The following is a 57,307-nucleotide window of genomic DNA, read 5'->3' as shown; positions in this document are numbered from 1 at the left end:
GCCGCTGGGGACTGAGCGGAATGCCGCACTGGACGAAGAGACTCTCGGCGTGGCGGCGGATGGTGGTACCGGGCAACGGCAGCACCAGGGGATAGCGCGCCAGGGTCGCCAGGTCCGCCGGTAGCGCCTGGCTCAGCGGATGTCCCGGGCGCACCACCAGGGTCAGGGCTTCGGTATAGAGGTGTTCGAAATCCAGGCCATGGATGTCGGGACTGTCGGTCATGCGACCGACCACCAGATCCAGGTCGCCGACGCGCAACTGCCCGAGCAGGTAGGCGCTGGGACCGGTGGCGACGTTGACGATGAGCTGGCGATGACGGTCATGCAGGCGCATCAGGACCTCGGGCAGCACCTGGCTTTCCACTGTCGACAGGACCCCGACCCGCACCAGGCCGCCGGCCTCGCCACCGCGCACCAGTTGCATGCCCTCGCGCAGGGCCTGGACGCAGGGACCGGCGTGGCGCAGAAACAGCAGGCCCGCCTCGGTCAGGGTCACTTCGCCCTTGCCGCGCTCGAACAGGCGTACCTCGAGGATCTCCTCGAGTTCGCGGATGGTCTTGGAAATGGCCGGCTGGGACACGGCGATGGCATCGGCGGCCTTGGCGAAGCTGCGCTGCTGGGCGATCTCCAGAAAGCACAGCAGATGCCGGAATTTGATGCGGTTGTCGAGATTCATGGCGCTCTACAGGGTGGGCCCGGGGGCAGAGCCTACCACCCGGCGGTCACGGAAAACCCTTGGAGTCAGCAGGGGCATCCTTTGCTACAGTGCCGCCTTGTCTTCCGGAATCTCTCCATGTCGATCCGTGCCCAGCAGAAGCTGCAAACGCGCCAGGCGCTGCTGGAATCGGCGCGCCTGCTGATGAACAGCGGTCGCGGCTTCGGCAGTCTCAGCCTGCGCGAGGTGAGTCGTCAGGCCGGCATCGTCCCGGCGGGCTTCTATCGCCACTTCAGCGACATGGAGACCTTCGGCCTGGCCCTGGTGGCCGAGGTGGGCGACACCTTTCGCGACGCCCTGCGCCAGGTGCGCCATCACGAATTGCAGCAGCGCGGCATGATCGAGGCCTCGGTGGAGATCTTTCTCGGCGCCGTGAGCGACAACCGCGATCAGTTCCTCTTTCTCGCCCGCGAGCAATACGGCGGCTCCCAGGCCGTGCGCCAGGCCATCGCCGAGTTGCGTCAGCGCATCACCCAAGACCTGGCACGTGACCTGCTCGCCCTGGGTCGGCTGCCCCACCTGAGTCCGTCGCAGATCGATGTGCTGGCCGACCTGGTGGTGAAGACGGTGTTCGCCACCCTGCCGGAGCTGATCGATCCGCCGCCGCTGACCACACCGCCACCGCTCTGGCCGGCGGCGAAGATGGTGCAGCAACTCAAGCTGATCCTGATCGGCAGCAAGCACTGGCGGCGCGGCGAGCGTGCCAATGCCCCAAAGGAGGGCGTAGCCCTGCTAGCCGATGCAATGGCGCACCAAATAAGAGCAACCTGAACACCAGGTCAACTTGCAGTGCCCCAGAACCAGGCGACTTGCGCGCCTTGGCAGGCCCCTTGCTGTAGAGCTGGGCAAAACTGCCAAGAGTCCTGCCATGCTGGTCGTCCAAAGCCGCTGCGCGTCCCGGGATACCTGGGACGCCGAACTCCACCTCACCTACGACGCCCGCAGCAAGAGCCGCCTGAGAGCCACCACCAGCGCTGGCGAGGACGTCGGCCTGTTTCTCGAGCGCGGGCAACCGCCGCTGGCCGATGGCGACTGTCTCGAAGCCCGCGATGGCCGAATCGTGCGGGTCGTTGCCCGGCCGGAAAAACTGCTGCATGTAACCTGCGCCAGCGCCTTCGAACTGACCCGCGCCGCCTACCACCTGGGCAATCGCCACGTCGCTCTGCAGATTGGCGACGGCTGGCTGCGCCTGCTGGACGACTATGTGCTCAAGGCCATGCTGGAGCAGCTCGGCGCCCGGGTCAGCGAGATCGAGGCCGGCTTCCAGCCCGAGCACGGTGCCTACGGCGGCGGTCACCATCACTCGCGCCATGGCGAGGAAGGCTTCAACTACGCACCCAAGCTGCACCACTTCGGCGTGCGCACGTGAATTCGCCCTTCGCGCTGCTGCGCCTGGCCAGTCCCCAGTTGCCGATTGGCGGCTACAGCTATTCCCAGGGACTGGAACTGGCCATCGACAGCGGCCTGATCCGCAGCGCGGCGGAGGCCGAGGTCTGGCTGCGCGACAATCTCGAACTCAATCTGGCGCGCTTCGAAGCACCGCTGCTGCTGGCCCATTGCCAAGCCGCCGCGGCGGGCGACTGGCTGCGCCTGAGCGAGCTGGCCGACCAGCATCGCGCTAGTCGCGAGACCGCGGAATTCCAGTTGGAAAGTCGCCAGACCGGCTATTCCCTGGCGCAACTGCTGCTCGGTCTGCCGGAGCTGGATGACGCCAGCCGCCGCCTGCTCGGCGAACTGGCGCCGACCTTCGCTCTCGGCTGGGCGCTGGCTGCCCGGGCCTGGGCGATCGCACCACGAGCGGCCCTGGACGCCTGGCTGTGGACCTGGCTGGAGAATCAGCTGGCGGTGCTGATGAAAACCCTGCCGCTGGGCCAGCAAGCGGCCCAGCGCCTCACCTCCCTTCTGCTGCCGACCCTGACCGCCGTGGCCGAGCAGGCCGCTGCCCTGCCCGAAGCGAACTGGGGCGGCGCCCCCTTCGGCCTGGTGCTCAGCAGCATGGCCCACGAGCGGCAGTACAGCCGCCTGTTCCGTTCCTAGGAGATCCCCTGATGACTACTCAACCCCTGCGTGTCGGTATCGGCGGACCGGTCGGCTCCGGCAAGACCGCCCTCACCCTGGCCCTCTGCCGCGCCCTGCGCGAGCGCTACAACCTGGCGGTGGTGACCAACGACATCTACACCCGCGAAGACGCCGATTTCCTGGTGCGCAACGAGGCTCTGGCGCCCGAGCGCATCCTTGGAGTGGAGACCGGTGGCTGCCCGCACACCGCCATCCGCGAAGACGCCTCCATCAACCTGGAAGCGGTAGACCAGCTCAACCGCCGCTTTCCCGGCCTGGACCTGATCCTGGTGGAATCCGGCGGCGACAACCTGTCCGCCACTTTCAGCCCGGAGCTGTCCGACCTGACCCTCTACGTCATCGACGTCTCGGCCGGCGACAAGCTGCCGCGCAAGGGTGGCCCCGGCATCTGCAAGTCGGATCTGCTGGTGATCAACAAGATCGACCTGGCCGAGCAGGTCGGCGCCTCCCTGGAGGTGATGGATCGCGATACCCGCAAGATGCGCGGCGACAAGCCCTTCGTCTTCAGTAACCAGAAGACCGGCCTGGGGCTGGAAGAGATCATCGCCTTCATCGAGAAGCAGGGTCTGCTGACCGCCGCCTGAGTCCAGGATTTCATCACTTAAGGAGCCCCCATGAAACACGCCAAGATCCTCGCCACCGCCGCCCTGCTGCTCGCCCCGGCCCTGGCCTTCGCCCATCCGGGTCATGCCGAGAATGGCCTGGCCGCTGGGGTGCTGCATCCCCTGACCGGTCTCGACCACCTGCTGGCCATGCTCGCCGTGGGGCTCTGGGCCGCCCAGCAGCAGGGCAAGGCGCGCCTCGCGCTGCCCTGCACCTTTGTCGGCACCATGCTGATCGGCGGCCTGCTGGGCTTCGCCGGGGTCGAGTTGCCCCTGCTGGAGACCGGCATCGCCGCCTCGGTGCTGGCGCTGGGTCTGCTGGTGGCCCTGGCCGCCCGTCCGCCGGTGGCCGCCGCCGTCGGCCTGACCGCCGCCTTCGCCCTGTTCCATGGCGTGGCCCACGGTCTGGAATTGCCGGAGATGGGCAATCCCTGGGCCTATGCCCTGGGCTTCGTCGCCGCCACCGCCACCCTGCATGGCCTGGGCTATGCCGTGGTGCGCTACCTGCCCCAGGCGGCCACGCCGCTGGTACGACTCGCCGGCGTCGCCACGGCCGTGGCCGGTGGCTGGCTGTTAGCCGCCTAAGCCTTTAAACAGGCTCTCAGGCGATCCCCAACTGCTGGCGCAATCGCGCCAGCACGCCCTCTTCCGCCACCGCCGGCAACTGCGCGGTATAGCCGCCAAAGCCGGCGAAGCGCGTGGCGAAATCCACCTCGAGCACGAATCTGTTGTCGAACTGCGGCGACGCCAGGGGCGCCAGCACCTCGGCCGTATAGGTGTCGCGCGGATCACTGCCCAGCCGCACCGGCAGATCGCCGCTCTGCTGGCGATAGGCGACCCAGGGCGAATAGGTGAAGGCTTCCAGCCGGCCCCGCGCCAGGTCCAGTTCCAGCAGGCGCAGCAGGCCGTTGCCGCCGGCGTATTCGGTCTGGTAGTTGATCAGCAGGAGATCCACCGGATGGCCCAGGTCATTGGTCATCTGCAGATGACCGCTGCCGTGGTTGTGGCCGTTGAGGGTCAGGAATATCTGGTCGTTGCGGCGGATCAGCCGATTCCACAGGCGTACCCCGGTGTCGTTGCGCCGGGTGGAAAGCACCGGCTGGCCGTTCACCAGATCGACGATGTTGTGCGAGGCCAGGATGGTCGGCAGGTGCGGATAGCGATCCAGCATGCCCTGGGCCCAGTCCAGACTCTGGTCCGACGGGCACCAGTCCAGGGTCAGCAGCAGGAAGCCCTGCCCCAGCGCCGAGAAACGATGGGCCTCGTTGAGTCCGGTGACGTCGCGTTCGATGAAGGTGGCCTGGCGCGCCGCCCGCTCGCGGCCGAAATACTGGGTGAAGAGTTCGCGGCCATCGCGCAGGCGGTCCTCGGTGTAGAGCTCGACGACATCATGGTCGCCGGTCATGACGCTGTAGGGCACCCCGGCCTGCTCCAGGCGTGCCATGGCGTGACTGGCCAGGGCCCACTCGCCGCGCTGCTCGGCGTTTTCCACCAGATCGCCCAGGTGCACCACGAACGGCAGGTTCAGCGCCGCGGCGTTGTGCGCCAGCCAATGGGTCTGGGCATGAAAGGCCAGCGCCGGCGGATAGCCCAGATGGCCATAGCGCTCCACCCGCCGGCCGTTGGGCAGCATCTCGTGGTTGTTCTCGCTGTAGTACTGGGTATCGGGCAGGACACCGAGCACGAAGCTGCTGCGCGACGGCAGCGGCGCCAGCGGCGCGAAGGCATGCCGTTCGAACCAGTGGGCGCGATGTTCCGGCAGGCCATAGCGCTGGGTCGGCTTGCAGGCGGCCAGTAGCGGCAGACCGGCCAGCGCCAGGCACAGCCGGCGACGTTTGAAATCGGGTGAATCGGTCATCACAGCGGCCTCAGGGCAGGTAGTAGGCCTGCCAGCGATTGTCGTTGAAGCGGCCTTCCAGCACCGGTTGGCGGCTGGCCAGCGGGGTGCCGGTCAGAGCGGGCTGGCTGTCGGCGTCGAGCAGCACATAGGCGGGTCGGGTGACCTGGGCGAGCTGCCCGGCCTGGCCGACGTCGAGGAAGGTCGGCAGGGGCACGTCGTAGTCGAGATTCATCAGATAGCGGAAGGCCTTGGTGTCCTGGCCCAGGCCAAAGAACACCAGTTGCCCCGGTTCACCCTGGCGCAGGCTTTCCAGGCGGGTGACGAAGGCGCGGGTGTCGTAGCGCAGCGCCTGCATCGGATCCAGTGCCAGCACCACCAGCAGCCATTGCGCCAGGGCCGCCGCGGCCAGGGGCATGCCCAGGCGGAAGGCCCCGCGCTCGCGCCAGGCGGCCACCAGGGCGAACAGCGTCAGGATGGCGAAGGCACCCAGCAGGAAGCGCAGGTCCAGCTCGGGCCACCAGCCCGCGGCCTGCAGCCGGGGTTGCTGCAGCTTGACCAGCACCCCGAGCACCACCGGAAAGATCACCAGCAACGGCAGGAACAGCCGCCGTACCCAGGCCAGGGCGCCCTGCCCCTGCAGCAGCACCCAGGCGCCGAGGGCGGCGCAGGCCGGAATGGCCGGCAGGATGTAATAGGGTTTCTTGAAGGTGGGAATGGACAGGGCCACCAGGATCAGCGTGGCGAAGGCGGCCAGCTGGAGCAGCAGGCGACTGTCCGCCCGGGCCTGGCGCAGCCGCCAGTGGTGCCTCAGCGTCGGCAGGGCCAGCAGCGCCAGGGGAAAGGCCGGGGCGTAGCGGTAGAGACCCAGTTGCAGGAAGTACCACCAGGGATAGCCGGCACCGTCGGTATCGTCCAGTCGCCCGGAGACCTGCATGCGCAGCACGTCTTCGACGAAGACTGGGCCGCCGGTACGCCAGGCCAGGCCGAACAGCAGGGCGCAGCACAGCGCCAGCACCACGGCCCCCACCAGGCCGTAGCCGAAACTGCGTCGCCAGTCGCCCTGCACCAGCCAGTAGACGCAGACCACGCCACAGGGCTCGATCAGGCCCAGTGGCCCACGCACGGCGAAGCCGGCGGCCAGGCACAGGAACACCAGGGCGCGCCGCCGGGACAGGCCGCGCTGGTCGGCGCTCCACAGCAGATAGAAGCAACCGAGTGCCGCCAGGGTGACGAACTGATCGAGACAGATGGAGCGGGCCTTGGCGAGGAAGCCATTGGTGAGCAGCAGCACCAGCACCGCCAGCAGGCCCCAGGCGCGGGACCGCTCGGCCAGCAGGCGATAGAGCAGCCCGACGATGGCCGCCGAGGCCAGGGCGGTGGGAATCACCGTGGCCAGGCGATTGACCTCGCCGAACAGCTGGGCGAAGACGTCGATCAGCAGGGTCGAGGTGGCGGGATAGTCGGGGTAGGGCTGCCCGTAGCTGGTCGGAAAGGCACTGGCCCCGTGGCGAAACATCTCCTGGGCGAACAGCGCGAAGCGGCCGTCGAAGCCGATGAAGGGCTGCTCCCACAGCCCCAGGGTGAACAGCGGCATCGCCAGCAGACACAGCGCCAGGCTTTCGAGGCGCAGGCGCGCCAGACTCGGGATGGACGACACGCGGCAGGACTCCGGCAGGCTGGGAAGGATGGGCTCGCGACCCGGCGCCACTATCGCCGAACAACCTTAGGGATCGCTGAAACCAGGCTGACGGCAGGCTGACAGGAGCCGCAGGACAGAGCGGTTCGGCTGCGAGGCGGTGGCGACTATGCCGCCGAATTGAAAATTTTTCATGACAGCTGCATCCAAGGCGCCGGCTGCCGGGTATAGCCCCTACAGTCCAGCCGACTGTGCCCCTTCTCAATCCGGAGCAAGCGCATGAACAACACCTCTAGCCGTTGCAGCATCCTGGCCCTGACCGCCCTGCTGAGTACCCCGCTGCTGGCGCAGGGCGAGTTGCCCGAGGCCGTCCGCGTCCCCGCCGGCAACAGCCTCATGCTGGAAACCGTGGGCAAGGGCACCATCGTCTACGAATGCCGCGACAAGAAGGACATGCCCGGCCAGGCCGAGTGGTTCTTTGTCGGCCCCAAGGCCGACTTGCATGATCGCCAGGGCAAGCAGGTGGGGCGCTACTACGGTCCGCCCGCTACCTGGGAAGCCAGCGACGGCTCCAAGGTGATCGGCAAGCAACTGGCCATCGCCCCCGCCGGCGCCGGCAACCTGCCCTATCAGCTGGTGGAAGCCGCGCCCGCCGAGGGCAAGGGTGCCTTCCAGGGCACCACCTATATCCAGCGCACCGCGCTCAAGGGTGGCGTCGCCCCGGCCAAGGCCTGCACCTCGGCCAACAAGGGCGAACAGCAGACTGTGAACTACCAGGCCGACTATCTGTTCTGGAAGAAGGGCTGAGGTCCGGGGGACAGCCAGGAGCGGATCGGCTAGGCTCGGCTGATCCGGTCGCCACCCTGGCGTCCCCAGCCTGGCGCGCCCTCGTGACCGACCGCTCTCCTGATCCAGCCGCCCTGCTCGCCGCCTGTGCCCGGGGCGAGCGCGCCGCCCTGCAGCGCCTCTACCAGAGCGAGGCGCCGCTGTTGCTGGGTATCGTCCTCCGCCTGGTGCGCGATCGTGGGCTGGCCGAGGACATCCTCCACGATGCCTTTCTGCGCATCTGGCGGGGCGCCGCCGGGTTCGCCCCGGAGCGCGGTTCGGCGCGTGGCTGGATGTGCAGCGTGGCACGCAACCTGGCGCTCAACGCCTTGCGCGATCGCCAGCGCCTGGTGCCCCTGGCGGACGACTGGGAACCCCTGGCCGAACCGGCCGATCCGGCGCGGGAGGCCGACGGCCGCCGCCTGGAGGGCTGCCTGCAGAATCTGGAAGCGCCGCGCCGGGAGGCCATCCTGGCCGCCTACCTGGACGGCTGCTCCCACGGCGAGATCGCCCAGCGCCTGCAGGCACCGCTGGGCACGGTGAAGAGCTGGATCACGCGTGGTCTCAAGGCGCTCAGGGAGTGCATGACATGAACAGCGACACCGCCCTGCCCCCGGACGAAGAGCGCGAGCGTCTGGCCGGCGAATATGTGCTCGGTACCCTGGACGCCGAGGAGCGTCGTCAGGTGGAGGGTGCGCTGGCGACGGATACCCGGCTGGCCGCCGCGGTGGCGCGCTGGGAGGCCCGCCTGCAGCCCCTCGCCGAGTGGGTGCCACCCGTCGAACCCGGGGCGAATCTGTGGCCGCGCATCGAGCGCAGTCTGGGTGAGGCTGACACGCGGGTCGTCATCCGGCGCGAGTCGCTGTGGCGACGCCTGGCGCTCTGGCAGGGCCTGAGTGCGGCAGGACTGGCCGCCAGCCTGGTGCTCGCCGTGCTGCTGCTGATGCGCCCGGTACCCACGCCAAGCTACCTGGTGGTGCTGGCGGCGCCCAGTGATCGGACGCCCGGCTGGGTGATCCAGACCGCCAGCGCCCATGACCTGCAGCTGATTCCCCTGGGGCGCGACGCCGTGCCGAGCGGCAAGACGCTGCAATTCTGGACCAAGGCCGATGCCTGGCAGGGCCCGGTATCTCTGGGTCTGGTCCAGCCGGGGCGTACCCTGCAGGTGCCGCTGGACCAGCTGCCGCCGCTGGAAGCCAATCAGCTGTTCGAACTCACCCTGGAAGACCAGGGCGGCTCGCCCACCGGGCGACCCACCGGGCCGATCCAGTTCATCGGCCGGGCGGTCAAGGTACTCTAGGCGAACGCCATCAGCTCTTGCGGTGGATATTGAAGTTGCTGAACGCCTGGCAGGTCGCCATCAGCTGGATGCGGTTGATGTTGACGTGCCTGGGCTGGTTCAGCGTCCAGTGGATGGATTCGGCGATGTCGTCCGGCGTCAGGGGTTCGGTGCCGGCATAGACGGCATCGGCCTTGGCCTTGTCGCCCCCGAAGCGCACCACCGAGAACTCGCTTTCGGAAAGGCCCGGCTCGATGTTGGTCACCCGCACCCCGGTGCCCAGCAGGTCGGATCTCAGGCTCAGGCTGAATTGCTTGAGGAAGGCCTTGGTGGCGCCATAGACGTGGCTGCCCGGATAGGGATAGTCGCCCGCGACGGAGCCCAGGTTGACGATGCCGGCGCCGGCGCCATGGGCGATCAGTCGCGGCAACAGCAGGCGGGTGCAATAGAGCATGCCCTTGATGTTGGTATCGACCATGGTGTCCCAGTCGTCCAGGTCGCAGCTCTGCGCCGGCGTGTTGCCCAGCGCCAGGCCGGCGTTGTTGACCAGGGCGCGCAACTGGTTGAATTCCTCCGGCAGGCCGGCGACCGCGGCTTCCACGGCCGTGCGATCCTGGACGTCCAGCACCAGCGGCAGCACCTTGGCCTGCCCGGACAGCTCCTCGGCCAGGGCGTGCAGGCGATCCTCGCGGCGGCCGGTGATGACGATCGACCAGCCGTCCTTGGCGAAGCGGCGAGCGGTGGCGGCGCCGAAGCCGGAGGTGGCACCGGTGATGAAGATCGAAGACATGAAAGATTCCTTCTGCGAGGGAGTTTGGCCGAGGCCCACGATAGCTCAGGGGCATTGGTCAGGCGAATACTCAGATCGCCGGGAATCCAGCGGATCAGTTATAACGCCTTGGTATTGCACGATTTTCCGCGCACTGGCGAATTTTTGAACAGTTCTCGCCAGGCCAGGCGCCCTGGGCCTCACGCTCGGCTATGCCAAGCTTATCCACAGGACGATCCACGGAATTCCTGTACAGAACTCGGACCGGGCTTCAGGTGGATAAGTCCGCCGCTGTGAGCCAGACAGGCGGTTCGGCCGGCGCCAGTCCGGTGCAGGCCGCCTCGACACAGGCGGCGAGGCCGGCGAAGCGCAGCTCGCGACCGGTGAGGCCGGGGCCGTAGTGGGCGAACTTGCCGGAATTGGTCAGCAGGGTACGGGCCTGGGGCGGCACCAGGGGCTCACCGAGCATGCACCAGCAGGTATCCCCGACCAGCTGGGCACCGAAGGCTTCCAGTTCGGCCAGGCTACCGGCCCGTTCGGCCGCTGCGCGCACGTCCCGCCCCAGGGTGATCACCAGGGCCACCTCGGGATGCCGCTGCCGCCCGCGACAGAGTTCGGCCAGGCGCCGGCATTCCTCGGCGGAAAAGTGCGGATTGCCCAGGGCCACCAGCTGCACCTCACGTGCGGCGGCGCTGTCCAGTTCGGCCCAGGCCTGGCGCAGATCGGCCAGGCTGATATCCTCGACCTCCAGCTCGGGTGCGGCCACCGCAGCCAGGGTCGGCGCCTCAGGGGTCACCCCGACCAGATGGAACAACGGCGCCGCCGAGGTGGTGGCGAAGGCGGCGCCAAAGGCCTTGAGATCGTCGCGGCTGGGCTGGGCATGCTCCAACCCCAGCACCGCGGGGATCCGGGTGGGCGAACGCAGGCCGATCCAGTAGCCGAGCAGTGGATAGAAGGCGTCGTCATGGCCCTCGGGTACGGCGACCCGGAAGACCTTGGCCGCGCGGCGGCCGCTGTCCAGGTGGCAGCCGGCCAGGGGCGCCCGACCGGTCAGGGCGGTGCAGATGTCGAGGAAGTCGGCGTACTTCTGGGTGCGCGCGCCCAGCACGCTGTTGGCGAAGACCACGGCATTGGATTCGGCCCAGACCACCTGCTCGCCCAGCGTCGGTGCGCTGTCCAGCAGATAGGGCGCACAGGTGAAGGTGGGACGGCAGCCGAGGGCCACATAGGCCTCGGCCAGGGCACTGGCCGGTTCACCCAGCGCTGGCGCCACACCCTGCTCGCGCCAGCGGCGCTGATCCACTGACACCGCATTGAGGCTGGTGGGCACCCGCACCCGACCGCCCCACTCCACCAGTCGCTGGGCAAAGGCCAGGCTGGCCGGGCCGGTGTAGATGCAGCCGTCGATATGGGCCTGGGTGATGTCGAGCAGCTCGCGAGCACCCTGCAGGTGCGCCATGCGCACCAGGATCTTCATCGCCGCCTGGACGGCCTGGCCTTCGGCGCCCGCCAGCTTGGCCTGGTCGGTCGCGCTGAGCTGCACGTCGGCAGGGATCTCGGTAGCGGTGTCGGGAAAGAGCTCTCCGGGCGCGCCGACCCAGCCATCGTTCACCGCGATCTCGTCCTGCTCGGCGAGAGCCGCGAAGGCCTCGGCGCCCAGGCTGATGACCGGCAGGGAGCAGCCGAAGAGTTCTTCCGCGACGATGGCGCCCAGGCTGAGGATTTCGTCGGGCTCGGCCAGCAGCAAGGCCGCCGGCCCGCGTCCCGCCAGCAACAGCTCCAAGAGCACGGCGCTGCCGGTGCAGGAGCCGCGACCGCTGGGAATGGCCAGGATGCGTCCGGCCAGTTCCAGGCCGTGCAGGGGATGGTGGCGATCGATCACCCGGCCGCTGGCCGGATCGACGCCACCCCAAAAACTCAACCCCAGGGGCGCCCAGGCCAGGCGTCCCCGGGCATGGCCCGCGACCAGACAGCGACCGCGGACCGCCGCCACCGCTAGTGGCCGCCCAGGTAGGCTTCGCGCACCTGGGGATTGGCCAGCAACTCCTGGCCGCTGCCGGTCATGCGGATCTCGCCGGTGACCATCACATAGGCACGGTCGGACAGGCGCAGGGCATGGTTGGCGTTCTGCTCCACCAGGAAGATGGTCATGCCGCTCTTCGCCAGCTCGCGCAGGATCTGGAAGATCTGCTTCACCACGATGGGCGCCAGGCCCAGACTGGGTTCGTCGAGCAGCAGCAGCTTGGGCCGCGCCATCAGCGCCCGGGCGATGGCCAGCATCTGCTGCTCGCCGCCGGACATGGTCATGGCCCGTTGGTTGCGGCGCTCCTTGAGGCGCGGAAAGAGCTCGAACATGCGCTGCATGTCCTCGTCCACCCAGCGGGTGCCGATGGGGATGGTGCCCATCAGCAGATTCTCCTCAACCGTCATGTCGGGGAACACATGGCGTCCCTCCGGCGACTGGGCGATGCCGTTGGAGGCCACGTAGTGAGCGTTCTTGCGGGTGATGTCCTCGCCCCGGTAGAGGATCTGCCCGTTGCGTGCCTGGGGCTGGCTGAAGATGGACATCAGCAGGGTGGACTTGCCGGCACCATTGGAGCCGATCAGGCTCACCGTCTCGCCTTCGTTGATGGACAGGGAGACGCTCTTCAGGGCCTGGATCGGCCCGTAGAAGACGTCGACGTTGCGGAATTCCAGGATCGGCGTGGTCATGCCACCTCCTCTTCTTCGGCGCCGAGGTAGGCGGCGATGACCTTGGGATCGTTGCGGATGTCGGCCGGCAGGCCGCGGGCGATGACCTGGCCATGATCCAGCACCACGATGTGGTCGGAGATGTTCATCACCATGCCCATGTCGTGCTCGATCAGCACCACGGTGATGCGGTGCTGGTCGCGCAAGAGGCGGATCATCCCGGCCAGGGCCTCGGTCTCGGCCGGGTTGAGGCCGGCGGCGGGTTCGTCCAGGCAGACGATCTCCGGACGGGTACACATGGCGCGGGCGATTTCCAGGCGGCGCTGCTGGCCGTAGGAGAGTTCGCCGGCCAGGCGGTTGGCGTGGTCCACCAGGTCCACCACCTCCAGCCAGTAGAAGGCCGTGTCCAGCGCCTTTTCCTCGGCCCGGCGATAGCCGGGGGTGTTGAGGATGCCGGTGATGAGGTTGCGATTGCACTGCATGTGCTGCGCCACCAGCAGGTTCTCCACCACCGACATCTCCTTGAACAGGCGGATGTTCTGGAAGGTGCGGGCGAGGCCGGCGCGGTTCACCAGGTGGGTGCCGCCGAACATCTTGTACCAGAGCCGGCTGCCGAACTGCACCGGGTTGACGAAGTCGGTGGCCTGGAATCGCTCGCCCATGATCTTGCCGACGCGGGTCGAGCGACCGTCGGCGGTGTCCAGGCGGATCTCGCCATCGGTGGCCTTGTAGAAGCCGGTCAGGCAGTTGAACACCGTGGTCTTGCCGGCCCCGTTGGGGCCGATCAGCGCGGTGATGGACTGGCGCTGGATCTCGAAGCTCACGTCCGAAAGGGCCTTGATGCCGCCGAATCTCATGCCCAGACCCTTTACGGTCAGAATGTTGTCGCTCACGGCGCCACTCCCTTGCGAATCGCGAAGCCACTGCGGGCGATACGGATCAGGCCACGCGGCCGCCACATCATCATCACCACCATGAGCACGCCGAACACCAGCATGCGGATGTCGCCGAATTCACGCAGCAGCTCGAACAGCAGGGTCATGACGAAGGCCGAGACCACCACCCCGACGGTGGAGCCCAGACCGCCCAGCACCACGATGGCCAGTACCAGCACCGACTCGAAGAAGTTGAACGAGGCCGGGTTGATGAAGCCTTGGTAGGTGGCGAAGAACACCCCGGCGAGGCCGGCGGTGGAGGCACCGATCATGAAGGCCGAGAGCTTGACCAGCACGTGGTTGAGACCCATGGCGCGACAGGCGATCTCGTCTTCGCGCAGGGCTTCCCAGGCGCGACCGACCGGCATGCGGGTCAGGCGGTGCTTAATGTAGAGCACCAGCAGCACCACTAGGAACAGCACGGTGTAGATGAAGATCATCGTCGCGTTGGGGTTGTAGCTGATGCCCAGCAACTCATGGATGGGCACCCCGCCCTCCTTCGCCCGGCGTCCGAATTCGATGCCGAAGAAGGTCGGCGAAGGCGCGGCGATACCGTTGGGGCCCTTGGTCACTTCCAGCCAGTTGTTGAGCACCAGGCGGATGATCTCGCCGAAGCCGAGGGTGACGATGGCCAGGTAGTCCCCGTGCATGCGCAAGACCGGGAATCCCAGTATCGCCCCCGCTACCGCCGCCAGCACCGCGGCGAGCGGCAGCATGGTCCAGAAGCCCAGGCCGAGGTACTGGTAACCCAGCGCCAGGCCGTAGGCGCCGATGGCATAGAAGCCGACGTAGCCGAGGTCGAGCAGGCCGGCCAGGCCCACCACGATGTTCAGGCCCAGGCCCAGCAGCACATAGATCAGGCAGAGGATGATCACCGTCAGCCAGTACTTGGTGGCCAGGAAGGGAAAGGCGATGGCCACCAGGATGATGATGGGCAGGATGAATCTGAGGTTGGACTTGTGTCCCGGCGGCAGCACGTGGACGCCGCCGTCGTTGCGCTTGAAGGACTCGATCCAGTCACGGCCCTTGGCGGTCTGGCCGAACAGGCTGAGCAGGAAGCGGCCGGCCATGACCACCGCGACCATGATGCCGACGCGACCGGGCTGGACGTTGTAGCCATAGCCGTCGAGCACGATGCCGACGATGGGGCCGAACAGGATCAGCGAGACCAGGCCGACCATGAGGGTGTCGCGCAGCACGACCTTGAGGTCGAAGGAGGAAGACGTCTGACTCATGGATTACACCTTCGTGACCTGGGGTTTGCCGAGCAGCCCCTGGGGCCTAAAGATCAGGATCGCCACCAGCAGCGAAAAGCTGAAGACGTCCTTGTAGTCCGAGTTCACCAGGCTGGCGAACTGGGCTTCGGAGATGCCGAGGATGATCCCGCCGAGCATGGCGCCGGGCAGCGAGCCGATGCCGCCGAGCACGGCCGCGGTAAAGGCCTTGATGCCGATGATGAAGCCGGCATAGAAGTCGAAGGTGCCGTAGTTGAGGGTGATCAGCACCCCGGCCAGCGCCGCCATGGCCGCGCCGATGATGAAGACGTAGGAGATCACCCGGTCGGTGTTGATGCCGAGGATCTGCGCCATCTTGCGGTCCTGCTGGGTGGCCCGGCACATGCGGCCGAGGGTGGTCTTCTGGATCACGTAGGTGAGCAGGCCCATGCCGATGATGGAGGCCACGATGATGAAGATCTTGGTGTAGGTGATGATCACGAAGCCTTCGCCGATGTGCAGGCGCAGGGCGCCGTCGAGCAGCGTCGGTACGCCCTGCTGGCGCGCGCCCTGGGCGAGCTGCACGTAGTTCTGCAGGATCAGCGACATGCCGATGGCGGAGATCAGCGGCGCTAGGCGCGTGGAGTTGCGCAGCGGCTTGTAGGCGATGCGCTCGATGGCCCAGCCGTACACGGAAGTGACCACCACGGTGAAGATCAGGGTGCCGAGGATCAGCACCGGGAAGGAATGCAGGCCGAACACGCTCAGCAGGGCGATGCCGATGGCGGCGAGATAGGCCGACACCATGTACACGTCGCCATGGGCGAAGTTGATCATGCCGATGATGCCATAGACCATGGTGTAGCCGATGGCGATGAGTCCGTAGACCGAGCCCAGGGTCAGGCCGTTGACCAGTTGTTGCAGAAAGATACCGTCCACGTTTGCAGTCTCGCGCTGGATGGATGACGAGGGCCGCCGGCCGCCACCTCGTCCTGGGGCGGAGACGAGGCGGCGGCTGGCGGATTCACGCGAGGATCAGGGCAGCTGGTGGTACTTGCCCTTGTCGTCCCATTCGTACATCACGTAGTCGGAGACCTTGAGGTCGCCCTTGCTGTCCCAGCTCTTCTCACCCAGTACGGTGTTGACGCTGTGGGACTTCAGCCACTCGGCGGCCTTGGCGCCGTCGGTGCCCTTGATGCCGTTGAAAGCAGCGGCCACGGCCTGCAGCGAGGCGTAGGAGTAGAGGGTGTAGCCCTCGGGCTCGTAGCCGGACTTGCGCAGGGTTTCCACCACGGTCTTGCCGGCGGGATTCTGCAGCGGATCGGCGCCGAAGGTCATCAGCACGCCCTTGGTGTACTGGGCGCCACCGGCGGTGGTGACCAGGTCGGCGGAGACGATGCCGTCGCCGGAGACGAACTTGGCAGTCACGCCCTGCTCGCGCATCTGCCGCACCAGCGGACCGGCTTCGGGGTGCAGGCCGCCGAAGTAGACCACGTCGGCGCCGGAGGCACGGATCTTGGTGACCAGGGAGTTGAAGTCCTTCTCGCCGCGGGTCAGACCCTCGTAGAGCACCTCTTTCACGCCGCGCTTGTTGAGCTGCGCCTTGGTGGCGTCGGCCAGGCCCTGACCGTAGGTGTCCTTGTCGTGGATGATGGCGACCTTCTTGGCCTTAAGGGTATCGACGATGTAGTCGCCGGCCACAATGCCCTGCTGGTCGTCACGTCCGCACATGCGGAACACGCCGGTGAGGCCACGCTCGGTGATCTTGGGGTTGGTGGACGCCGGGGTGATGGAGATGATGCCGGCTTCGTCGTAGATCTCCGAGGCGGGCATGGTGTTGGAGGAGCAGAAGTGGCCGATCACGGCCTTGACCTTCTCCGAGTCCACCAGGCGGTTGGCCACGGCCACGGCCTGCTTGGGCTCGCAGGCGTCGTCACCCTGCACCAGCTTGATCTTCTCGCCATTGATGCCACCGGCGGCGTTGATGTCCGTCGCGGCCTGGGTAGCCCCCTTCCAGAACTGCTCGCCGTAGGCGGCACTGGCCCCGGTGAAGGGACCGGCGACACCGATCACGATGTCGGCATGCGCCAGGGTGGAGAGAGTGAACGCAGAACCGATAGCGAGAGCCAGAATGCCTTTTCTGTAAATCTTCGACATGGGAGGTGTGCTCCAGAGGGTGGTTGGCCTGTTCGCCGGAGCAAAGCCTGTGCCATCACCCAGTTGTGTACCGGGCGCAAAGGCCATTTGCCGCCACCGCGATGAGCCGAAACCTCGGTTTGCCAGCAGCGAGGGCCGCTGCCAGTGGACTCGACCCGCCTTTAGACCTTTGTCTTAACTGGCTCATTAGTCTGGATAATTCGCCGAAGCGGTAGCAGCGAAACAGGCAAAACACAGCGGTTTGTTACCAGATAGCAACCCGGTTGCACCTGTTTCGCACCAAAACGTAACACCGTCCCCACACTGTGCCACCAAAGTAACCATGACCCTGCGGCCCCAGGCCCCCGCGGGAGCCGTCGTTCTCGCGGCCTGCTGGCAGTTGCAGACAGCCATGAAAAAGCGGCCGACTTGCACGGGGCGGGATGCGCAAATCGGCCGCTTCGGCGCGTTATCGCCCGGCCCGAGGGCCGGTGACAGCGGGTATGGCGGGGTCGCTAGAGCACTACGCGCAGGCACTGCCCGGCGTGATAGAGGGTGAAGCCGGCTTCGTACATCAGGCTGCGCCACTGGCCGACCGGATTGGCATCCAGCGACGCCAGGGGCAGCGGCAGGTCGTGGCGATCGCCACTGCACAGATAGCGGGCAAAGGCCTGCCCCACCACCGTGCCGGTGGTCACCCCGCGACCGTTGTAGCCGGACACCGCCAGCAAGCCCGGCGCCGGCTCGAACAGTCGCATCAAATGATCGGGCGTGAAGCCGATACGGCCCGTCCAGCTGCACTCCCACTCGACCTGTCCGAGCGCAGGGAAATAGTGCCGCTGGATGCGATCGGCCCAGGCGCGGATGAAGCCGGCCGGCCGCCCCGCCATGTTGCCGAGACTGCCCAGCAGCAGACGGCCATCGGCATCGCGGCGAATGCTGCTGAGCACCGTCCGGGTATCCCAGGAACCACGGCCTTGGGGCAGGATGAAATCCGCTTCCGGACCGAGCGGCCGCGAAGCCACCTGGTAGTAGTAGCCCGGGAAGAATTGCGTGCGCAGGGTGGTCCACTCGCCTTCGGTGTAGGCGTTGGAGGCGATCACCACCTGGTCGGCGGTAACTCGCCCCTGCGGGGTTTCCACCTGCCAGCGCTCACCGACCCGCTGCAGGCGTTGCACCGAACTCTGCTCGAACAACTCGCCGCCTTCCTGACGCAGCGCCCTGGCCAGGCCCAGGGCATACCCCATGGGCACCAGGGTGCCGGCGCGATGATCGAGCAGCGCGCCACTGATGTCGCGCGTGCCGCAGGCGCTGTAACAGGCCTCTCCTTCCAGCAGTTCGACCCGGGCACCGCGTCGCTGCCACTGCTCGGCACGCTGCCCCAGATCGGCCAGGCCCTTGGCGCTGTGCGCCATGTGCAGGGTGCCGGCGCGGCGCGGCTGGCAATCGATGCCATAGCGCTCGATGAGACCGAACACCTGACTCGGCGCATCGCCCATCACGCCCAGCAGGCGCTCTCCGACCTCCGGGCCCAGGGTCGCCACGGCTTCGTCCGGCGGAATCCACATGCCGGCATTGACCAGCCCGACATTGCGTCCGGAGCCGCCATGGCCGACGCCATGGGCTTCCAGCACCACCACCCGCCGCCCGGCCTGCGCCAGGTGCAGGCCGGTGGACAGGCCGGTATAGCCACCGCCGATAACGCAGACCTCGGTGTCACGCTCGCCCTGCAACGGCGCACCCGGCACCGCCGGATACAGCCGCTCCCACAGGCACTCTTCACGCAACTGCATTCTCTGCGCTCCTGGCGGACCCACTCAGTCGAAGACGATGCCCTGGGCCAGCGGCAGTTCGCGGGAATAGTTGACGGTGTTGGTCTGGCGGCGCATGTAGGCCTTCCAGGCATCGGAGCCGGATTCGCGACCGCCACCGGTTTCCTTCTCGCCCCCAAAGGCACCGCCGATCTCGGCACCGCTCGGTCCGATGTTGACGTTGGCGATGCCGCAGTCGCTGCCGGTCGCCGACATGAAGGCCTCGGCCTCGCGCACATCGGTGGTGAAGATGCAGGACGACAAGCCCTGGGGCACGGCGTTGTTCAGCGCCACCGCCTCGTCAAAATCGTCATAGGCCAGCACATAGAGGATGGGGGCGAAGGTCTCGTGGCGCACCGCCTCGCTCTGCTCGGGCATCTCGACGATGGCCGGCGCCACGTAGTAGGCCTCGGGATACCTGTCGGCCAGCTGCCGCTCGCCGCCGTAGACCACGCCGCCCTCGCCGCGCGCCTGCTCCAGCGCGCCCTGCATGGCCTGGAAACTGGCCGCATCGATCAGCGGACCGATCAGATTGCCTTCCAGCGGATGGCCGATGCGGACTTTGGCATAGGCGGTCTTCAACCGGGCGACGATCTCGTCCTTCACCGAACGGTGGGCGATCAACCGGCGCAGGGTGGTGCAGCGCTGGCCGGCGGTGCCGACGGCGCTGAACAGGATGGCGCGTACCGCCATGTCCAGATCGGCGCTCGGCGCGAGGATCATGGCATTGTTGCCGCCCAGTTCGAGAATGCTGCGACCGAAGCGCGCCGCAACCCGCGGTCCTACCTCGCGACCCATGCGGGTGCTACCCGTGGCGCTCACCAGTGCCACCCGCGGATCGTCCACCAGGGCTTCACCGGCGGCGCGATCGCCGACGATGACCTGGCTCAGATCGGCCGGGGCATCACCAAAGCGCGCCAGGGCCTTTTCGAACAGCGCCTGGCAGGCCAGGGCGGTCAGCGGGGTCTTTTCCGAAGGCTTCCAGATCACCGGATTGCCGCAGACCAGGGCCAGGGCGGCATTCCACGACCAGACCGCCACCGGGAAGTTGAAGGCACTGATGATGCCCACCACGCCCAGCGGCTGCCAGGATTCGCGCATGTGGTGACCGGGACGCTCGGAGGCGATGGTCAGACCATAGAGCTGGCGCGACAGCCCAACGGCGAAGTCGCAGATGTCGATCATCTCCTGGACTTCGCCCAGGCCTTCCTGGGTGATCTTGCCGGCTTCCCAGGACACCAGTTCGCCGAGATCGGCCTTGTGCGTGCGCAGTTCTTCACCCAGCAGCCGCACCAGTTCGCCCCGGCGCGGCGCCGGTACCGCGCGCCAGGCCTGGAAGGCTCGCTCGGCACGGGAGATCTTCTGCTCCACTTCGGCGGCGCTTTCCAGGGCGACGCTGCCCAGTTGGCTGCCATCGATGGGGGAATGCACCCGGTGCTCGCCTTGGGTGTAGTGCTGGGCAGGAACGCCGAGGCGTTCCAACAGGGCCTTGCTCATGCTGAGGTCTCCGCAGAAAGGGAATCGTCCCTGAGTATGGTCAGCCCAGCGGCGCCGGACAACCGACCTTTGCTCGGCATATCATTCCCTTTTTTCATGCCGCGAGTCCGCTCATGCAACGCCGCCATCTGCCGTCCATCACCGCCATGCAGTGCTTCGAGGCGGTCGCGCGTCATCTGAGCTTTACCCGCGCGGCCGACGAGCTGGCGCTGACCCAAAGCGCCGTCAGCAAACAGGTCGCCCAGCTCGAGGACCTGCTGCAGCACAGCCTGTTTCGCCGGGTCCGCCGCCGCCTGCAGCTCACGCCCGCGGGTGCCCTCTACCTGGCCGAGGTGGACAAGATCCTCAACCAGCTGGAGATGTCGGCGCGCTACCTGAGGTCCTATGGCGGCGAGACCGAGGTGCTGCGCGTGGCCACCCCGCCGACCTTTGGCGAGCGCTGGCTGGTACCGCGGCTAAAAGGGTGGCGCCTGCGCTTTCCCAACATCCACCTGGATGTCTCCAGCGCGCTGGAACCGGTGGACTTTCGCGATCCCCGGCATGACGTGGCGCTGTTCTATGGCCACGGCAGCTGGCCGGGGGCCGAGTGCGAATTGCTGCTGCACGAGCACATGGTCGCGGTCTGCGCGCCCGACCTGCTCCCCCCCAAGGGCATCACCGGGCCGGAGCAGCTGGTGGACTTCGTCCTGCTGCAGAACACCACCCGCCCGGAATCCTGGCACGACTGGTACGCCAGCCTCGGGCGCGACGAGGTGCATAGCCATCACGGCCCGCGCTTCGACACCTTCACCCTCTGCGCCCGCGCTGCCCAGGAAGGCTGCGGGGTGGCGCTGCTCCCGGAATTCCTGGTCGCCGAAGAACTGGCCTCCGATCGCCTGGTGCTGGCCTGGCCCCATCGCCTGGCCAGCCCCCATGCCTACTGGCTGGCCTATCCGGAACAAATGGCCGAGGTGCCCAAGGTGCGCAGCTTCATCGAATGGATCCGCGAAAAGGCCTAGCGCCCGTAGGTTGCGGCTGAGCATCGCGAAGCCCACCTACGGGCGCTAGGCATCAGCCATAAAAAAACCCGGCCGAGGCCGGGTCTTTTCTAGCAGGGGTCGTCTCAGACGCCGGAGGCTTCCGCCGCCGCCACGTCTTTGATCGACAGCTTGATGCGGCCGCGGTTGTCCACGTCCAGCACCAGCACCTTCACTTCCTGACCTTCCTTGAGGACATCGGTGACCTTCTCGATACGCTGATCGCTCAGCTGCGAGATGTGCACCAGGCCGTCCTTGCCCGGCAGGATGTTGACGAAGGCGCCGAAGTCGACGATGCGCTCCACCTTGCCGACGTAGATCTTGCCAATCTCGGCCTCGGCAGTGATGCCCAGGACGCGCTGCTTGGCCGCTTCAGCCGCTTCGCGGGTCTCGCCGTAGATCTTGATGGTGCCGTCGTCCTCGATGTCGATCGAGGCCTTGGTCTCTTCGCAGATACCACGGATGGTGGCGCCACCCTTGCCGATCACGTCGCGAATCTTGTCCTGGTCGATCTTCATCGCCAGCATGGTCGGGGCGTTTTCGGACAGCTCGGCACGCGACTCGGAGATCACCTGGTTCATCTGACCCAGGATGTTCAGACGCGCTTCCAGCGCCTGCTCCAGGGCGATCTCCATGATCTCTTCGGTGATGCCGTTGATCTTGATGTCCATCTGCAGGGCGGTAACGCCTTTGGCAGTACCGGCCACCTTGAAGTCCATGTCGCCCAGGTGATCTTCGTCACCCAGGATGTCGGTCAGGACGGCGAACTTCTCGCCTTCCTTGACCAGACCCATGGCGATACCGGCAACCGGCGCCTTGACCGGCACACCGGCGTCCATCAGCGCCAGAGAGGCACCGCAGACCGAAGCCATGGAGCTGGAGCCGTTGGACTCGGTGATCTCGGAGACCACGCGGATGCTGTAGGGGAAGGCGTCCTGGGTCGGCAGCATGGCCTGGATGCCACGACGGGCCAGACGACCATGACCGATCTCACGACGGCCCGGGCTGCCCATGCGGCCGCACTCGCCGACCGAGAAGGGCGGGAAGTTGTAGTGCAGCATGAAGCTGTCACGACGCTCGCCTTCCAGGGTGTCCAGCAGCTGCGAGTCACGGGCGGTACCCAGGGTCGCGGTGACCAGGGCCTGGGTTTCGCCACGGGTGAACAGTGCCGAACCGTGGGTCTTCTTCAGCGGGCCGACTTCGATCTGCAGCGGGCGAACGGTGCGGGTGTCGCGACCGTCGATACGCGGCTTGCCGTCGACGATGTTCTGGCGCACGGTGCGGTATTCCAGCAGACCGAAGGTCTCCTTGACCTCGGCTTCGCTGTACTGACCGTTCTCACCGGCCAGCTTGGCGATGGCCTGGTCACGCAGGGCACCCAGGGCCGCATAGCGATCCTGCTTGATGGTGATGGTGTAAGCACGGGACACGGCTTCGCCGACTTCGGCCTTGACGGCTTCGATCAGGGCGGTGTTCTCGGCAGGCGCCTGCCAGTTCCAGGTCGGCTTGCCGGCTTCGGCAGCGAACTGGCTGATGGCCTCGATGGCCACCTGGAATTCTTCGTGGGCGAACAGCACGCCGCCCAGCATCTGGTCTTCGGTCAGCTCGTCGGCTTCGGATTCCACCATCAGCACGGCGTCACGGGTACCGGCCACGACCATGTCCAGGCTGGAGCTCTGCAGCTGCTCGTAGCTGGGGTTCAGCAGGTAGCCCAGTTCGGTGTGGTAGCCCACGCGGGCAGCGGCGATCGGACCGGCGAAGGGGATGCCGGAAATGGCCAGGGCGGCGGAGGTGCCGATCATGGCGGCGATGTCCGGATCGGACTTCTTGTTGGTGCTGACCACGGTGCAGACCACCTGGACTTCGTTGAGGAAGCCTTCGGGGAACAGCGGACGGATCGGGCGATCGATCAGGCGCGAGGTCAGGGTTTCCTTCTCGGAAGGACGGCCTTCGCGCTTGAAGTAACCACCGGGGATGCGGCCAGCGGCGTAGGTCTTCTCCTGGTAGTGCACGGACAGCGGGAAGAAGTCCTTGCCGACGGCGGGCTGCTTGGCGCCGACCACGGTGACCAGCACGCTGACGTCATCGGTGGAGACCAGCACGGCACCGGTCGCCTGGCGCGCGATGCGGCCGGTTTCCAGGGTGAAGTTCTGCTCACCGAACTTGAATTGCTTGATTACTGGATTCACAGTCTTTCCTTCTCTTTATTGCCTTGGGGGAAACAGGGGCGACCAGAGGGATTCGGACCCTCGCTGATCTCCGGGGTGACGCAGGCCGATTCTGCCGGCCTTTCAAGCAAAAAAGCCGGAGGCCGGCGCGAGCCGACCTCCAGCTTCAGACTGCTTGCAGCAGGTCTGCATCGTATTAACGACGCAGGCCCAGGCGAGCGATCAGTGCGCTGTAACGAGAGGTGTCTTTGGACTTCAGGTAGTCCAGCAGCTTACGACGCTGGTTGACCATGCGGATCAGACCACGACGGCTGTGGTGATCCTTGCCGTTGATCTTGAAGTGACCTTGCAGCTTGTCGATGTTGGCGGACAGCAGGGCAACCTGCACTTCCGGCGAACCGGTGTCGCCTTCGGCGCGCTTGAACTCGTTTACAATCTGGGCTTTGTCTTCAACGCTCAGTGCCATGATAGGGCTCCTCTGAGGAACAGGCCGGGACAGGTCCCGTGCTTTAGGAAAGAGGTGTGACCGTGCCTGCTGACAGCCACCCTCGGTATCGGTCTAGGACCGAATCAGTCTACGGGGAGCAACCTGCCCCTCGTCATCAATCTCGCCGATGCCGATGAAACGACCCTGGTCGTCCTGCACCCGCATCAAGCCGAATTTCGGTGCGTTGGCCGCCCGGACGGGCTGACCGTGCAACCAGTAATAGGCGCTGTGTTGAGTCAACTGCACCAGCGGCCAGTGCTCCAGGCCACTGTCGACCGGCAGCAGGAAGCGATCCAGCGCTTCGGAACCGCCTTCGGCGTGCACCGCCTCCAGCTCTTCCAGGCTGATGGCCTGCGCCAGACCGAAGGGACCGGCCTGGGTACGGCGCAACTCGGCCACATGGGCACCGCAACCGAGCAGGGCACCGAGGTCTTCGACCAGGGTGCGCACATAGGTACCCTTGCTGCAGGCCACTTCCAGCGTCGCGCGATCTTCCTGCAACGCCAGCAGTTCCAGACGGGCAATAGTAACAGAACGCGGCTCGCGCTCCACTACTTCGCCCGCACGCGCCAGCTTGTAGAGCGGCTGACCGTCGCGCTTCAGCGCCGAATACATTGGCGGAATCTGCTCTATCTGGCCGCGGAAGGCCGGTAGCGCCGCCTGGATGGCCGCTTCGTCGACCGCGACCGCCCGTCGCTCCAGCACTTCACCCTCGGCATCGCCGGTGGTGGTGGTGACGCCAAGTTGCGCCACGGTGCTGTAGCCCTTGTCGGCATCCAGCAGGTACTGGGAAAACTTGGTCGCCTCGCCAAAGCATAGCGGCAGTACGCCGGTGGCCAGGGGATCCAGGCTACCGGTGTGCCCGGCCTTCTCGGCATTGAGCAGCCAGCGGACCTTTTGCAGGGCGGCGTTGGAGGAAAAGCCGCGCGGCTTGTCCAGCACCAGCACGCCATGCACCTGCCGGCGAATACGCTTGACCTGGGCCACCCTACTCCTCCCCTTCCTGCCGACGATCTTCGGCGACCGCCCGCTCGATCAGCGCCGACAGCTGGGCGCCGCGACGGATGCTCTCGTCATACTGGAAACCCAGTTGCGGAACGGTCCGCAGCTTCATCGCCCGACCCAACTGCTGCCGCAGGAAGCCGGAGGCATCCTTGAGGATGGCGATGTTCTGCTTGATCGCCTCGGCGTCATCGTCCTTGCCCAGCACGGTGATATGCACCTTGGCATGGGACAGATCCCGGGCTACGTCCACGCCGGTGATGGTCACCATGCCCAGCCGTGGATCCTTGATTTCGCGATGGATCAACAGCGCCAGTTCGCGCTGTATCTGGTCACCGATGCGCTGGGTACGGCTGAATTCTTTGGCCATGTCGAAACTCTCGTACAAAAGGCCGCAGACGTCGGGCCTGCCAGCCATGAACCTTGGAAACGCGAACGGCAAGTCCGGACCTGGCAGGGTTCTGCCAGGTCCGCGACCTGCCGTCCTGGTGCAGAGTCGTCGTTACAGCGAACGGGCGACCTGAACCTTCTCGAACACTTCGATCTTGTCGCCGACGCGGACGTCGTTGTAGCTCTTCACGCCGATACCGCATTCCATGCCGGCACGCACTTCGGCCACGTCATCCTTGAAGCGACGCAGGGATTCCAGCTCGCCTTCGAAGATGACCACGTCTTCGCGCAGGACGCGGATCGGACGGTTGCGGTGCACCATGCCCTCGGTGACCATGCAGCCGGCGACGGCGCCGAACTTGGGCGAACGGAAGACGTCACGCACCTCGGCGATACCCAGGATGTTCTCCCGGACGTCACTGCCCAGCATGCCGGTCAGCGCCTTCTTCACATCTTCGATGATGTCGTAGATGACGTTGTAGTAGCGCATGTCGAGGCCTTCCTGCTCGACGATCTTCCGCGCCCCGGCATCGGCCCGGACGTTGAAGCCGAACAGCACGGCATTGGAAGCCAGCGCCAGGTTGGCATCGCTCTCGGTGATACCACCGACGCCACCACCGACCACACGCACCTGGACTTCGTCGTTGCCCAGACCGGACAGCGAACCTTGCAGCGCCTCGAGGGAGCCCCGTACATCGGACTTGAGCACGATGTTGAGGGTCTTCTTCTCGTCCTGGCCCATGTTCTCGAAGATGTTCTCGAGCTTGCCGGCGTGAGCGCGGGCCAGCTTGATCTCGCGGAACTTGCCCTGACGGAACAGTGCCACTTCGCGGGCCTTCTTCTCGTCGGTCAGCACGGTGAGTTCGTCACCGGCATCCGGGGTGCCGTCCAGGCCGAGAATCTCGACCGGGATGGACGGACCGGCTTCCTTGATCGGCTTGCCGTTCTCGTCGAGCATGGCACGGATGCGGCCGAAGTTGACGCCGACCAGCGCCATGTCGCCCTGACGCAGGGTACCGTTCTGTACCAGCACGGTAGCGACCGGACCACGACCCTTGTCCAGGCGCGATTCGATGACCACACCGCGACCGGGTGCTTCCGGCGTAGCGGTCAGCTCCAGGACTTCGGCCTGCAGCAGGATGGCTTCGAGCAGCTCGTCCACACCGGTACCGGCCTTGGCCGAGACGTGCACGAACTGGGTGTCGCCGCCCCACTCTTCCGGGATGACCTGACGACCGGCCAGATCGTGCTTGACGCGATCCGGATCGGCATCGGGCTTGTCGATCTTGTTGACCGCCACGACGATGGGGACACCCGCCGCCTTGGCGTGCTGGATGGCTTCCTCGGTCTGCGGCATGACGCCGTCATCGGCCGCGACGACCAGGATGACGATGTCGGTGGCCTTGGCACCACGGGCACGCATCGCGGTGAACGCGGCGTGACCAGGGGTATCCAGGAAGGTCACCATGCCACGCTCGGTTTCCACGTGGTAGGCACCGATGTGCTGGGTGATGCCACCGGCTTCGCCCGACGCGACCTTGGCGCGACGGATGTAGTCCAGCAGCGAGGTCTTGCCGTGGTCGACGTGACCCATGACGGTCACCACCGGCGCGCGGTGCAGGGCCTTGCCACCCTCGAACTTGAGGGACTCGGCCAGCTGGTCTTCCAGGGCGTTCTCGTTGACCAGCTTGACCTTGTGGCCCAGCTCTTCGGCCACCAGCTGCGCCGTCTCGCGGTCGAGCACCTGGTTGATGGTGGCGGGAGACCCCATCTTGAACATGAACTTGATGACTTCGGCGGCCTTCACCGACATCTGCTGAGCAAGCTCAGAGACGGTGATGGTCTCGCCTAGATTGACTTCGCGCACTACAGGTCCTGTCGGGCTCTGGAACCCGTGTTGGTTTCGCTTCTTGAGTCGCGACTTGCCACCGCGACCGCCACGCCGGCCAAAGCCCTCTTCCTCGTCGTCGCCACTGCGCACGGTACGGGGAGCTGCGACCTTGTCCTTGATCGACGGGCGATGCTGGGCATTCTTGCGCTCGCGACGCTCGTCTTCTTCGCGCTTGCTGCTTGGGGCAGGATGCACGGGACGACGCGGTTCTTCGCGCTTGCGCTCACCCGCCGGATCCGCCTTCTTGACCTCGGCGGCAGGCGCGGCAGCGGGTTGCTGCTCGGCCACCACGGCCGGGGCTTCCGGCGCGGCAGGGGCTGCAGCCTCGGCGGGGACCGCCTGCTGCGCGGCCTGAGCCGCGGCTTCGGCCTGCTGCTGGGCAGCCGCCTCGGCAGCGCGCTGGGCTTCTTCCTCGGCACGTGCCTGGACAGCGGCCTCTTCGGCTGCGCGCTGGGCTTCCTGCTCGCGGCGCTGTTCGGCCTCGAGTTCAGCGGTGCTGCGCTTGACGAAGGTCTTCTTCTTGCGCACTTCGACGCTGACTGTCTTGCTGCCGGCCACTTTCAGCGTGGTTTGGGTCTTGCGCTGCAAGGTGATCTTGCTTGGCTCGTCGAGCTGCGCCGTCCCCTTCAGGTGCGTCAGCAGGGCCTGCTTTTCCGCATCGCTCACCAACTGCTCAGCACTGCTGTGCGTCAGACCTGCCTCGCGCATCTGCTGTAGCAGACGTTCCACCGGCGTATTGACCGTTTGGGCCAGTTCTTTCACCGTGACTTGCGTCATGCACTTCTCTCCTCAGACTGCGCCGCTTACTCGAACCAATGGGCACGGGCAGCCATGATCAGCTTGCCGGCACGCTCTTCGGTCATGCCGTTGATGTCGAGCAGGTCGTCGATCGACTGCTCGGCGAGCTCTTCGCGATTGACCACGCCACGCTGGGCCAGCGCGCTGGCGAGCTGGGGATCCATGCCGTCGAGGGTCAGCAGATCTTCGCTGGGGCTCTTCTGTTCTTCGGTCGCGATGGCCCGGGTCAGCAGGCGATCCTTGGCCCGGGTACGCAGCTCGTTGACGATGTCTTCGTCGAAGCCATCGATGTTGAGCATCTCTTCCATGGGCACGTAGGCCACTTCCTCGAGGGAGGTGAAACCTTCTTCCACCAGTACCTGCGCCAGCTCCTCGTCGACATCCAGCTCGTCGATGAAGCGCTGGATGATGTCGCCGGTCTCCGCCTGCTGCTTGGCGTTGATGTCCGCCTCGGTCATCACGTTGAGCGTCCAGCCGGTCAGCTGACTGGCCAGGCGCACGTTCTGACCGCCACGACCGATGGCCTGGGCCAGGTTGTCCTCGGCGACAGCGATATCCATGGTGCGGCTGTCTTCGTCGACGATGATCGAAGCGACTTCGGCCGGGGCCATGGCGTTGATGACGAACTGCGCCGGATTGTCATCCCAGAGGACGATGTCGACCCGCTCGCCACCCAGTTCACCGGATACCGCCTGGACGCGCGAACCGCGCATGCCGATGCAGGCACCCTGGGGATCGATGCGCTTGTCCTTGGAACGGACGGCGATCTTGGCCCGCGAACCCGGATCCCGGGCGGCCGCCATGACATCGATCAGCTGCTCGGAAATCTCCGGCACCTCGATGCGGAACAGCTCGATCAGCATCTGCGGATCGGTCCGCGACAGCATCAGCTGCGGACCGCGGTTTTCCGTGCGGATCTCCTTGAGCAGGGCACGCAGACGCACGCCCATGCGGAAGGTCTCGCGCGGAATGATGTGCTCACGCGGCAGCAGCGCCTCGGCATTGTTGCCGAGGTCGACGATCACGCTGTCACGGGTGACCTTCTTGACGGTACCGGAGATGATCTCGCCGACCTTCTCGCGATAGGCGTCCACCACCTGAGCCCGCTCGGCCTCGCGCACCTTCTGCACGATCACCTGCTTGGCGGTCTGGGCGGCGATCCGACCGAATTCGATGGACTCGATCTTCTCTTCGATCACTTCACCGGCCTTCACGCCGGGATGCTCTTCCTGGGCGTCTTCCACCGTCAGATGCGAATCGGGCAGCTGATAGTCTTCGTCTTCCACCACGGTCCAGCGGCGGAAGGTTTCGTAGCTGCCGTTGTGTCTGTTGATCGACACCCGCAGATCCACATCTTCTTCGTAGCGTTTCTTGGTAGCCGTGGCGAGAGCCAACTCCAGTGCCTCGAAGATGACGCCGGGTGGAACACCCTTCTCGTTCGAAACAGATTCCACTACCAGCAGAACTTCTTTGCTCATCTTACGCCTCGTATTCGCAATCCTTGGGATCCGCGGTCTCGCGCTCAAATCACTCGAAACGGGGAACGACGTTGGCCTTGTCGATCATCTCGATGGGCAGCAGATACTCATGCTCGTCCACCTGCACCACGACGTCCTGGTCTTCCACACCGCGCAGCAAACCCTGGAAATTACGCCGCCCTTCGAAGGGCGACCGAAGTTTGACCTTGACCTGTTCACCGACGTGGGCAGCGAATTGCTCCAGGGTGAACAGCGGTCTATCCATACCGGGGGAAGACACCTCGAGGGTGTATTCATTGGTGATCGGATCTTCCACATCGAGTACGCCACTTACCTGGCGACTGACAGCCTCGCAATCTTCGACGAGAATGCCGTTGGGATGATCGATGTAGACACGCAGTAGCGAATGCCGCCCTTGGGAGATGTACTCGACACCCCAGCAGACATAGCCAAGCGCCTCGACGACGGGGGCCAGCAAGGCCTGCAACTGTTCTAGCTTGCTCGACACCTGGTTGCCTCGCGTTTTTTGAGAATAAAAAATGGGCATTACGCCCATCCCTAAGAGGTCTGCGCAAGAAAGCGCGACCCGAACTGTCCAGCCAACAAAAAGCCCCTAAAAAGGGGCTTTAAATAACTGGTTGCGGGGGCTGGATTTGAACCAACGACCTTCGGGTTATGAGCCCGACGAGCTACCAGACTGCTCCACCCCGCGTCAAAGCTGGAGCGAGATTATATTCAACTGAACTCTAGGAGTCAACCTACTCTCTCTCGCCGCGTCCTGCAGGACGTCTTTGCTATTTGGTGCCGAAGATGGGACTCGAACCCATACAGCCTGTGGCCACTACCCCCTCAAGATAGCGTGTCTACCAATTCCACCACTTCGGCATGAAACCTTTTAAACCTACTTTGACTCCTGGGGTACGTCCCCGGAAGTACCACCCTGGGCAGCGCGCGGCTGACTCAGAGGAACATCGTTACCATCCTGCTTCGGCTGAGGAGCCTGCTGGACTGGCTGAGTGGGCAGACCCACTTCACGCAGACCCAGCGCACGGTCTTTGGCGTAATACCCCAGACCCAGGCTAGTCGCGAAAAAAACCGCGGCTAGTATAGCAGTAAAGCGACTCAGAAAGGTAGCAGAACCTTGACTACCGAAAACGGTACCCGAGGCACCCGCACCAAAGGATGCACCGGCTTCGGCACCCTTGCCCTGCTGCATCAATACCAGCGCGATCAGGCCAAGCGCCATCAGCAAGTGGATCACGACAACTGCAGTTTCCAACATTATCCACGTCCTGCAGCGCGGCAAATCGCACTGAACTCTTCAGCATTCAGGGAGGCTCCACCTACCAGCCCCCCATCGATATCCGGCATGCCGAACAATTCGGCAGCATTGGCGGCCTTGACACTGCCGCCATACAACAGCTGAAGGCCTTCAGCGACCTCAGCATCGGCCTCGCGCACCAGGGCGCGAATCGCCGCATGAATCTCTTGCGCCTGCTCCGGGGTTGCCGTGAGCCCGGTACCTATCGCCCAAACGGGCTCGTAGGCCACCACGGCATTGGCGAAAGCCGCGACCCCGATTGCATCGATGACCGCCTTAAGCTGGCCACCCACCACATCCAGAGTACGCTCGGCCTCCCGCTCTTCGCGGGTTTCGCCGACGCAGAGCACGGGAATCATCCCGCCCTCCTGGATGGCCGCGAATTTCTTCGCCACCACCTCGTCATCTTCGCCCAGCAGAGCACGCCTTTCGGAATGCCCCACCAGTACGTAACGGCAACCGAACTCCGCCAACTGCGTCGAGGAGACCTCGCCAGTCAGGGCTTTCTCGCCCGCGACGGGAGCACAGGTCTGAGCCCCCACCTGCAGCGACGTTTCCGCCAGCTCTTTCGCCACCCCCGGCAGATGCACCAATGTCGGAATCACCACGACATCGACACCCGCTACGCCATCCAACCCTTTCAAGCCTGCGACCAGCGCCGACACGCCTTGCAGCGAGCCATGCATTTTCCAGTTACCGGCAACCAGGGAACGACGCATGCGTTTTGCCTCAGGGAGCGAAGTGGGCGCAGATGTTACTCAATCGAAAACCGGCATGCAAGCAAATCAAGCACATACCTCGGTTATCAGCTGAGCCAGGGCTTCGGCATGGGCGCGCACCTCACGCTCGTTCTCGCCTTCGACCATGACGCGCAGCAGCGGCTCGGTACCGGATTTTCGTAGCAGCACCCGCCCCTTGCCGGCCATCTTCTCGGTCACCTCGGCACTGGCCTGCTTGACCCGCGGATTCTCCAGAGGATCCTGGCCACCGCCGAAACGCACATTGATCAGCACCTGAGGGCATTTGCGCAGCGCCATGCGCGCCTGGGCCAGGGTCTGGCCGGCATTGCGCAGGGCGATGAGTACCTGCAGCGCGGCGATGGTGGCGTCGCCGGTGGTGGTGTACTGGCAGCAGACCACATGCCCGGAGTTCTCGCCGCCCAACACCCAGTTGCGCTCCAGCAGTTCAGCCATCACATAGCGATCGCCTACCTTGGCCCGTACAAAGGGAATATCCAGCTCGGCCAACCCCAGCTCGAGACCGAGATTGCTCATCAGGGTACCGACCACCCCACCCTCGAGGCGTCCACGACGCTTGAGATCGCGAGCGATCAGATAGAGCAGCTCATCGCCGTCCACTGCCGCCCCGGTGTGATCCACCATCAGCACCCGATCACCGTCGCCATCGAAGGCGATGCCGATGTCGGCGTGCTGATCGAGCACCGCCTGCTGCAGCCCCTCCAGGTGGGTGGAACCGCAGTCCTTGTTGATATTGAGACCGTCCGGCTGCACCCCGAGCACGCTGACGTCCGCTCCGAGCTCGCGGAAGACGCTGGGTGCGATCTTGTAGGTGGCGCCATTGGCGCAGTCCAGCACGATCTTCATGCCGGCGAAACTGGTCCCGGTCGGCACGCTGCTCTTGCAGAACTCGATATAACGGCCAGCGGCATCGTTGATGCGCGAGACCTTGCCGATACGCGCCGAATCGACCACGGTCATGGGCGTGTCGAGCAGCTCCTCGATCATGGTTTCCAGTTCATCGGGCAGCTTGGTGCCGGCGCCGGAAAAGAACTTGATGCCATTGTCGTAGTAGGGATTGTGCGAAGCACTGATGACGATGCCAGCGCTGGCCTGAAAGGTCCGCGTCAGATAGGCGATACCGGGCGTTGGCATGGGCCCCAGCAGCATGACGTCGGCACCCGCGGCGGAAAGACCGGCTTCCAGCGCCGATTCGAACATGTAGCCGGAGTTGCGCGTGTCCTTGCCCACCAGCACCCGACAACCACCGCGACTGCGAAAGGCGATGCCCGCTGCCCAGCCCAGCTTGAGCATGAACTCGGGGGTGATGGGATACGTCCCGACCTTGCCGCGAATACCATCGGTTCCAAAATACTTTCTTGCCATCAGTTCTGTTCCTGCCTGAAGCCTTCGACCGCGGTGATCATCTTCACCACGTCCACCGTTTCCGCCACATCATGGACCCTGAGGATCTGCGCCCCCTTGGCCAGCGCCAGCGCCGCCAGGGCCAGACCGCCCGCCAGGCGCCCTTCTACGGGTCGCCCGGTAACCGCGCCGATCATGCTCTTGCGGGAAACGCCCACCAGCAAGGGTAGCCCAAAGGCGAGCAACTCGGCTTGCCGCCTGAACAGCTCGAGGTTGTGTTCCAGGGTCTTGGCAAAGCCATAGCCCGGATCCAGCACCAGCCGCCCGCGGGCGATACCGGCCGCCTCGCACCGGGCAACCTGCTCAGCGAGAAAGGCGCCCACCTCGCCTGCGACGTCGGCATAGACGGGCGCCTGCTGCATGGTGCCGGGCTCGCCCCGCATGTGCATCAGGCAGACCGCCAGATCGGTCGCGGCGGCAGCTTCGAGGGCGCCAGGCCGACGCAGGGCGCGGACGTCATTGATCAGACCGGCTCCCGCCCTGGCACCCTCACGCATGACGGCCGGGGTGGAGGTATCAAGGGAGAGGACGACATCCAGCTCCCGGGCGAGCGCCTCGATCACCGGTACGACGCGATCGAGTTCTTCCGCCTCAGACACCACCGGCGCCCCTGGCCGAGTGGACTCTCCACCCACATCGATGATGGCCGCACCGGCCGCTACCATCTCCACGGCATGGCGCAACGCGCTTTCGACCGCCGTATAGCGACCGCCGTCGGAGAAGGAGTCGGGCGTGACATTGAGGATGCCCATGACTTTGGGCGTGTCAAAAACAAGAACCCGATTGCCGCAAGGCAATCGGGTCGAAGGAAACGGATTGAACATGGGTGTTTCAGTGTTCTCCGGCCGGACCACCGATGGGCGTTTCAGGACGATCGCTGCCACTCTGCGGTGCCGGCGAATCACCGGTAGGACCGCCGCGGTCATGCCAGTCGCGCGGTTCACGCGGAACCTTGCCAGCCATGATGTCGTCGATCTGATCCGAATCGATGGTCTCGTACTTCATCAGGGCATCGGACATGAGTTCGAGCTTGTCGCGATTCTCGTCCAGCAGCCGCTTGGCAGTGCCGTAGCAGTCGTCGATGATCCGGCGGATCTCCAGATCGATCAGCTTGGCGGTCTCGCCCGACATGTTACCGGCGCCACCACCCCCGGAACGACCCAGGTAGCCTTCGTTCTCTTCCTCGCCATACAGCAGCGGACCCAGCTTCTCGGACAGGCCCCACTTGGTCACCATGTTCCGCGCCAGGGAGGTCGCTCGCATGATGTCGTTGGAGGCACCCGTGGTAACGCCTTCGAAGCCCAGGGTCATCTCTTCGGCGATACGGCCACCGAATAGCGAACAGATCTGGCTTTCCAGGGCACGCTTGGACAGGCTGTAGCGGTCTTCCTCGGGCAGGAACATGGTCACGCCCAGGGCCCGACCACGGGGAATGATGGAGACCTTGTAGACCGGATCGTGCTCGGGCACCAGGCGACCGACGATGGCGTGACCCGCCTCGTGGTAGGCGGTGTTGCGCTTCTCCTTCTCGGACATGACCATGGTCTTGCGCTCGGCGCCCATCATGATCTTGTCCTTGGCCAGCTCGAACTCACGCATGTCGACGATGCGCTTGTTGGCGCGGGCGGCGAACAGCGAGGCCTCGTTGACTAGGTTGGCCAGGTCGGCACCGGAGAAACCCGGGGTACCTCGGGCAATGACACCCGCGTCGACGCGCTCGCCAACCGGCACCTTGCGCATGTGCACCTTGAGTATCTGCTCGCGGCCACGGATGTCCGGCAGGCCGACCACCACCTGGCGGTCGAAGCGACCGGGACGCAGCAGGGCCGGGTCGAGCACGTCAGGACGGTTGGTGGCAGCGATGACGATGATGCCATCGTTCATCTCGAAGCCGTCCATCTCGACCAGCAGCTGGTTCAGGGTCTGTTCGCGCTCGTCGTGACCACCGCCCATGCCGTTGCCACGATGGCGACCCACCGCATCGATCTCGTCGATGAAGATGATGCAGGGCGCGTGCTTCTTGGCCTGGTCGAACATGTCACGGACCCGGCTGGCGCCGACACCGACGAACATCTCGACGAAATCCGAACCGGAGATGGTGAAGAAAGGCACCTTGGCCTCGCCCGCCACGGCCTTGGCCAGCAGGGTCTTGCCGGTACCGGGCGAACCGACCATAAGCACGCCACGGGGAATGCGTCCGCCGAGGCGCTGGAACTTGCCCGGATCACGCAGGAACTCGACCAGCTCGGTGACTTCTTCCTTGGCCTCGTCGCAACCGGCAACGTCGGCGAAGGTGGTCTTGACCTGATCTTCCGACAGCAATCGCGCCTTGCTCTTGCCAAAGCTCATGGGGCCGCCACGACCGCCAGCGCCGCCCTGCATCTGCCGCATGAAGAACATGAAGACCGCGATGATCACCAGGATCGGGAAGCTGGCCACCAGCAGCTGAGTCCAGATGCTCTGCTGTTCGGGCTGCTTGCCGGTGATGGTAACGCTGTTGTTGACCAGGTCGCCGATCAGGCCATTGTCCTGGATCGCCGGACGGATGGTCTTGAAGGGGTCGCCGTCACGATGCTTGCCGGTGATGACATAGCCATCCACGGTCACGCTCTCGATCTGCCCGTCCTTCACCTGCTGGATGAAGTCGGAGTAGTTGAGCGTCTGGGGTTCGTTGGGGCTGGAGAAGTTGTTCATCACGGTGACGAGCACCGCGGCGATGATCAGCCACAGGATCAGATTCTTTGCCATGTCGTTCAATTGACTACCCTCTGCGCCGGTTTCGTGGGTAAACCGTTCGAAGCGAAACCGGCAGTGACCGGTAAGTTACTACACAAAGCCTGGCCCACGGCAGACATCGTCTGTAACGCTATATGAGTCTTCTGCCTTTGACTCTAGGGCAAGGCAGACGTTGCGGCCATCAATTCTCTCAATTGCCCCTAAAACCGCGACCCAATAGCTATTGCTGGCGCGATCTGGTCCCGCGACCCGGCGAGCCCTGGATCAGCCCGCCGTACTCCGCTCGCTCATATGGGGGCCAGGACGCAAATAACAAGGCCTGCTGGTGGGCACCTGGCATCCGGCCCTGCGAACTGCCCAGGCAGATCACCCCGCCGCCCGCTTCCAGCCACCAGCCTCTCCGCCTCAGTCCTGCCTCACGATGACTTGACGCCTGCGCTCGCTGCGGTGTTCCTTGAACCGGCGAGTCCGGTCTGTCGGGCCCTCCGTCAAGTTGTCGCGTATCGCTGGGCGGCACCGGACAGCTGGGATAAACTGTTCGGCTTTTATCCGGGGTGAATTATGGCGCTCAACAACGAGCTCAAAAAGCGGTTCAAGGCGATCGGTCATCAACTCAAGCCGGTGGTCACCATCAGCGAGAACGGCCTGAGCGAAGGCGTGCTGGGTGAACTCGACCGCGCGCTGAACGATCACGAACTGATCAAGATCAAGCTGGCCGTCACCGAGCGTGATGACCGTCGGGCCCTGATCGACGAGCTGTGCGCGTCGAGCAAGGCAGAGCTGGTGCAGGTAATCGGCAAGATGGCGCTGATCTATCGCAAGGCCCGCGAGCAGAATCGCAACCTGTCCAACGTGGTGCGTTACACCGCCTGATTGTTCGACGCGCGCCCGGGAACGGGCTGCAGCACCAAAATCAGTCCGCAGAGCAGCAGGACCAGGTAGCCGGCCAGAGCGGTCGGCCCGGTCCAGAAGCGCGCCAGTTCGTTCTGCAGCAGCACAGCCAGTGCACTGGCCAGCAGCAGCTGGCCGCGCAGGTCACGCCACAAGGCGCCCACACCTGCCCACCACACCAGCACCACGATCTGGGTAAAGACCCCACCGCCTGCGGCGCTGAGCATCATGCGCAGCAATTCTTCGCGTCCGGACTGGATCAGCAGCGGCGCCCAGCCCGCCTGGGCCAGCGCCACGGGGATGCACAGGTGCAGGGCGACCAGCGGGCCGACCCAGAACACCTGGGCCAGCTGCCAGGCTGCGGCGAGCAGCCTGGCGAGCCAGCCACCGGCGCGGTGGTCAGACGTGACGGACGGCGACAATTTCGTATTCGACATTGCCACCCGGGGTCTTCACCAGCACCACGTCCCCTTCTTCCTTGCCGATCAGCGCGCGCGCGATGGGCGAACCCACCGACAGCTTGCTCTGCTTGATATCCGCCTCGTCGTCACCAACGATCTGGTAGGTCACCGTCTCGTCGGTCTCGGTATTGGCGATCTCCACAGTGGTGCCGAAGATCACCTTGCCGGTGTGCGGCAAGGCGGCCACGTCGATCACCTGGGCGTTCTGCAGGCGGCCTTCGATATCGCGGATACGCGCCTCGACCATGCCCTGCTGTTCGCGGGCGGCATGGTATTCGGCGTTTTCCTTGAGGTCACCCAGTTCACGCGCTTCGGCGATGGCCTGGGTGATCTGCGGACGCAGCTCGGTCTTGAGGTGCTTGAGTTCGTCTTCCAGGGCGCGAGCGCCCTGGACGGTCATCGGGTACTTGGTCATGCCTTAACTCCTGCATGCAGATCTTGCAGACGGCGCACGGTCTTCTCGGCGCCGAATTTCAAAGCTTCGCAAATGGCCTGGCCGCCGGCAATGGTGGTGGTGCAGCAGAGCTTGTGCTGCAGCGCGTTGCGGCGGATCGAATAGGAATCGGCGATGGACTGCCGGCCTTCGGTGGTGTTGATGATCAGGGTGACTTCGTCGTTCTTGATCATGTCGACCACATGGGGGCGGCCTTCGGTCACCTTGTTCACGCGACGCACCGGCAGGCCGGCCGCCTCGATCACCCGCGCGGTACCGGCGGTGGCCACGACCTCGAAGCCGAGGCCGACCAGATCGCGGGCGACCTGCACGGCTTCGGGCTTGTCGTCGTCACGCACGCTGATGAAGGCGCAACCGGAGTTCGGCAGGATCTCGTTGGCACCCAGCTGGGCCTTGGCGAAGGCTTCGCCGAAGCTGTCGCCGACCCCCATCACCTCGCCGGTGGACTTCATCTCCGGGCCGAGGATGGGGTCGACACCGGGGAACTTGTTGAAGGGGAACACCGCTTCCTTGACGCTGAAGAACGGCGGGATGATCTCCTGGGTGAAGCCTACCTCGGCCAGGGTCTTGCCGGCCATGACCCGGGCGGCCACCTTGGCCAGGGACTCGCCGATGCACTTGGAGACGAAGGGTACGGTACGGGAGGCGCGCGGGTTGACCTCGATGACGTAGATGTCTTCGCCCTGCACGGCCATCTGCACGTTCATCAGACCGACCACGCCGAGTTCCAGGGCCATCTTCTTGACCTGCTCGCGGATCTCGTCTTGGATGTGCTTGGGCAGCGAATAGGGCGGCAGCGAGCAGGCGGAGTCACCGGAGTGCACGCCAGCCTGTTCGATGTGCTGCATGATGGCGCCGATCACCACGGTCTTGCCGTCGCACACCGCATCCACGTCCACCTCGATGGCGCAGTTGAGGAAGTGGTCGAGCAGCACGGGGCTATCGTTGGACACCTTCACCGCTTCGCGCATGTAGCGCTTGAGTTCTTCTTCCTGGTAGACGATTTCCATCGCCCGGCCGCCCAGCACGTAGGAGGGACGGACCACCATCGGATAGCCGATGTTCTTGGACAGGGCCAGGGCCTCGTCTTCGCTGCGCGCGGTGGCGTTGGCCGGCTGGCGCAGATTCAGACGCTGCACCATCTGCTGGAAGCGTTCGCGGTCCTCGGCGCGGTCGATGGCGTCGGGGCTGGTGCCGATGATGGGCACACCGGCTTCTTCCAGGGCGCGGCAGAGCTTGAGCGGGGTCTGGCCGCCGTACTGGACGATGACGCCCTTGGGCTGCTCGACGCGGACGATCTCCAGCACGTCCTCCAGGGTCACCGGCTCAAAGAACAGGCGGTCGGAGGTGTCGTAGTCGGTGGAGACGGTTTCCGGGTTGCAGTTGACCATGATGGTCTCGTAGCCGTCTTCACGCATGGCCAGGGCCGCGTGCACGCAGCAGTAGTCGAACTCGATGCCCTGACCGATACGGTTGGGACCACCGCCGAGGATCATGATCTTGTCGCGACCGCTGGGCTTGGCCTCGCACTCTTCCTCGTAGGTGGAGTAGAGGTAGGCGGTGTCGGTGGCGAATTCGGCGGCGCAGGTGTCCACCCGCTTGTACACCGGCAGCACCTTGAGCTTGTGGCGATGGGCACGCAGATTCTTCTCGGTGACGCCCAGCAGCTTGGCCAGGCGCGCATCGGAGAAGCCCTTGCGCTTGAGCTTGCGCATCAGGTCGTAGTCGAGGTCGGCCAGACCCAGGGTCTTGATGCGCTCCTCGTCCTTGATCAGGTCTTCGATCTGCACCAGGAACCAGGGATCGATGCGGGTCAGCTCAAAGACCTTGTCCAGGCTGTAGCCCTGACGGAAGGCATCGCCGATGTACCAGATGCGATCGGCACCGGGCACGGTCAGCTCACGCTTGAGGGTGCTGTCGGCCTCGGGATCGGTCGGCTCCAGCTTGGGATCGAAGCCGACCACGCCCACTTCCAGACCACGCAGGGCTTTCTGCAGGGATTCCTGGAAGGTACGGCCGATGGACATGACCTCGCCCACGGATTTCATCTGGGTGGTCAGACGGGCGTCGGCCTTGGGGAATTTCTCGAAGGCGAAGCGCGGGATCTTGGTGACCACGTAGTCGATGGCCGGCTCGAAGGACGCCGGGGTACGACCGCCGGTGATGTCGTTCTGCAGCTCGTCCAGGGTGTAGCCGACCGCCAGCTTGGCGGCGATCTTGGCGATGGGGAAGCCGGTGGCCTTGGAGGCCAGCGCCGAGGAACGCGACACCCGCGGATTCATCTCGATCACCACCATGCGCCCGGTGTCCGGGCAGATGCCGAACTGGACGTTGGAGCCGCCGGTTTCGACGCCGATCTCGCGCAGCACCGCCAGGGAGGCGTTACGGAGGATCTGGTATTCCTTGTCGGTCAACGTCTGGGCCGGCGCCACGGTGATGGAGTCACCGGTGTGCACGCCCATGGGATCGAAGTTCTCGATGGAGCAGACGATGATGCAGTTGTCCTTCTTGTCACGGACCACCTCCATCTCGTATTCCTTCCAGCCGATCAGAGATTCGTCGATCAGCAGTTCGTTGGTCGGCGACAGATCCAGACCGCGGTTGCAGATCTCTTCGAATTCTTCCCGGTTGTAGGCGATGCCGCCACCGGTGCCACCCATGGTGAAGGACGGACGAATGATGCAGGGGAAGCCGACCTTCTCCAGCACGCCGTAGGCTTCTTCCATGGTGTGGGCGATGCCCGAGACCGGGCAGGCCAGACCGATGTCCTTCATGGCCTTGTCGAAGCGCGAGCGATCCTCGGCCTTGTCGATGGTGTCGGCGTTGGCGCCGATCATCTCGACGCCGAACTTCGCCAGCACGCCATGGCGCTCCAGATCCAGGGCGCAGTTCAGCGCGGTCTGGCCACCCATGGTCGGCAGCAGGGCGTCGGGGCGCTCCTTCTCGATGATCTTGGCCACGGTGGCCCACTTGATCGGCTCGATGTAGGTGGCGTCGGCCATCGACGGGTCGGTCATGATGGTGGCCGGGTTGGAGTTCACCAGGATGACGCGGAAGCCTTCCTCGCGCAGGGCCTTGCAGGCCTGGGCGCCGGAATAGTCGAATTCGCAGGCCTGGCCGATGACGATGGGGCCGGCCCCGAGGATCAGGATGCTCTTGATGTCTGTACGCTTAGGCATGGGCTTCTCGAATGCAGGTAATCAGGTCAGGGTCGCGGTGGCCAACTTCACACCGAACCCCACGAACAGGGCGCCGACGCCACCGGTGGCGCCCGCGCTGAGGCGACGCCGCTGACGGAACCAGGCCGCCAGGCGAACGCCGCAGAAAATCAGGAACGACAGGTAGCAGAAGCTGATGGCTTCCAGGACCGCGCCCAGTACCAGGAAGGACAGCGCCGGATGGGCGTAGCCGGGGTCCACGAACTGGATGAAGAAAGACACGAAGAACAGGATCGCCTTCGGGTTCGACAGACTCAGCAGCAGGGCCTTGCGGAACGGCTGGTGGACGTCTTCGCGCAGGGTCGCCTCGGCCTGGCCCTGGGCCGGGCTGCGCCAGGACTTGAGTCCGCCGCGCAACATGCCCCAGCCGAGGTAGAACAGATAGGCCGCGCCCAGATACTTGAGGATCTGGAAGAACAGTGGCTCGGCCTTGAGCAGCGAGGCGACGCCCAGGGCGGAGAGCAGCATCAGCACGGCGTCACCGAGGAACACCGCGGAAGCCGCCTGGTAACCGCTGCGGATGCCGCGCTGGGCGCTGGTGGCGAGCACGAAGAAGGAGTTGGGGCCGGGCAGCAGGATGACGAACAGGGTCCCGACCACATAGGTCCAGAAGTCGATGACACCCAGATTCGCCAGCATGAGCTTTACCCTCCTCCCGTCTTAGCGGCGTGCCGCCATGGCCTGGATGAACTTGTCGAACAACGGTGCCACGTCGTGCGGGCCAGGGCTCGCCTCGGGGTGGCCCTGGAAGCTGAAGGCGACCTTGTCGGTACGCTCGATGCCCTGCAGGGTGCCGTCGAACAGCGACTTGTGGGTGGCCCGCACATTGGCCGGCAGGCTGGCCTCGTCCACGGCGAAACCGTGGTTCTGGCTGGTGATCATCACCACGCCGCTGTCGAGATCCTGCACCGGATGGTTGGCGCCGTGGTGACCGTTGGGCATCTTCACCGTCTTGGCGCCGGAAGCCAGGGCCAGCAACTGGTGGCCCAGGCAGATGCCAAACACCGGAATCTCGGTCTCCAGCACGTCCTGGATCGCCTTGATGGCGTAGTCGCAGGGCTCGGGATCACCCGGGCCATTGGCCAGGAAGACGCCGTCGGGCTGCAGCGCCAGGGCTTCGCTGGCCGGGGTCTGGGCTGGCAGCACGGTGATGCGGCAGCCACGGGCCACCAGCATGCGCAGGATGTTCAGCTTGACGCCATAGTCGAAGGCCACCACGTGATAGGGCAGCTGCTCGGCCGGGATCTCGGCGTGGCTGTCGGTCTCCAGCGACCAGACGCCCGAGCGCCATTCGTAGCGCTGCTTGACGCTGACTTCCTTGGCCAGGTCCATGCCCTTGAGGCCGGGGAAGGCGCGGGCCAGCTCCAGGGCGCGCTCCTCGGTGGCGTCTTCGCCGGTGAGGATGCAGCCATCCTGGGCGCCCTTCTCGCGGAGGATGCGGGTCAGTCGACGGGTGTCGATGCCGGCGATGGCGATGGTGCCGTTTTCCTTGAGATAGTCCGGCAGCGACTGCTTGTTGCGCCAGTTGCTGGCCAGCAGCGGCAGGTCACGGATGATCAGCCCGGCGGCCCAGACCTGGGCGGCCTCGCCATCCTGCGGCGTGGTACCGGTGTTGCCGATGTGCGGATAAGTCAGGGTGACGATCTGCTTCGCATAGGAAGGATCGGTCAGGATTTCCTGGTAGCCGGTCATGGCGGTGTTGAACACCACTTCGCCGACCGTGTGGCCGTCGGCACCGATGGATTCACCGCGAAAGATGCTGCCATCGGCAAGTGCGAGTATGGCTGGCTTAGTCAAGAAGACCTCCGAAAATCAAGCCTTGGCGGGCAAACGCAGGGTGCAAAAAAACGGGATGACATCTCGAAGAGTCATCCCGTTTTAATGTTGTGATTTCATTCTGCGCTAGCTTTTAGTGGATACACTAAAGCTGCATTGTACACGAATTGATCACGGCTGGCACCCCCGCGAGCGGATCAGCGCAACTCCAGCACGTCCTGCATGTCATATAGCGCCGGCTGTTTGTCCTTGAGCCAGAGGGCTGCGCGCACGGCGCCCTTGGCGAAGGTCATGCGACTGGACGCCTTGTGGGTGATCTCGACCCGCTCGCCTTCGCTGGCGAACAGCACCGTGTGATCGCCCACCACGTCGCCGGCACGTACGGTGGCGAAGCCGATGGTCTGGCGATCGCGGGCACCGGTCTGGCCTTCGCGGCCATAGACGGCGACCTCTTCCAGATCACGACCCAGCGCCTGAGCAACGACCTCGCCCATGCGCAGGGCGGTACCCGAGGGCGCATCGACCTTATGCCTGTGGTGCGCCTCGATGATCTCGATATCGACCTCGTCACCCAGCACCCGGGCAGCGGTATCCAGCAGCTTGAGGCAGAGATTGACGCCGACGCTGAAGTTGGCCGCGAAGACGATGGGGATTTCCTTGCTCGCCTCCAGCAGGGTCAGCTTCTGCTCGGCGGTGAAGCCGGTGGTGCCGATCACCATGGCCTTCTTCGCCTTGCGGCAGAGCGCCAGATTCTGCAGGGTCACGTTGGGATGGGTGAAATCGATGACGACATCGAAATCATCCAGCACCCGCGCCAGGTCACCGGACAGCATCACCCCGTTACGGCCGATGCCGGCGAGCTCGCCAGCGTCGGCACCCACCAGGCTGCTCTCGGGACGATCCACCGCGGCAGTCAGGCCGGCAGCGCCCTGGGTCTGCTGGACCGCTTCGATCAGGGTCTTGCCCATGCGCCCCGCGGCGCCCATTACAGCTATACGTCGCATCATCAGCTCCAGGCTGCTGGCCGGGCGCCGCCTCGCGACGGCGCCCCTGCCGGTTTAGAGGTCGTCGAAGAAGCGCTTCATGCCGTCGAACCAGCCGCTGGCCCGGGGCGAATGGGAGCTGTCGCTCTGCAGGGTGTTGCGGAATTCCTCGAGCAGCTCGCGCTGCCGCCGGCTCAGGTTGACCGGGGTCTCCACCACCACCTTGCACATCAGGTCGCCGGCGCCACCGCCACGCACGGGCGTCACGCCCTTGCCACGCAGGCGGAACATCTTGCCGGTCTGGGTGCCCTCGGGGATCTTCAGCTTGACGCGACCATCCAGGGTAGGCACTTCCAGCTCGCCACCCAGGGCGGCATCGGTGAAGTTGATCGGCACCTCGCAGTAGAGATGCTTGCCGTCACGCTGGAAGATCGAGTGCTCGCGCACATTGACCACCACGTAGAGATCGCCGCTCGGACCGCCCAGGGTCCCGGCCTCGCCCTCGCCGGTCAGGCGGATGCGGTCGCCGGTGTCGACGCCCGCCGGCACCTTGACCGACAGGGTTTTCTGTTCTTCCACACGCCCCTGGCCATGACAGGCGTTGCAGGGCTCGGGAATGATCTTGCCGCTGCCGTGGCACCGCGGGCAGGTCTGCTGCACCGAGAAGAAGCCCTGCTGCATCCGCACCTGACCGATGCCACCACAGGTCGGGCAGGTAGAAGCCGAGGTACCCGGCTTGGCGCCATTGCCGTCGCAGACCTTGCACTCGACCAGGGTGGGCACGCGAATGGTGACCGTGGTCCCGCGCACCGCCTCTTCCAGATCCAGGTCCAGGGTGTAGCGCAGGTCGGCACCGCGCTGCGGACCGCCACGACCACCGGCACCACCGCGCCCGCCGAAGAAGTCGCTGAAGACGTCGCCGAAGATGTCGGAGAAGCTCGCGCCACCCGCTGCCCCACCGAAACCGCCGCCGCCCATGCTCGGATCGACGCCAGCATGGCCGTACTGGTCGTAGGCCGAGCGCTTGCCCGCATCGGACAGCACTTCGTAGGCCTCGGCGGCCTCCTTGAACTGCTCTTCGGCAGCCGCGTCACCCGGATTGCGGTCCGGGTGGTATTTCATCGCCAGGCGTCGGTAGGCCTTCTTGAGCTCGGCTTCGCTGGCGCCGCGCTCGACCCCGAGCACCTCATAGTAATCACGTTTGGCCATAGACTTTCTGCACCTTAAATTTTCTCACCCTCCAGACACGCCAACGCGGGAGCAGGCTCCCGCGTGGCGGATCCGACGGACCGAAGCCCGTCAGGTGCGGTAAGCACGCGGCTTACTTGTTGTCCTTCACTTCCTCGAACTCGGCATCGACCACGTCGTCGCCGGGCTTCTTGGCATCACCGTCCGCCTTGGCCGAGGCGCCTTCGGCACCCGCGGCAGCGCCCTGCTCGGAATAGAGCTTCTGGGCCAGCGGCGCGGAGGCCTGGGACAGGGCATTCATCTTGGCTTCGATGGCATCCTTGTCGTCGCCGCGTACAGCGGCTTCCAGTTCGCCGATGGCCTTCTCGATGGTGCTCTTCTCTTCCGCGGCGGCCTTGTCGCCGGCCTCGGTCAGCATCTTGCGGGTGCCGTGCACCAGGGCATCACCCTGGTTGCGGGCCGCAGCCAGCTCTTCGAACTTGCGATCCTCGTCGGCATTGGCCTCGGCGTCACGCACCATCTGCTGAATCTCTTCCTCGGACAGACCGGAGGACGCCTTGATGACGATGGACTGCTGCTTGCCGGTGGCCTTGTCCTTGGCGGACACGTTGAGGATGCCGTTGGCGTCGATGTCGAAGGTCACCTCGATCTGCGGCACGCCACGCGGCGCCGGCGGGATCTCGGCCAGGTCGAACTTGCCCAGCGACTTGTTCTGCGCGGCCTGCTTGCGCTCGCCCTGCAGCACGTGGATGGTCACGGCGCCCTGGTTGTCGTCGGCGGTGGAGAACACCTGCGACTTCTTGGTCGGGATGGTGGTGTTCTTCTCGATCAGCGCGGTCATCACGCCACCCATGGTCTCGATGCCCAGAGTCAGCGGGGTGACGTCCAGCAGCAGCACGTCCTTGACGTCACCGGCCAGCACGGCGCCCTGGATGGCGGCACCGATGGCGACGGCTTCGTCCGGGTTGACGTCCTTGCGCGCTTCCTTGCCGAAGAAGTCGGCGACGCGCTTCTGCACCAGCGGCATGCGGGTCTGACCGCCCACGAGGATGACTTCGTGGATGTCGGAGACGTCCAGGCCGGAGTCCTTCAGCGCCGTGCGGCACGGCTCGATGGTGCGCTCGACCAGCTCTTCCACCAGGGACTCCAGCTTGGCGCGGGAGACCTTGACGTTCAGGTGCTTGGGACCGCTGGCATCGGCGGTGATGTACGGCAGGTTGACGTCGGTCTGGGTAGCCGAGGACAACTCGATCTTGGCCTTCTCGGCAGCTTCCTTCAGGCGCTGCATGGCCAGCGGGTCACCCTTGAGGTTCATGCCGCTTTCTTTCTTGAATTCTTCGACGAGGTAGTCGATCAGGCGGATGTCGAAGTCTTCGCCACCCAGGAAGGTGTCGCCATTGGTGGCCAGCACCTCGAACTGATGCTCACCGTCGACCTCGGCGATCTCGATGACCGAGACGTCGAAGGTGCCGCCGCCCAGGTCATAGACGATCACGGTGTGGTCGCCCTTGGCCTTGTCCAGGCCATAGGCCAGGGCAGCCGCGGTGGGCTCGTTGATGATGCGCTTGACGTCCAGACCGGCGATGCGGCCGGCATCCTTGGTAGCCTGGCGCTGGCTGTCGTTGAAGTAGGCCGGCACGGTGATGACCGCCTCGGTCACGGCTTCGCCCAGGTAGTCCTCGGCGGTCTTCTTCATCTTCTTCAGGACTTCGGCAGACACCTGCGGCGGCGCCATCTTCTGGCCCTTGGCCTCGACCCAGGCGTCACCGTTGTCGGCCTTGACGATCTTGTAGGGGACCATCTCGATGTCTTTCTGCACGACGTTTTCTTCATAACGCCGACCGATCAGACGCTTGACCGCGTACAGGGTGTTCTGCGGATTGGTCACCGCCTGGCGCTTGGCCGGCTGGCCGACCAGGGTCTCGCCATCGTTGGTGTAGGCGATGATGGACGGCGTGGTACGGGTGCCTTCGGCGTTTTCCAGCACCTTGACGTTACCGTTTTCGAGGATCGCGACGCAGGAGTTGGTCGTCCCCAGGTCGATACCGATGATCTTGCCCATGTAGTCTTCTCCAGAAATCTCAGATTCCGCGCGGCCCGCTCAGGGGGCCTTTGATGTTCGCTTGCCTACCAGATGGGGCCGAGCGAAAGAATTTCAAGCCTTTTCGTCGATGCTCGGCTGCTGCGCCGCAGGTGCCTTGCTGACTACCACCATCGCCGGCCGCAGCAGGCGACCATTGAGCAGATAGCCCTTTTGAAACACCTTGAGCACGCTGCCCGGCTCGGCGGTGGCGCTCTCCTCCATGGCCATGGCCTGGTGGTGCTCCGGATTGAAGGGCGCGCCGTGGGGATCGACGGCCTCGACCTGATAGCGCTTGAGGGTGTCCTGCAGCATCTTCAGGGTCAGCTCCATGCCTTCACGCATGGGCTTGAGGGTCTCGTCGGTGGCGTTGGACAGCTCCAGGCCACGCTCCAGGCTGTCGAGCACTGGCAGGAGATCGCCGGCGAATTTTTCCAGCGCGAACTTGTGCGCCTTCTCCACATCCTGCTCGGCGCGGCGACGCACGTTCTGCAGTTCGGCGACGCTGCGCAGCGACTGGTCCTGGGCGGCGGCAAGCTGCTCTTCGAGCGTGGCGACGCGGGCGGCGAGATCCTCGTGCTGGACGTCGCCCTGGGTGGCTTCGTGCTCGGGGGTCTGGGAGTTCTGTTCGTCGGCCATGGAGTCCTCCTGTGATAATGCCGGTAGGCGCGCCCTCTAATGGACGATGCCCTGATCGATGGCGCCTATATGGGGCCGCCGGCCGGCGCTTCAAGAGCTGTATGGATTGCCAGTGCCCTAGAGGCACTGTATAAACAACCAGAAAACCGCTTTCGGAGATCGTCGCATGCTGGTGCATCTGTCCGTCCGCAACTACGCCATCGTCGAACACCTCGACCTCGACCTCGAGCGCGGCATGACCGTGATCACCGGCGAAACCGGCGCCGGCAAGTCCATCATGCTCGACGCCCTCGGCCTCACCCTGGGCGATCGCGCCGACAGCGATGCGGTCCGGCCCGGTGCCGACAAGGCCGATGTCCTGGCCAGCTTCGACACCACCGACATCCCTGAAGCCCGCCAGTGGCTCGCCGAGCGCGACCTGGAGCAGGACGGTCCCTGCCTGCTGCGCCGCGTCATCACCCGCGAAGGGCGTTCGCGTGGCTATATCAATGGCTCGCCCTGCCCGCTGGCGGATCTCAAGACCCTCGGCGGTCTGCTGATCGACATTCACAACCAGCACGAGCACCAGTCGCTGCTCGGCCTCGACACCCACCGCCGCCTGCTGGACGAATACGCCGGCGCGGGCGAGCTGGTCCGCCAGGTGCAACTCGCCGCCCAGCGCTGGCGCCAGGTGCGCCAGACCCTGGAGCGTCTGACCCGCAATGGCGACGAGCAACGCGCCCGTCACCAGCTGCTCAGCTATCAGCTCGAAGAACTCGACAACCTCGCCCTGGCCGAAGGCGAGCTGCAGGCGCTCGAGCAGGAGCAGAGCGATCTGGCGAGTGCCGAGCACATCCTGCTGGCCTGCCGCCAGGCCATGGATCTCTGCACCGAAAATGAGCAGGGCAATGCGCTGTCGGCACTCAATGCCAGCGTCGCCCGCCTGACCGCCTTCGACCGTCCCCCGGCGCAGATCCAGGAAGCCAGCAACCTGCTCGCCTCCGCGCAGATCCAGATCGAGGAAGCGATGAATGAACTCAATCGCTTCGTCGATCATTTCGAAGCCGATCCGGAGCGCCAGCAGGCGGTGCAGGAGCGTCTCGACAGCGTCTACAGCCTCGCCCGCAAGCACCGCGTGCAACCCGAGGCCCTGCTGGAGCTGCACGAACAGCTGCGCAACGAACTGCAATCTCTGGATGCCGACGACGTTGCCCTGGAGCGCCTGCAGGAAGAGCTGGCCGCCTTCGAGCGTCACTACCAGGAGAAGGCCGGCGAATTGAGCCGCCTGCGCGAGCAACGGGCGCCGGAGCTGGCTGCAGCGGTCGAAACCGAGATGCAGCGCCTGGGCATGCCGGGAGGCCGCTTCAGCATCACCCTCACACCGGGCAGCACCGGCGAGCCCCAGCCGCTGGGCAACGAGGGCGTCGAATTCCGCGTCAGCGCCAACCCGGGCCAGCCCCTGCGCCCGCTGGCCAAGGTCGCTTCCGGTGGCGAACTGTCACGGATCAGCCTGGCCATCCAGGTCATCACCGCCCAGACCTCGCGCACGCCCACACTGGTATTCGACGAGGTGGACGTCGGTATCGGCGGCCCGACCGCCGAGGTGGTCGGCCAACTGCTGCGGCAACTGGGCGAGCGCGGCCAGGTACTGACGGTCACCCACCTGCCCCAGGTGGCGGCCCAGGGTCATCAGCATCTGTTCGTGCACAAGGAGCGCGGCACCGATGAGACCCGCACGGCGGTTGCCAAGCTGGACCGGGCACGCCGTGTGGAAGAGGTGGCGCGCATGCTTGGCGGTGTCGACCTCACCCGCGAATCCCTCGCCCATGCCCGAAAGCTGGTGGTGAGCCGCTAGACGCAGGCTGCCAAAGGACATGAAAAAGGCGACTCGGAGGTCGCCTTTTTCATGTCTGGATTTTCACTTGCGCTGACGGATGTACAGCACGAGGTTGTGATCGACCAGCTCGAAACCATGCTCTTCGACGATCTCGCGCTGACGCTTTTCGATCGAGGCATCGGTGAACTCAATGACTTCGCCGGTATCCACATCCACCATGTGATCGTGGTGTCCGGTGTCGGCCAACTCGAACACGGCGTGACCGCCATCGAAATTGTGGCGCACCACCAGGCCGGCTGCCTCGAACTGGGTAAGGACCCGATAGACCGTTGCCAGCCCCACGTCCTCGCCCGCTTCCATCAGCGCCTTGTAAACGTCTTCAGCGCTCATGTGGCGCTGCTCGGTGGTGTCCAGCATCTGCAATATCTTGACGCGCGGCAGGGTCACTTTCAGACCCGCTTTGCGGAGTTCGTTGTTCTCTACCATGCTCTTTCTCGGTGCCGAGTGCTTTCGCAGCCCTCGGGAATACGGGTATGATCGGTGCTTCGTTGCCCAGCAAGATAGTGGAAGTCTCCCACCGATGCAAAACCTCAAGCAAACGCTGACCGGGCTCTCTCTGATGGGCCTAGCCATGCTCGCCGGCTGCTCTCTGCCGGGGGTTTACAAGATCGACATCCAGCAGGGCAACGTCGTCACCCAGGACATGATAGACCAGTTGCGCCCTGGAATGACCCGACAACAGGTCCGGTTTATCATGGGTTCGCCGCTGATCCAGGACACCTTCCATCCCAATCGCTGGGACTATCTGTACAGCCTGCAGGCCGCCGGTGGTCAGCGGAAGCAGGAGCGTGTCAGCCTGGTGTTCAATGGCGATAATCAGTTGAGCGGCCTGGCTGGCGATTTCATGCCCGGCACCAGCCGTGAACAGCAGATCATGGGTACCGACAGTGGCACCAGCGTGGATCCCACCGCGCCGGCGCAACCCGCTACTGCGCCTGTGGCAGCACCGGAAACGCCCGCCGTACCCGGCTCGACCGAAGACACTATCCAGAAAGAGATCGACAGCGCTCGCCCGGCTGCCATACCGACTCCCGACCGCATCCGTACCGACGGCCAGTGATTCCTACCTAGAGGCCAGCCTTAGCTCTGGCCTTTTCGGCGCGCCGCTTGCGACTTTCCTTGGGATCCGCAAGCAGCGGGCGGTAGATCTCGACCCGCTCGCCTTCCAGCAGCTTCCTTTCATCCGGCCTGGCGATCAGCTTGCCAAAGATGCCGACCCGATGGCCTTGACGCTGCTCTGGCGTCAGCTGGTCGAGCAAACCCGAAGCCAGCACGGCCTGCGCGACCGTGGCGCCCTCCTCCAGCGTCAGACTCACTAGCCATTGCCGCTCCGGCAGCGCCAGCGCCACCTCGATGGCGAGACGCTCAGCCATAGAGGGCTCGGGCACGCTGGCAGAAGGCATCCACCATGGTATTGGCCGCCTGATTGAACAGCGGCCCCAGGGTCGCGCGCACGATGGCACTGTCGTATTCGAAGGACAGATCCAGCGAGATCTTGCAGGCCTTGTCGCCCAGCGCCTTGAACGTCCAGACACCATGCAGCTGCTTGAAGGGCCCCTTCTCCAGATCCATGGTGATGGACTCGTCCGGCACCAGGGTGTTGCGGGTCGTGAATTGCTGACTGAGGCCGCCCTTAGCCACGGTGAGACCGGCGCGCATCAGGCCTTCGTTCTGCTCCAGAATCTGAGCGGACGAGCACCACGGCAGGAACTCCGGATAACGGTCCACGTCATTAACCAGCGCATAGAGCGCTGAAGCAGGATAGGGCAGCAACGCCGAACGTTGGATGTGCGAGCTCATCGGAACCTCGTAGAATAGCGATATCGGTGTCGGACCTTGAATTTGAGGGCGGCGCTCGCATTTTACTCCCGCACCAGCCTGCCGCAGTCCAGAACCGCGGTATTGTCCGTGTTTGCTCATACCCGCTCAAGCGCGTGGCGACATTTCCCCCGACTCGCTGTACCCTGGAATCATGGCCAAGCAAAAGAAAGTCTCCCCCGGCAGCATCGCGCAGAACAAGAAAGCGCTACACGAATATTTCGTCGACACCCGCTTCGAGGCAGGTGTTTCCCTGGCAGGCTGGGAGGTCAAGAGCCTGAGAGCCGGCAAGGCGCAGCTGACCGACAGCTATGTGCTGCTCAAGGACGGCGAAGCCTGGCTGCTCGGCAGCCACATTACCCCGCTACAGACCGCCAGCACCCACGTCATCGCCGACCCCACCCGTACCCGCAAGCTGCTGCTGAACAAGCGCGAGCTGGGCAAGCTGTTCGGCGCGGTGCAGCAGAAGGGCTACGCCTGCGTTGCGCTGTCGCTCTACTGGAAAAAACATCTGGTCAAGTGCGAGATCGCCCTGGCCAAGGGCAAGAAGGAATTCGACAAGCGTGCCACCGAGCGCGAACGCGATTCCGACCGCGAGATCCAGCGCGCCATCCGCAAGGACGCCAAGTAGCCAAGCGGCAAAAAAACGTTTCGTCAGCAATGACTTGCGCAGGACGGCTGGAATTCCTATAGTGAACGACCAGCAAGTTTTGGGGGCGATTAGGATTCGACGCCGGTAACGAAACTTGAGGGGCATGCCGAGCTGGTAGCAGAACTCGTAAATTCGCTGCTGCAAACTTATAGTTGCCAACGACGACAACTACGCTCTAGCTGCTTAACGCGGCTAGCAGTCGCTAGGGGATGCCTGTAAACCCGAAACGACTGTCAGATAGAACAGGATCGCCGCCAAGTTCGCTGTAGACGTAACGGCTAAAACTTATACAGCTCGCCCAAAGCACCCTGCCCGTCGGGCCGCAATGGGTTAACTCAGTAGACAGGGCTAAGCATGTAGAACCGATAGCGGAGAGCTGGCGGACGGGGGTTCAAATCCCCCCGCCTCCACCAAAAAGAAAGGGCAGCCACTGGCTGCCCTTTTTCTTTGCCTGATCAACGAGGCCTAGAAGGGAATGTCGTCGTCGAAGCTGTCGTAGTCCTGCTGCGCCGGCTGCTGCTGGGGCTTGGGCTGCTGCTGAGGACGATTGTTGCCAGCGCCGCCATTGCCACCGTTGTCGTACTGCGGAGCCGACTGCTGGGGACGAGGGGCACGCTGCTGCTGAGGCGCAGGTGCGCTCTGGTTGTATTCGTCATTGCCACCGGCATTGCCACCACGGCCACCCAGCAACTGCATGTTGCCGTTGATATCGACCACGATTTCGGTGGTGTAGCGATCCTGACCGTCCTGGCCCTGCCATTTGCGCGTACGCAGGGAGCCTTCGACATAGACCTGGGACCCCTTGCGGATGTACTCGCCAGCGATCTCCGCCAGACGACCGAAGAACACCACCCGGTGCCATTCGGTACGATCCTGCTGTTGGCCGGTCTGCTTGTCCTTCCAGCTTTCGCTGGTGGCCAGGGTGACATTGGTCACCGCATTGCCATTGGGCATGTAACGGGTTTCGGGATCGGCGCCGGCGTTGCCGACGAGGATGACTTTGTTGACGCCACGGGCCATATGAATCTCCTGATGAGGCTGTCGATCAAGCGGCGACTGGCGTTTGGCTTACCAGTCGCTCCAATTGCGCCCGATCGACGATTTTAGTATCGATCTTGATATAGACGGCTTGCTCTTCCGCCACCATTACCGCATCGGTCACTCCGGCCAGGGCCAACAGGCGTCCGACCAATCCCTGGTCGTTGACTAGCGCGGGCGTAACCGGCAAACGCAGGCTGGTGACGTAGGGCGGTTCTCGCATCGTACCAGCAATCACCGCCCATCCCAGGCAAAGCGCTGCACAACCCAGGAAGACGGTGGACAGGCCACCATGCTGGAACAGCCAACCACCGAGGATACCGCCCAACGCGGAACCAAGGAACTGACTGGTGGAATAGATCCCCATGGCCGTGCCCTTGCCGCCCGCAGGTGCCACCTTGCTCACCAGTGACGGCAGCGAGGCCTCCAGCAGGTTGAAGGCGGTAAAGAACACTACGATGCCAATGACCAGGGCCACCAAGCTGTTGCTGAAGAAGAAGAAGTACAGCTCGCACAGCACCAGCACACTGATGGCGCCCACCAGTACGCGCTTCATCCGCCGCTTCTTTTCACCATAGATGATGAAGGGAACCATGGCGAAGAAGCCGACCACCAGTGCGGTCAGGTAAACCCACCAGTGCTCTTCCTTGGGCAGGCCGGCGTGCTCGGCGAGGGCCAGCGGCAGGACGACGAAACTGGCCATCAGCACGGCGTGCAGCGCCAGGATACCGAAGTCCAGCCGCAGCAGATCGCGATTGCGCAGGGTCGCGCCCAGCGCCTGACGCGCCAGATTCGACTCCCGATGGGCGAAGGGCGAAGCCTGGTGAGGCACCAGGAACAGCACGATCAGCAAGCCGACCAGCGCCAGTCCGCAGGTCGCCCAGAACAGGCCGGCTAGGCCATAGGCACGGGTCAGCAGCGGTCCGGCCACCATTGCCACGGCAAAGGACACGCCGATGCTCATGCCGATGGTGGCCATGGCCTTGGTGCGATGCTGCTCGCGGGTCTGATCCGACAGCAGCGCCATGATGGCGGCCGAAATGGCACCGCCGCCCTGCACGATACGACCGGCGATGACGCCCCAGATCGAGTGGGCATTGGCGGCAATGGCGGCACCAAGGGCGAACACCAACAGTCCACCAATGATAATGGGGCGTCGACCGATGCGATCGGACAGCGTCCCCAGGGGAATTTGCAGGACCGCTTGGGTCAAACCATAGGCACCTATGGCCAGGCCAATCAGCGCCGGGGTGGCATCCGCCAACTCCTGACCATAGGTCGCCAGGACCGGGAGCACCATGAACATACCGAGCATACGAAAGGCGAAGACCAAGGCCAGCCCCAGGGCGGCACGGCGTTCGACGCCGCTCATGGCTTCATTGCGCTTGTCGAGCATTGATAATCCTCTCGTCGGCGACAGGCTTTTACGTCGCCACACAGCTTTAAAACAGTCGTGACAATGACCATTTAGGGAGGAAGCGGTGAAGATAGCCGAGCGCTCGTCCGAACGTTCCCGACCGCCAGGATCACGAACGCCCGATCACCGCTGTCGGGCCACCAATTTTACCAGCCTTACCCCCTCTCTCACAGGCGCGGCAGATAGCCGCAGTCCGGGACGAGACCTCTTTCCTATTGAAGCGCCGCCAAAACGAGGCAGAAGTCTACGTGGATAAAATCCTCATCCGTGGGGCCCGCACCCATAATCTGAAGAACATCGACCTTACCCTTCCCCGGGACAAGCTCATCGTCATTACCGGCCTCTCCGGTTCCGGCAAGTCTTCGCTGGCGTTCGACACCCTCTATGCCGAAGGCCAGCGTCGCTATGTGGAATCCCTGTCGGCCTATGCCCGGCAGTTCCTGTCGATGATGGAAAAGCCCGACGTGGACACCATCGAAGGGCTGTCCCCGGCGATCTCCATCGAGCAGAAATCCACCTCGCACAACCCGCGCTCCACCGTGGGCACCATCACCGAGATCTACGACTACCTGCGCCTGCTCTATGCGCGCGTTGGTACCCCTCGCTGTCCGGAGCACGACGTGCCCCTGGAAGCCCAGACCGTCAGCCAGATGGTCGATCAGGTACTGGCCATGCCGGAGGGCGAACGACTGATGTTGCTCGCCCCCATCGTGCGCGAGCGCAAGGGTGAACACCTCTCGGTATTCGAGGAATTGCGCGCCCAGGGCTTCGTCCGCGTCCGCGTCAATGGCCGTCTGCACGAGATGGACGAACTGCCCAAGCTCGACAAGCAGAAGAAGCACACCATCGAGGTGGTGGTGGATCGCTTCAAGGTGCGTGAAGACCTCCAGCAACGCCTGGCGGAATCCTTCGAGACGGCGCTGAAGCTGGCCGACGATATCGCCATCATCGCGCCCATGGAAGGCGAGAAGGGCGAGGAGATCGTCTTTTCCGCGCGCTTCGCCTGCCCGATCTGCGGCTTCTCCATCGGCGAACTGGAGCCCAAACTGTTTTCCTTCAACAACCCCGCGGGGGCCTGTCCGACCTGCGACGGCCTGGGCGTGAAGCAATTCTTCGATGCGCGCCGGGTGGTCAACGAGGAGCTCAGTCTCAGCGAAGGCGCCATCCGCGGCTGGGACAGGCGCAACGTCTATTACTTCCAGATGCTCGGCTCGTTGGCGAGTCACTATGGCTTCAGCCTGGACGAGCCCTTCAAGGGCCTCGATGACAAGCACCGCAAGGCGGTCCTCAGTGGCTCCGGGCGCGAGAGCGTCAACTTCCGCTATCTCAATGACCGCGGCGACATCGTCAAGCGCGCCCATCCCTTCGAAGGCATCTTGCCGAATCTGGAGCGGCGTTATCGCGAGACCGAATCCCAGAGCGTGCGCGAAGAGCTGGCCAAGTATCTGAGCACCCAGCACTGCCCGGACTGCAATGGCACCCGCTTGCGGCGGGAAGCGCGCCACGTCTGGGTCGGCGACAAGACCCTGCCGGCGGTCACCCGCCTGCCCGTGGGCGATGCCACCCAGTACTTCCAGGACCTTGCCCTCAAGGGGCAGCGGCAGCAGATCGCCGACAAGATCCTCAAGGAGATCCGCGAGCGCCTGCAGTTCCTGGTCAACGTCGGCCTGGACTACCTGACCCTGGATCGCAGCGCCGACACCCTGTCCGGTGGCGAGGCGCAGCGCATCCGCCTGGCCAGCCAGATCGGCGCGGGCCTGGTGGGCGTGATGTACATCCTCGACGAGCCCTCCATCGGCCTCCACCAGCGTGACAACGAGCGCCTGCTGGGCACCCTGACCCACCTGCGCGACCTGGGCAACACGGTCATCGTCGTCGAGCACGACGAGGATGCCATCCGCCTGGCGGACTATGTCATCGACATAGGACCGGGCGCTGGCGTGCATGGCGGCCAGATCATCGCGGAAGGTACGCCCGATCAGGTCATGCAGCATCCCGACTCGGTAACCGGGCAGTACCTGTCGGGTCGCAAGAAGATCGTCGTCCCCGCCAAGCGTACGCCGCGGGACAAGAAGAAGCTGCTGAAGCTGAAAGGCGCCCGCGGCAACAACCTGCAGAACGTCAATCTGGAGATTCCCGTTGGCCTGCTGACCTGCGTGACCGGGGTATCCGGCTCCGGCAAGTCGACCCTGATCAACAACACCCTCTTCCCGCTGACCGCCACGGCGCTCAATGGCGCGACGACCCTGGAGGTCGCCGCCCACGACAGCTTCGACGGCATGCAGCACCTGGACAAGGTGGTGGACATCGACCAGAGCCCCATCGGTCGGACTCCACGCTCCAACCCGGCGACCTACACCGGTCTTTTCACCCCGATTCGCGAATTGTTCTCCGGCGTCCCGGAATCCCGCTCCCGCGGCTACACCCCGGGGCGCTTCTCCTTCAACGTCAAGGGCGGTCGCTGCGAGGCCTGTCAGGGCGACGGCGTGATCAAGGTGGAGATGCACTTCCTGCCGGACGTCTACGTCGCCTGCGACGTGTGCAAGGGCAAGAGATACAACCGCGAGACCCTGGAGGTTAAGTACAAGGGCAAGACCATCACTGAGGTCCTGGACATGACCATTGAAGAGGCCCATGCCTTCTTCGAGTCCATCCCGGCTCTGGCGCGCAAGCTGCAGACGCTGATGGATGTCGGCCTGTCCTATATCCGTCTCGGCCAAAGCGCCACGACCCTGTCAGGGGGCGAGGCCCAGCGCGTGAAGCTGGCGCGGGAGCTGTCCAAGCGCGATACCGGCAAGACACTCTATATCCTCGACGAGCCCACTACCGGCCTGCACTTCGCCGATATCCAGCAGCTGTTGGACGTACTGCATCGCCTGCGCGATCACGGCAATACCGTGGTTGTGATCGAGCACAACCTCGACGTCATCAAGACCGCCGACTGGCTGGTGGATCTGGGTCCGGAAGGTGGCTCGAAGGGTGGCCAGATCATCGCGACAGGTACACCCGAGGAGGTCGCGGCGAACAAGAAGTCCTATACGGGCCATTTCCTCAAGCCCTTGCTGGAACGCGACCGGGAGTAATCCTCGGCACCCTCCAGAACGCAAAAAGCCCGGCACATGCCGGGCTTTTTCTTGCTCGCGTAACACGGTCGTAGGTTGGGCTGAGCCTGGCGAAGCCTAGCATCCAGAATTCAACCGCAGTTCCTCAACGCCCCACCGCAGTTTTCTTGATACCTGCAGCGAACCTCATCGTTGGGCTTCGCTGCGCTCAGCGCCAACCTACGGCCTGATCCTCACGGGCGATTACGCCTCTTGCGCTTAAAACAGTACAGCCCG

The 57,307-nt window shown here is 64.7% G+C and carries 52 protein-coding genes, 2 tRNA genes and 1 other RNA gene (1 of these 55 cut by a window edge); 15 read left to right on the top strand and 40 right to left on the bottom strand.

The features are described from left to right. Positions 1–676: the 5' portion of a pca operon transcription factor PcaQ gene (gene pcaQ, locus FHR73_RS21995; RefSeq protein ID WP_183634047.1), read on the bottom strand. It extends 248 nt beyond the left edge of the window; only the first 676 of its 924 coding nucleotides appear in the window; its start codon is at positions 674–676; its stop codon lies beyond the left edge, outside the window. 117 nt (positions 677–793) lie between these two features. Here pcaQ and FHR73_RS21990 point away from each other — a divergent pair, with 117 nt between their 5' ends. The 5 genes from FHR73_RS21990 (at position 794) to FHR73_RS21970 (ending at position 3,981) form a co-directional block, all read left to right on the top strand. Further along, a complete protein-coding gene (locus tag FHR73_RS21990) occupies positions 794–1,486 on the top strand; it encodes a TetR family transcriptional regulator (protein WP_183634046.1) in 693 nt (230 codons plus the stop codon). Between the two features lie 97 nt (positions 1,487–1,583). Next, complete coding sequence (ureE, locus tag FHR73_RS21985; RefSeq protein WP_183634045.1) at positions 1,584–2,084, top strand: urease accessory protein UreE; 501 nt, start codon at positions 1,584–1,586, stop codon at positions 2,082–2,084. Beyond that, complete coding sequence (locus FHR73_RS21980; protein WP_183634044.1) at positions 2,081–2,752, top strand: urease accessory protein UreF; 672 nt, start codon at positions 2,081–2,083, stop codon at positions 2,750–2,752. The genes ureE and FHR73_RS21980 overlap by 4 nt, the downstream gene beginning before the upstream one ends. Positions 2,753–2,763: 11 nt before the next feature. Next, positions 2,764–3,378, top strand: coding sequence for an urease accessory protein UreG (gene ureG, locus FHR73_RS21975; RefSeq protein ID WP_007162627.1), 615 nt, complete (start codon positions 2,764–2,766; stop codon positions 3,376–3,378). Positions 3,379–3,408: 30 nt separating this feature from the next. Further along, positions 3,409–3,981, top strand: coding sequence for a HupE/UreJ family protein (locus tag FHR73_RS21970; RefSeq protein ID WP_183634043.1), 573 nt, complete (start codon positions 3,409–3,411; stop codon positions 3,979–3,981). Positions 3,982–3,997: 16 nt separating this feature from the next. Here FHR73_RS21970 and FHR73_RS21965 read toward each other — a convergent pair whose 3' ends face one another. Continuing rightward, on the bottom strand, positions 3,998–5,254 hold the full coding sequence (locus FHR73_RS21965) for a metallophosphoesterase (protein ID WP_183634042.1): 1,257 nt from the start codon (positions 5,252–5,254) through the stop codon (positions 3,998–4,000). 10 nt (positions 5,255–5,264) lie between these two features. Then, the gene (locus FHR73_RS21960; RefSeq protein ID WP_311630806.1) at positions 5,265–6,893 is read right to left on the bottom strand and encodes a glycosyltransferase family 39 protein; all 1,629 of its coding nucleotides are present in this window, start codon (positions 6,891–6,893) and stop codon (positions 5,265–5,267) included. A gap of 258 nt (positions 6,894–7,151) precedes the next feature. Here FHR73_RS21960 and FHR73_RS21955 point away from each other — a divergent pair, with 258 nt between their 5' ends. The 3 genes from FHR73_RS21955 (at position 7,152) to FHR73_RS21945 (ending at position 8,997) form a co-directional block, all read left to right on the top strand. Then, on the top strand, positions 7,152–7,679 hold the full coding sequence (locus FHR73_RS21955; RefSeq protein WP_183634040.1) for a DUF3455 domain-containing protein: 528 nt from the start codon (positions 7,152–7,154) through the stop codon (positions 7,677–7,679). Between the two features lie 83 nt (positions 7,680–7,762). Further along, a complete protein-coding gene (locus tag FHR73_RS21950; protein WP_183634039.1) occupies positions 7,763–8,290 on the top strand; it encodes a sigma-70 family RNA polymerase sigma factor in 528 nt (175 codons plus the stop codon). Further along, positions 8,287–8,997, top strand: coding sequence for an anti-sigma factor domain-containing protein (locus FHR73_RS21945; protein WP_183634038.1), 711 nt, complete (start codon positions 8,287–8,289; stop codon positions 8,995–8,997). The genes FHR73_RS21950 and FHR73_RS21945 overlap by 4 nt, the downstream gene beginning before the upstream one ends. A 10-nt stretch (positions 8,998–9,007) precedes the next feature. Here the strand turns inward: FHR73_RS21945 and FHR73_RS21940 are convergent, their stop codons facing one another. The 9 genes from FHR73_RS21940 to FHR73_RS21900 form a co-directional block, all read right to left on the bottom strand. After that, complete coding sequence (locus FHR73_RS21940; RefSeq protein WP_183634037.1) at positions 9,008–9,766, bottom strand: SDR family oxidoreductase; 759 nt, start codon at positions 9,764–9,766, stop codon at positions 9,008–9,010. Between the two features lie 250 nt (positions 9,767–10,016). Next, positions 10,017–11,738 carry an aconitase X gene (locus FHR73_RS21935; RefSeq protein WP_183634036.1) on the bottom strand — a complete coding sequence of 574 codons (1,722 nt, stop codon included), beginning with the start codon at positions 11,736–11,738 and terminating at the stop codon, positions 10,017–10,019. 2 nt (positions 11,739–11,740) lie between these two features. Continuing rightward, a complete protein-coding gene (locus tag FHR73_RS21930) occupies positions 11,741–12,457 on the bottom strand; it encodes an ABC transporter ATP-binding protein (protein ID WP_059313382.1) in 717 nt (238 codons plus the stop codon). Then, positions 12,454–13,329 carry an ABC transporter ATP-binding protein gene (locus FHR73_RS21925; protein ID WP_017640612.1) on the bottom strand — a complete coding sequence of 292 codons (876 nt, stop codon included), beginning with the start codon at positions 13,327–13,329 and terminating at the stop codon, positions 12,454–12,456. Before FHR73_RS21925 ends, FHR73_RS21930 begins: the two co-directional genes overlap by 4 nt. Continuing rightward, positions 13,326–14,606 (bottom strand): high-affinity branched-chain amino acid ABC transporter permease LivM, encoded by a 1,281-nt coding sequence (livM, locus tag FHR73_RS21920; RefSeq protein ID WP_183634035.1) that lies wholly within the window; start codon positions 14,604–14,606, stop codon positions 13,326–13,328. Before livM ends, FHR73_RS21925 begins: the two co-directional genes overlap by 4 nt. A gap of 3 nt (positions 14,607–14,609) precedes the next feature. Next, positions 14,610–15,524: an ABC transporter permease subunit gene (locus FHR73_RS21915; RefSeq protein WP_017640614.1), complete on the bottom strand. Its 915-nt coding sequence runs from the start codon at positions 15,522–15,524 to the stop codon at positions 14,610–14,612. A 96-nt stretch (positions 15,525–15,620) separates the two neighbouring features. Then, positions 15,621–16,742, bottom strand: coding sequence for a branched-chain amino acid ABC transporter substrate-binding protein (locus FHR73_RS21910; protein ID WP_158893767.1), 1,122 nt, complete (start codon positions 16,740–16,742; stop codon positions 15,621–15,623). Positions 16,743–17,236: 494 nt separating this feature from the next. Continuing rightward, a complete protein-coding gene (locus tag FHR73_RS21905) occupies positions 17,237–18,514 on the bottom strand; it encodes an FAD-binding oxidoreductase (RefSeq protein WP_183634034.1) in 1,278 nt (425 codons plus the stop codon). A gap of 24 nt (positions 18,515–18,538) precedes the next feature. Beyond that, a complete protein-coding gene (locus FHR73_RS21900) occupies positions 18,539–20,029 on the bottom strand; it encodes an aldehyde dehydrogenase family protein (RefSeq protein WP_183634033.1) in 1,491 nt (496 codons plus the stop codon). A gap of 113 nt (positions 20,030–20,142) precedes the next feature. On the opposite strand from FHR73_RS21900, the gene FHR73_RS21895 reads away from it, so the two are divergent. Then, positions 20,143–21,027: a LysR substrate-binding domain-containing protein gene (locus FHR73_RS21895; protein WP_183634032.1), complete on the top strand. Its 885-nt coding sequence runs from the start codon at positions 20,143–20,145 to the stop codon at positions 21,025–21,027. Between the two features lie 104 nt (positions 21,028–21,131). Here the strand turns inward: FHR73_RS21895 and pnp are convergent, their stop codons facing one another. The 14 genes from pnp to ftsH all read right to left on the bottom strand — a co-directional run bounded on the left by pnp (position 21,132) and on the right by ftsH (position 35,490). Next, on the bottom strand, positions 21,132–23,234 hold the full coding sequence (gene pnp / locus FHR73_RS21890) for a polyribonucleotide nucleotidyltransferase (RefSeq protein ID WP_183634031.1): 2,103 nt from the start codon (positions 23,232–23,234) through the stop codon (positions 21,132–21,134). Positions 23,235–23,409: 175 nt separating this feature from the next. Further along, complete coding sequence (rpsO, locus tag FHR73_RS21885) at positions 23,410–23,679, bottom strand: 30S ribosomal protein S15 (RefSeq protein WP_133863049.1); 270 nt, start codon at positions 23,677–23,679, stop codon at positions 23,410–23,412. Between the two features lie 93 nt (positions 23,680–23,772). Next, entirely contained in the window at positions 23,773–24,687 is a 915-nt protein-coding gene (gene truB, locus FHR73_RS21880; RefSeq protein ID WP_183634030.1) for a tRNA pseudouridine(55) synthase TruB, read from the bottom strand. A 1-nt stretch (position 24,688) separates the two neighbouring features. Further along, a complete protein-coding gene (rbfA, locus tag FHR73_RS21875; protein ID WP_183634029.1) occupies positions 24,689–25,072 on the bottom strand; it encodes a 30S ribosome-binding factor RbfA in 384 nt (127 codons plus the stop codon). A 132-nt stretch (positions 25,073–25,204) separates the two neighbouring features. Continuing rightward, entirely contained in the window at positions 25,205–27,760 is a 2,556-nt protein-coding gene (gene infB, locus FHR73_RS21870) for a translation initiation factor IF-2 (protein WP_183634028.1), read from the bottom strand. 26 nt (positions 27,761–27,786) lie between these two features. Then, positions 27,787–29,259 carry a transcription termination factor NusA gene (nusA, locus tag FHR73_RS21865; RefSeq protein ID WP_007162649.1) on the bottom strand — a complete coding sequence of 491 codons (1,473 nt, stop codon included), beginning with the start codon at positions 29,257–29,259 and terminating at the stop codon, positions 27,787–27,789. A gap of 49 nt (positions 29,260–29,308) precedes the next feature. Then, positions 29,309–29,767, bottom strand: coding sequence for a ribosome maturation factor RimP (gene rimP, locus FHR73_RS21860; RefSeq protein WP_133863045.1), 459 nt, complete (start codon positions 29,765–29,767; stop codon positions 29,309–29,311). Positions 29,768–29,894: 127 nt separating this feature from the next. Next, positions 29,895–29,971, bottom strand: a tRNA-Met gene (locus FHR73_RS21855). Between the two features lie 87 nt (positions 29,972–30,058). Next, positions 30,059–30,144: transfer RNA gene (locus FHR73_RS21850), tRNA-Leu, on the bottom strand. Between the two features lie 16 nt (positions 30,145–30,160). Further along, complete coding sequence (secG, locus tag FHR73_RS21845) at positions 30,161–30,541, bottom strand: preprotein translocase subunit SecG (protein ID WP_183634027.1); 381 nt, start codon at positions 30,539–30,541, stop codon at positions 30,161–30,163. Further along, positions 30,541–31,299, bottom strand: coding sequence for a triose-phosphate isomerase (tpiA, locus tag FHR73_RS21840; RefSeq protein ID WP_183634026.1), 759 nt, complete (start codon positions 31,297–31,299; stop codon positions 30,541–30,543). Before tpiA ends, secG begins: the two co-directional genes overlap by 1 nt. A gap of 66 nt (positions 31,300–31,365) precedes the next feature. Next, on the bottom strand, positions 31,366–32,703 hold the full coding sequence (glmM, locus tag FHR73_RS21835) for a phosphoglucosamine mutase (protein WP_183634025.1): 1,338 nt from the start codon (positions 32,701–32,703) through the stop codon (positions 31,366–31,368). Next, positions 32,703–33,566 (bottom strand): dihydropteroate synthase, encoded by an 864-nt coding sequence (gene folP, locus FHR73_RS21830; protein ID WP_183634054.1) that lies wholly within the window; start codon positions 33,564–33,566, stop codon positions 32,703–32,705. Before folP ends, glmM begins: the two co-directional genes overlap by 1 nt. Positions 33,567–33,573: 7 nt before the next feature. Next, complete coding sequence (gene ftsH, locus FHR73_RS21825; protein WP_183634024.1) at positions 33,574–35,490, bottom strand: ATP-dependent zinc metalloprotease FtsH; 1,917 nt, start codon at positions 35,488–35,490, stop codon at positions 33,574–33,576. 549 nt (positions 35,491–36,039) lie between these two features. Here ftsH and FHR73_RS21820 point away from each other — a divergent pair. Beyond that, a complete protein-coding gene (locus FHR73_RS21820; protein ID WP_133863039.1) occupies positions 36,040–36,351 on the top strand; it encodes a YhbY family RNA-binding protein in 312 nt (103 codons plus the stop codon). Here the strand turns inward: FHR73_RS21820 and FHR73_RS21815 are convergent. From FHR73_RS21815 to grpE, 9 genes are all read right to left on the bottom strand, one after another. After that, positions 36,339–36,791, bottom strand: coding sequence for a hypothetical protein (locus FHR73_RS21815; protein WP_183634023.1), 453 nt, complete (start codon positions 36,789–36,791; stop codon positions 36,339–36,341). The two genes, FHR73_RS21820 and FHR73_RS21815, sit on opposite strands and share 13 nt — an antisense overlap. Continuing rightward, the gene (gene greA, locus FHR73_RS21810) at positions 36,769–37,245 is read right to left on the bottom strand and encodes a transcription elongation factor GreA (RefSeq protein ID WP_183634022.1); all 477 of its coding nucleotides are present in this window, start codon (positions 37,243–37,245) and stop codon (positions 36,769–36,771) included. The genes FHR73_RS21815 and greA overlap by 23 nt, the downstream gene beginning before the upstream one ends. Beyond that, positions 37,242–40,463 (bottom strand): carbamoyl-phosphate synthase large subunit, encoded by a 3,222-nt coding sequence (gene carB, locus FHR73_RS21805; RefSeq protein ID WP_183634021.1) that lies wholly within the window; start codon positions 40,461–40,463, stop codon positions 37,242–37,244. The genes greA and carB overlap by 4 nt, the downstream gene beginning before the upstream one ends. Positions 40,464–40,484: 21 nt before the next feature. Then, the gene (leuE, locus tag FHR73_RS21800; protein ID WP_007162660.1) at positions 40,485–41,141 is read right to left on the bottom strand and encodes a leucine efflux protein LeuE; all 657 of its coding nucleotides are present in this window, start codon (positions 41,139–41,141) and stop codon (positions 40,485–40,487) included. Positions 41,142–41,162: 21 nt separating this feature from the next. Then, positions 41,163–42,299: a glutamine-hydrolyzing carbamoyl-phosphate synthase small subunit gene (gene carA, locus FHR73_RS21795; protein WP_183634020.1), complete on the bottom strand. Its 1,137-nt coding sequence runs from the start codon at positions 42,297–42,299 to the stop codon at positions 41,163–41,165. Positions 42,300–42,475: 176 nt separating this feature from the next. After that, complete coding sequence (gene dapB, locus FHR73_RS21790; protein WP_133863034.1) at positions 42,476–43,282, bottom strand: 4-hydroxy-tetrahydrodipicolinate reductase; 807 nt, start codon at positions 43,280–43,282, stop codon at positions 42,476–42,478. Between the two features lie 54 nt (positions 43,283–43,336). Then, positions 43,337–44,470, bottom strand: a complete 1,134-nt coding sequence (dnaJ, locus tag FHR73_RS21785) for a molecular chaperone DnaJ (protein ID WP_007162663.1) — start codon at positions 44,468–44,470, stop codon at positions 43,337–43,339. A 112-nt stretch (positions 44,471–44,582) separates the two neighbouring features. Further along, positions 44,583–46,511: a molecular chaperone DnaK gene (dnaK, locus tag FHR73_RS21780; RefSeq protein WP_183634016.1), complete on the bottom strand. Its 1,929-nt coding sequence runs from the start codon at positions 46,509–46,511 to the stop codon at positions 44,583–44,585. Positions 46,512–46,604: 93 nt separating this feature from the next. Then, on the bottom strand, positions 46,605–47,168 hold the full coding sequence (gene grpE, locus FHR73_RS21775) for a nucleotide exchange factor GrpE (protein WP_183634014.1): 564 nt from the start codon (positions 47,166–47,168) through the stop codon (positions 46,605–46,607). A gap of 166 nt (positions 47,169–47,334) precedes the next feature. Here grpE and recN point away from each other — a divergent pair, with 166 nt between their 5' ends. Continuing rightward, positions 47,335–49,002 carry a DNA repair protein RecN gene (gene recN, locus FHR73_RS21770; protein WP_017640636.1) on the top strand — a complete coding sequence of 556 codons (1,668 nt, stop codon included), beginning with the start codon at positions 47,335–47,337 and terminating at the stop codon, positions 49,000–49,002. 63 nt (positions 49,003–49,065) lie between these two features. Here the strand turns inward: recN and fur are convergent, their stop codons facing one another. Next, on the bottom strand, positions 49,066–49,470 hold the full coding sequence (gene fur, locus FHR73_RS21765; RefSeq protein WP_007162667.1) for a ferric iron uptake transcriptional regulator: 405 nt from the start codon (positions 49,468–49,470) through the stop codon (positions 49,066–49,068). Between the two features lie 94 nt (positions 49,471–49,564). Between fur and FHR73_RS21760 the strand changes: the two genes are divergently transcribed. Then, positions 49,565–50,104 carry an outer membrane protein assembly factor BamE gene (locus FHR73_RS21760; RefSeq protein WP_158893803.1) on the top strand — a complete coding sequence of 180 codons (540 nt, stop codon included), beginning with the start codon at positions 49,565–49,567 and terminating at the stop codon, positions 50,102–50,104. Between the two features lie 7 nt (positions 50,105–50,111). Here the strand turns inward: FHR73_RS21760 and FHR73_RS21755 are convergent, their stop codons facing one another. After that, a complete protein-coding gene (locus FHR73_RS21755) occupies positions 50,112–50,417 on the bottom strand; it encodes an RnfH family protein (RefSeq protein ID WP_183634012.1) in 306 nt (101 codons plus the stop codon). Continuing rightward, a complete protein-coding gene (locus FHR73_RS21750) occupies positions 50,410–50,844 on the bottom strand; it encodes a type II toxin-antitoxin system RatA family toxin (protein ID WP_133863028.1) in 435 nt (144 codons plus the stop codon). Before FHR73_RS21750 ends, FHR73_RS21755 begins: the two co-directional genes overlap by 8 nt. A gap of 172 nt (positions 50,845–51,016) precedes the next feature. Here FHR73_RS21750 and smpB point away from each other — a divergent pair, with 172 nt between their 5' ends. Together smpB and ssrA are read left to right on the top strand one after the other, a co-directional pair. Beyond that, positions 51,017–51,493 (top strand): SsrA-binding protein SmpB, encoded by a 477-nt coding sequence (gene smpB / locus FHR73_RS21745; RefSeq protein ID WP_007162671.1) that lies wholly within the window; start codon positions 51,017–51,019, stop codon positions 51,491–51,493. Between the two features lie 81 nt (positions 51,494–51,574). Then, positions 51,575–51,927, top strand: a transfer-messenger RNA (tmRNA) gene (ssrA, locus tag FHR73_RS21740). Between the two features lie 52 nt (positions 51,928–51,979). Here ssrA and ssb read toward each other — a convergent pair. Both ssb and FHR73_RS21730 read right to left on the bottom strand, forming a co-directional pair. Next, positions 51,980–52,534 (bottom strand): single-stranded DNA-binding protein, encoded by a 555-nt coding sequence (gene ssb, locus FHR73_RS21735; RefSeq protein ID WP_183634010.1) that lies wholly within the window; start codon positions 52,532–52,534, stop codon positions 51,980–51,982. 25 nt (positions 52,535–52,559) lie between these two features. Continuing rightward, positions 52,560–53,948: an MFS transporter gene (locus FHR73_RS21730; protein ID WP_183634008.1), complete on the bottom strand. Its 1,389-nt coding sequence runs from the start codon at positions 53,946–53,948 to the stop codon at positions 52,560–52,562. Positions 53,949–54,217: 269 nt separating this feature from the next. Here FHR73_RS21730 and uvrA point away from each other — a divergent pair, with 269 nt between their 5' ends. Beyond that, a complete protein-coding gene (gene uvrA / locus FHR73_RS21725) occupies positions 54,218–57,052 on the top strand; it encodes an excinuclease ABC subunit UvrA (protein ID WP_183634006.1) in 2,835 nt (944 codons plus the stop codon). Positions 57,053–57,307 lie beyond the last annotated feature (255 nt).

This window comes from Pseudomonas sp. AS2.8 (assembly GCF_014190935.1).
Taxonomy (GTDB): Bacteria; Pseudomonadota; Gammaproteobacteria; order Pseudomonadales; family Pseudomonadaceae; genus Chryseomonas.
This window is presented reverse-complemented; position numbering and strand designations above follow the sequence as displayed.

Coding starts and splice junctions, on each gene's coding strand:
- infB (WP_183634028.1), bottom strand. CDS start 27,760: ATGACGCAAGTCACGGTGAAAGAACTGGCCCAAACGGTCAATACGCCG.
- FHR73_RS21820 (WP_133863039.1), top strand. CDS start 36,040: ATGGCGCTCAACAACGAGCTCAAAAAGCGGTTCAAGGCGATCGGTCAT.
- FHR73_RS21730 (WP_183634008.1), bottom strand. CDS start 53,948: ATGCTCGACAAGCGCAATGAAGCCATGAGCGGCGTCGAACGCCGTGCC.
- FHR73_RS21965 (WP_183634042.1), bottom strand. CDS start 5,254: ATGACCGATTCACCCGATTTCAAACGTCGCCGGCTGTGCCTGGCGCTG.
- tpiA (WP_183634026.1), bottom strand. CDS start 31,299: ATGCGTCGTTCCCTGGTTGCCGGTAACTGGAAAATGCATGGCTCGCTG.
- leuE (WP_007162660.1), bottom strand. CDS start 41,141: ATGCTGGCGAATCTGGGTGTCATCGACTTCTGGACCTATGTGGTCGGG.
- greA (WP_183634022.1), bottom strand. CDS start 37,245: ATGACCAAGTACCCGATGACCGTCCAGGGCGCTCGCGCCCTGGAAGAC.
- fur (WP_007162667.1), bottom strand. CDS start 49,470: ATGGTAGAGAACAACGAACTCCGCAAAGCGGGTCTGAAAGTGACCCTG.
- ureG (WP_007162627.1), top strand. CDS start 2,764: ATGACTACTCAACCCCTGCGTGTCGGTATCGGCGGACCGGTCGGCTCC.
- rbfA (WP_183634029.1), bottom strand. CDS start 25,072: ATGGCCAAAGAATTCAGCCGTACCCAGCGCATCGGTGACCAGATACAG.
- dnaK (WP_183634016.1), bottom strand. CDS start 46,511: ATGGGCAAGATCATCGGTATCGACCTGGGGACGACCAACTCCTGCGTC.
- carB (WP_183634021.1), bottom strand. CDS start 40,463: ATGCCTAAGCGTACAGACATCAAGAGCATCCTGATCCTCGGGGCCGGC.
- FHR73_RS21755 (WP_183634012.1), bottom strand. CDS start 50,417: ATGGCTGAGCGTCTCGCCATCGAGGTGGCGCTGGCGCTGCCGGAGCGG.
- livM (WP_183634035.1), bottom strand. CDS start 14,606: ATGAGTCAGACGTCTTCCTCCTTCGACCTCAAGGTCGTGCTGCGCGAC.
- grpE (WP_183634014.1), bottom strand. CDS start 47,168: ATGGCCGACGAACAGAACTCCCAGACCCCCGAGCACGAAGCCACCCAG.
- recN (WP_017640636.1), top strand. CDS start 47,335: ATGCTGGTGCATCTGTCCGTCCGCAACTACGCCATCGTCGAACACCTC.
- FHR73_RS21955 (WP_183634040.1), top strand. CDS start 7,152: ATGAACAACACCTCTAGCCGTTGCAGCATCCTGGCCCTGACCGCCCTG.
- nusA (WP_007162649.1), bottom strand. CDS start 29,259: ATGAGCAAAGAAGTTCTGCTGGTAGTGGAATCTGTTTCGAACGAGAAG.
- ftsH (WP_183634024.1), bottom strand. CDS start 35,490: ATGGCAAAGAATCTGATCCTGTGGCTGATCATCGCCGCGGTGCTCGTC.
- FHR73_RS21910 (WP_158893767.1), bottom strand. CDS start 16,742: ATGTCGAAGATTTACAGAAAAGGCATTCTGGCTCTCGCTATCGGTTCT.
- FHR73_RS21895 (WP_183634032.1), top strand. CDS start 20,143: ATGCAACGCCGCCATCTGCCGTCCATCACCGCCATGCAGTGCTTCGAG.
- ureE (WP_183634045.1), top strand. CDS start 1,584: ATGCTGGTCGTCCAAAGCCGCTGCGCGTCCCGGGATACCTGGGACGCC.
- smpB (WP_007162671.1), top strand. CDS start 51,017: ATGGCCAAGCAAAAGAAAGTCTCCCCCGGCAGCATCGCGCAGAACAAG.
- glmM (WP_183634025.1), bottom strand. CDS start 32,703: ATGGCAAGAAAGTATTTTGGAACCGATGGTATTCGCGGCAAGGTCGGG.
- secG (WP_183634027.1), bottom strand. CDS start 30,541: ATGTTGGAAACTGCAGTTGTCGTGATCCACTTGCTGATGGCGCTTGGC.
- FHR73_RS21760 (WP_158893803.1), top strand. CDS start 49,565: ATGCAAAACCTCAAGCAAACGCTGACCGGGCTCTCTCTGATGGGCCTA.
- FHR73_RS21940 (WP_183634037.1), bottom strand. CDS start 9,766: ATGTCTTCGATCTTCATCACCGGTGCCACCTCCGGCTTCGGCGCCGCC.
- FHR73_RS21970 (WP_183634043.1), top strand. CDS start 3,409: ATGAAACACGCCAAGATCCTCGCCACCGCCGCCCTGCTGCTCGCCCCG.
- rpsO (WP_133863049.1), bottom strand. CDS start 23,679: ATGGCACTGAGCGTTGAAGACAAAGCCCAGATTGTAAACGAGTTCAAG.
- FHR73_RS21930 (WP_059313382.1), bottom strand. CDS start 12,457: ATGACCACGCCGATCCTGGAATTCCGCAACGTCGACGTCTTCTACGGG.
- FHR73_RS21900 (WP_183634033.1), bottom strand. CDS start 20,029: ATGAGCAAGGCCCTGTTGGAACGCCTCGGCGTTCCTGCCCAGCACTAC.
- dnaJ (WP_007162663.1), bottom strand. CDS start 44,470: ATGGCCAAACGTGATTACTATGAGGTGCTCGGGGTCGAGCGCGGCGCC.
- dapB (WP_133863034.1), bottom strand. CDS start 43,282: ATGCGACGTATAGCTGTAATGGGCGCCGCGGGGCGCATGGGCAAGACC.
- FHR73_RS21945 (WP_183634038.1), top strand. CDS start 8,287: ATGAACAGCGACACCGCCCTGCCCCCGGACGAAGAGCGCGAGCGTCTG.
- ssb (WP_183634010.1), bottom strand. CDS start 52,534: ATGGCCCGTGGCGTCAACAAAGTCATCCTCGTCGGCAACGCCGGCGCC.
- FHR73_RS21905 (WP_183634034.1), bottom strand. CDS start 18,514: ATGCAGTTGCGTGAAGAGTGCCTGTGGGAGCGGCTGTATCCGGCGGTG.
- FHR73_RS21750 (WP_133863028.1), bottom strand. CDS start 50,844: ATGAGCTCGCACATCCAACGTTCGGCGTTGCTGCCCTATCCTGCTTCA.
- FHR73_RS21990 (WP_183634046.1), top strand. CDS start 794: ATGTCGATCCGTGCCCAGCAGAAGCTGCAAACGCGCCAGGCGCTGCTG.
- folP (WP_183634054.1), bottom strand. CDS start 33,566: ATGTTCAATCCGTTTCCTTCGACCCGATTGCCTTGCGGCAATCGGGTT.